Annotated in this window: 57 protein-coding genes and 2 tRNA genes (1 of these 59 cut by a window edge); 34 read left to right on the top strand and 25 right to left on the bottom strand. The window is 72.6% G+C overall.

The window, feature by feature from the left end:
- The 3 genes in view from efeO to G514_RS0114945 are tightly spaced (at most 37 nt apart) and all read left to right on the top strand, a layout consistent with a single transcriptional unit that may run on beyond the window.
- Positions 1 to 1,155 carry the 3' portion of an iron uptake system protein EfeO gene (gene efeO, locus G514_RS0114955; protein WP_028652412.1) on the top strand. 18 nt of this gene lie to the left of the window's left edge, so the window shows 1,155 of its 1,173 coding nt (coding positions 19-1,173); its start codon lies beyond the left edge, outside the window; the stop codon is at positions 1,153 to 1,155.
- Complete coding sequence (efeB, locus tag G514_RS0114950; protein WP_036564973.1) at positions 1,155 to 2,417, top strand: iron uptake transporter deferrochelatase/peroxidase subunit; 1,263 nt, start codon at positions 1,155 to 1,157, stop codon at positions 2,415 to 2,417. The genes efeO and efeB overlap by 1 nt, the downstream gene beginning before the upstream one ends.
- A 37-nt stretch (positions 2,418 to 2,454) precedes the next feature.
- Complete coding sequence (locus G514_RS0114945) at positions 2,455 to 2,919, top strand: MSMEG_6728 family protein (protein ID WP_028652410.1); 465 nt, start codon at positions 2,455 to 2,457, stop codon at positions 2,917 to 2,919.
- Here G514_RS0114945 and G514_RS26955 read toward each other — a convergent pair.
- Positions 2,886 to 4,505, bottom strand: a complete 1,620-nt coding sequence (locus tag G514_RS26955) for an ABC-F family ATP-binding cassette domain-containing protein (protein WP_036564970.1) — start codon at positions 4,503 to 4,505, stop codon at positions 2,886 to 2,888. The genes G514_RS0114945 and G514_RS26955 overlap by 34 nt on opposite strands.
- A gap of 178 nt (positions 4,506 to 4,683) precedes the next feature.
- On the opposite strand from G514_RS26955, the gene serA reads away from it, so the two are divergent.
- The 3 genes from serA to G514_RS26950 are packed head-to-tail and all read left to right on the top strand — an operon-like array spanning position 4,684 to position 7,746.
- Positions 4,684 to 6,273 (top strand): phosphoglycerate dehydrogenase, encoded by a 1,590-nt coding sequence (gene serA, locus G514_RS0114935; protein WP_028652409.1) that lies wholly within the window; start codon positions 4,684 to 4,686, stop codon positions 6,271 to 6,273.
- 3 nt (positions 6,274 to 6,276) lie between these two features.
- Complete coding sequence (locus G514_RS0114930) at positions 6,277 to 7,182, top strand: glycoside hydrolase family 16 protein (protein WP_028652408.1); 906 nt, start codon at positions 6,277 to 6,279, stop codon at positions 7,180 to 7,182.
- Positions 7,183 to 7,203: 21 nt separating this feature from the next.
- A complete protein-coding gene (locus G514_RS26950; RefSeq protein ID WP_084152132.1) occupies positions 7,204 to 7,746 on the top strand; it encodes an FKBP-type peptidyl-prolyl cis-trans isomerase in 543 nt (180 codons plus the stop codon).
- A 9-nt stretch (positions 7,747 to 7,755) separates the two neighbouring features.
- Here the strand turns inward: G514_RS26950 and yczR are convergent, their stop codons facing one another.
- Positions 7,756 to 9,213: a MocR-like transcription factor YczR gene (gene yczR / locus G514_RS0114920; RefSeq protein WP_028652407.1), complete on the bottom strand. Its 1,458-nt coding sequence runs from the start codon at positions 9,211 to 9,213 to the stop codon at positions 7,756 to 7,758.
- A gap of 61 nt (positions 9,214 to 9,274) precedes the next feature.
- Between yczR and yczE the strand changes: the two genes are divergently transcribed.
- Positions 9,275 to 9,955 carry a membrane protein YczE gene (yczE, locus tag G514_RS0114915; RefSeq protein ID WP_028652406.1) on the top strand — a complete coding sequence of 227 codons (681 nt, stop codon included), beginning with the start codon at positions 9,275 to 9,277 and terminating at the stop codon, positions 9,953 to 9,955.
- A gap of 102 nt (positions 9,956 to 10,057) precedes the next feature.
- On the opposite strand, the gene G514_RS0114910 is transcribed toward yczE, so the two are convergent.
- A complete protein-coding gene (locus G514_RS0114910) occupies positions 10,058 to 10,639 on the bottom strand; it encodes an O-methyltransferase (protein ID WP_028652405.1) in 582 nt (193 codons plus the stop codon).
- A 372-nt stretch (positions 10,640 to 11,011) separates the two neighbouring features.
- On the opposite strand from G514_RS0114910, the gene G514_RS30365 reads away from it, so the two are divergent.
- Entirely contained in the window at positions 11,012 to 11,149 is a 138-nt protein-coding gene (locus tag G514_RS30365) for a hypothetical protein (protein WP_157544835.1), read from the top strand.
- Positions 11,150 to 11,159: 10 nt separating this feature from the next.
- Complete coding sequence (locus G514_RS0114900; protein ID WP_028652404.1) at positions 11,160 to 12,209, top strand: 3-isopropylmalate dehydrogenase; 1,050 nt, start codon at positions 11,160 to 11,162, stop codon at positions 12,207 to 12,209.
- A 16-nt stretch (positions 12,210 to 12,225) separates the two neighbouring features.
- Here G514_RS0114900 and G514_RS0114895 read toward each other — a convergent pair whose 3' ends face one another.
- Positions 12,226 to 12,939 carry a TetR/AcrR family transcriptional regulator C-terminal domain-containing protein gene (locus G514_RS0114895; RefSeq protein WP_028652403.1) on the bottom strand — a complete coding sequence of 238 codons (714 nt, stop codon included), beginning with the start codon at positions 12,937 to 12,939 and terminating at the stop codon, positions 12,226 to 12,228.
- A gap of 96 nt (positions 12,940 to 13,035) precedes the next feature.
- Between G514_RS0114895 and G514_RS0114890 the strand changes: the two genes are divergently transcribed.
- Together G514_RS0114890 and G514_RS0114885 are read left to right on the top strand one after the other, a co-directional pair.
- Entirely contained in the window at positions 13,036 to 14,535 is a 1,500-nt protein-coding gene (locus G514_RS0114890; RefSeq protein WP_028652402.1) for an MFS transporter, read from the top strand.
- A gap of 30 nt (positions 14,536 to 14,565) precedes the next feature.
- A complete protein-coding gene (locus G514_RS0114885; RefSeq protein ID WP_028652401.1) occupies positions 14,566 to 15,639 on the top strand; it encodes a branched-chain amino acid aminotransferase in 1,074 nt (357 codons plus the stop codon).
- 25 nt (positions 15,640 to 15,664) lie between these two features.
- Here G514_RS0114885 and G514_RS31155 read toward each other — a convergent pair whose 3' ends face one another.
- From G514_RS31155 to G514_RS0114870, 3 genes are read right to left on the bottom strand one after another with little or no spacing between them, the layout of a single operon-like run.
- On the bottom strand, positions 15,665 to 16,684 hold the full coding sequence (locus tag G514_RS31155) for an MBL fold metallo-hydrolase (protein WP_084152131.1): 1,020 nt from the start codon (positions 16,682 to 16,684) through the stop codon (positions 15,665 to 15,667).
- A gap of 13 nt (positions 16,685 to 16,697) precedes the next feature.
- Entirely contained in the window at positions 16,698 to 17,021 is a 324-nt protein-coding gene (locus G514_RS0114875; RefSeq protein ID WP_028652400.1) for an ArsR/SmtB family transcription factor, read from the bottom strand.
- Positions 17,022 to 17,027: 6 nt separating this feature from the next.
- A complete protein-coding gene (locus G514_RS0114870; RefSeq protein ID WP_211222157.1) occupies positions 17,028 to 17,654 on the bottom strand; it encodes an SRPBCC family protein in 627 nt (208 codons plus the stop codon).
- Positions 17,655 to 17,745: 91 nt separating this feature from the next.
- On the opposite strand from G514_RS0114870, the gene G514_RS29345 reads away from it, so the two are divergent.
- Positions 17,746 to 19,395, top strand: coding sequence for a serine/threonine-protein kinase (locus G514_RS29345; protein WP_169576446.1), 1,650 nt, complete (start codon positions 17,746 to 17,748; stop codon positions 19,393 to 19,395).
- Between the two features lie 151 nt (positions 19,396 to 19,546).
- A complete protein-coding gene (cimA, locus tag G514_RS0114860) occupies positions 19,547 to 21,139 on the top strand; it encodes a citramalate synthase (protein WP_028652398.1) in 1,593 nt (530 codons plus the stop codon).
- 73 nt (positions 21,140 to 21,212) lie between these two features.
- Here cimA and G514_RS0114855 read toward each other — a convergent pair whose 3' ends face one another.
- Positions 21,213 to 21,809, bottom strand: coding sequence for a TetR/AcrR family transcriptional regulator (locus G514_RS0114855; RefSeq protein ID WP_028652397.1), 597 nt, complete (start codon positions 21,807 to 21,809; stop codon positions 21,213 to 21,215).
- 132 nt (positions 21,810 to 21,941) lie between these two features.
- On the opposite strand from G514_RS0114855, the gene G514_RS0114850 reads away from it, so the two are divergent.
- The 4 genes from G514_RS0114850 (at position 21,942) to G514_RS26930 (ending at position 25,200) form a co-directional block, all read left to right on the top strand.
- On the top strand, positions 21,942 to 22,493 hold the full coding sequence (locus tag G514_RS0114850) for an NAD(P)H-dependent oxidoreductase (RefSeq protein ID WP_028652396.1): 552 nt from the start codon (positions 21,942 to 21,944) through the stop codon (positions 22,491 to 22,493).
- Between the two features lie 46 nt (positions 22,494 to 22,539).
- A complete protein-coding gene (locus G514_RS0114845; protein WP_028652395.1) occupies positions 22,540 to 23,958 on the top strand; it encodes an amidase in 1,419 nt (472 codons plus the stop codon).
- Between the two features lie 62 nt (positions 23,959 to 24,020).
- Positions 24,021 to 24,821 (top strand): MerR family transcriptional regulator, encoded by an 801-nt coding sequence (locus G514_RS29340; RefSeq protein WP_051247506.1) that lies wholly within the window; start codon positions 24,021 to 24,023, stop codon positions 24,819 to 24,821.
- Positions 24,814 to 25,200: a VOC family protein gene (locus G514_RS26930; RefSeq protein WP_036564961.1), complete on the top strand. Its 387-nt coding sequence runs from the start codon at positions 24,814 to 24,816 to the stop codon at positions 25,198 to 25,200. Before G514_RS29340 ends, G514_RS26930 begins: the two co-directional genes overlap by 8 nt.
- A 15-nt stretch (positions 25,201 to 25,215) precedes the next feature.
- On the opposite strand, the gene G514_RS0114830 is transcribed toward G514_RS26930, so the two are convergent.
- Positions 25,216 to 25,935: a hypothetical protein gene (locus G514_RS0114830; protein WP_028652394.1), complete on the bottom strand. Its 720-nt coding sequence runs from the start codon at positions 25,933 to 25,935 to the stop codon at positions 25,216 to 25,218.
- Positions 25,936 to 26,053: 118 nt separating this feature from the next.
- Between G514_RS0114830 and G514_RS0114825 the strand changes: the two genes are divergently transcribed.
- Positions 26,054 to 26,728: a hypothetical protein gene (locus G514_RS0114825; protein WP_157544833.1), complete on the top strand. Its 675-nt coding sequence runs from the start codon at positions 26,054 to 26,056 to the stop codon at positions 26,726 to 26,728.
- On the opposite strand, the gene bioD is transcribed toward G514_RS0114825, so the two are convergent.
- The 7 genes from bioD to G514_RS29335 all read right to left on the bottom strand — a co-directional run bounded on the left by bioD (position 26,725) and on the right by G514_RS29335 (position 32,312).
- Positions 26,725 to 27,378 carry a dethiobiotin synthase gene (gene bioD, locus G514_RS0114820; protein WP_028652392.1) on the bottom strand — a complete coding sequence of 218 codons (654 nt, stop codon included), beginning with the start codon at positions 27,376 to 27,378 and terminating at the stop codon, positions 26,725 to 26,727. The genes G514_RS0114825 and bioD overlap by 4 nt on opposite strands.
- Positions 27,375 to 28,493 carry an 8-amino-7-oxononanoate synthase gene (locus tag G514_RS26925; RefSeq protein WP_036564957.1) on the bottom strand — a complete coding sequence of 373 codons (1,119 nt, stop codon included), beginning with the start codon at positions 28,491 to 28,493 and terminating at the stop codon, positions 27,375 to 27,377. Before G514_RS26925 ends, bioD begins: the two co-directional genes overlap by 4 nt.
- Positions 28,490 to 29,704: an adenosylmethionine--8-amino-7-oxononanoate transaminase gene (locus G514_RS0114810; RefSeq protein ID WP_425411449.1), complete on the bottom strand. Its 1,215-nt coding sequence runs from the start codon at positions 29,702 to 29,704 to the stop codon at positions 28,490 to 28,492. Before G514_RS0114810 ends, G514_RS26925 begins: the two co-directional genes overlap by 4 nt.
- A 61-nt stretch (positions 29,705 to 29,765) precedes the next feature.
- Positions 29,766 to 30,842 (bottom strand): biotin synthase BioB, encoded by a 1,077-nt coding sequence (gene bioB / locus G514_RS0114805; RefSeq protein ID WP_028652390.1) that lies wholly within the window; start codon positions 30,840 to 30,842, stop codon positions 29,766 to 29,768.
- Between the two features lie 26 nt (positions 30,843 to 30,868).
- Positions 30,869 to 31,471, bottom strand: a complete 603-nt coding sequence (locus G514_RS0114800; protein ID WP_028652389.1) for a pentapeptide repeat-containing protein — start codon at positions 31,469 to 31,471, stop codon at positions 30,869 to 30,871.
- Positions 31,468 to 31,764 (bottom strand): DUF2087 domain-containing protein, encoded by a 297-nt coding sequence (locus G514_RS0114795; protein WP_028652388.1) that lies wholly within the window; start codon positions 31,762 to 31,764, stop codon positions 31,468 to 31,470. The genes G514_RS0114800 and G514_RS0114795 overlap by 4 nt, the downstream gene beginning before the upstream one ends.
- Positions 31,761 to 32,312, bottom strand: a complete 552-nt coding sequence (locus G514_RS29335) for a M23 family metallopeptidase (protein ID WP_028652387.1) — start codon at positions 32,310 to 32,312, stop codon at positions 31,761 to 31,763. Before G514_RS29335 ends, G514_RS0114795 begins: the two co-directional genes overlap by 4 nt.
- A gap of 36 nt (positions 32,313 to 32,348) precedes the next feature.
- Here G514_RS29335 and G514_RS0114785 point away from each other — a divergent pair, with 36 nt between their 5' ends.
- Entirely contained in the window at positions 32,349 to 33,119 is a 771-nt protein-coding gene (locus G514_RS0114785; protein ID WP_028652386.1) for a hypothetical protein, read from the top strand.
- Here the strand turns inward: G514_RS0114785 and G514_RS0114780 are convergent.
- The gene (locus G514_RS0114780) at positions 33,116 to 33,952 is read right to left on the bottom strand and encodes a hypothetical protein (RefSeq protein ID WP_028652385.1); all 837 of its coding nucleotides are present in this window, start codon (positions 33,950 to 33,952) and stop codon (positions 33,116 to 33,118) included. The two genes, G514_RS0114785 and G514_RS0114780, sit on opposite strands and share 4 nt — an antisense overlap.
- A gap of 227 nt (positions 33,953 to 34,179) precedes the next feature.
- Here G514_RS0114780 and G514_RS26915 point away from each other — a divergent pair, with 227 nt between their 5' ends.
- Positions 34,180 to 34,947 carry a M15 family metallopeptidase gene (locus G514_RS26915; RefSeq protein WP_169576444.1) on the top strand — a complete coding sequence of 256 codons (768 nt, stop codon included), beginning with the start codon at positions 34,180 to 34,182 and terminating at the stop codon, positions 34,945 to 34,947.
- On the opposite strand, the gene G514_RS26910 is transcribed toward G514_RS26915, so the two are convergent.
- Positions 34,935 to 35,699, bottom strand: a complete 765-nt coding sequence (locus tag G514_RS26910; RefSeq protein WP_051247504.1) for an NAD(P)H-binding protein — start codon at positions 35,697 to 35,699, stop codon at positions 34,935 to 34,937. The genes G514_RS26915 and G514_RS26910 overlap by 13 nt on opposite strands.
- 52 nt (positions 35,700 to 35,751) lie before the next feature.
- On the opposite strand from G514_RS26910, the gene G514_RS0114765 reads away from it, so the two are divergent.
- From G514_RS0114765 to G514_RS0114745, 5 genes are all read left to right on the top strand, one after another.
- Positions 35,752 to 36,564 carry a fumarylacetoacetate hydrolase family protein gene (locus tag G514_RS0114765; RefSeq protein WP_028652384.1) on the top strand — a complete coding sequence of 271 codons (813 nt, stop codon included), beginning with the start codon at positions 35,752 to 35,754 and terminating at the stop codon, positions 36,562 to 36,564.
- Positions 36,561 to 38,021, top strand: a complete 1,461-nt coding sequence (gene gltX / locus G514_RS0114760; protein ID WP_028652383.1) for a glutamate--tRNA ligase — start codon at positions 36,561 to 36,563, stop codon at positions 38,019 to 38,021. The genes G514_RS0114765 and gltX overlap by 4 nt, the downstream gene beginning before the upstream one ends.
- Positions 38,022 to 38,028: 7 nt before the next feature.
- Positions 38,029 to 38,973, top strand: a complete 945-nt coding sequence (locus G514_RS26905) for a CPBP family intramembrane glutamic endopeptidase (RefSeq protein ID WP_036564953.1) — start codon at positions 38,029 to 38,031, stop codon at positions 38,971 to 38,973.
- Positions 38,974 to 39,040: 67 nt separating this feature from the next.
- Positions 39,041 to 39,112: transfer RNA gene (locus G514_RS0114750), tRNA-Gln, on the top strand.
- Positions 39,113 to 39,203: 91 nt separating this feature from the next.
- Positions 39,204 to 39,279 (top strand) — tRNA-Glu (locus G514_RS0114745).
- Positions 39,280 to 39,488: 209 nt separating this feature from the next.
- On the opposite strand, the gene G514_RS0114740 is transcribed toward G514_RS0114745, so the two are convergent.
- The 4 genes from G514_RS0114740 to G514_RS0114725 are packed head-to-tail and all read right to left on the bottom strand — an operon-like array spanning position 39,489 to position 43,205.
- The gene (locus tag G514_RS0114740) at positions 39,489 to 40,538 is read right to left on the bottom strand and encodes an aldo/keto reductase (protein WP_028652382.1); all 1,050 of its coding nucleotides are present in this window, start codon (positions 40,536 to 40,538) and stop codon (positions 39,489 to 39,491) included.
- Complete coding sequence (locus G514_RS26900; protein WP_036564950.1) at positions 40,535 to 41,320, bottom strand: ABC transporter ATP-binding protein; 786 nt, start codon at positions 41,318 to 41,320, stop codon at positions 40,535 to 40,537. Before G514_RS26900 ends, G514_RS0114740 begins: the two co-directional genes overlap by 4 nt.
- Entirely contained in the window at positions 41,299 to 42,138 is an 840-nt protein-coding gene (locus tag G514_RS0114730) for an ABC transporter permease (RefSeq protein WP_028652381.1), read from the bottom strand. Before G514_RS0114730 ends, G514_RS26900 begins: the two co-directional genes overlap by 22 nt.
- A complete protein-coding gene (locus tag G514_RS0114725; protein ID WP_028652380.1) occupies positions 42,138 to 43,205 on the bottom strand; it encodes an ABC transporter substrate-binding protein in 1,068 nt (355 codons plus the stop codon). Before G514_RS0114725 ends, G514_RS0114730 begins: the two co-directional genes overlap by 1 nt.
- Positions 43,206 to 43,297: 92 nt before the next feature.
- On the opposite strand from G514_RS0114725, the gene G514_RS0114720 reads away from it, so the two are divergent.
- Positions 43,298 to 44,437 (top strand): LLM class flavin-dependent oxidoreductase, encoded by a 1,140-nt coding sequence (locus G514_RS0114720; protein ID WP_028652379.1) that lies wholly within the window; start codon positions 43,298 to 43,300, stop codon positions 44,435 to 44,437.
- 41 nt (positions 44,438 to 44,478) lie between these two features.
- Here the strand turns inward: G514_RS0114720 and G514_RS26895 are convergent, their stop codons facing one another.
- Entirely contained in the window at positions 44,479 to 45,657 is a 1,179-nt protein-coding gene (locus G514_RS26895; RefSeq protein ID WP_157544831.1) for an LCP family glycopolymer transferase, read from the bottom strand.
- Positions 45,658 to 45,784: 127 nt separating this feature from the next.
- Between G514_RS26895 and G514_RS0114710 the strand changes: the two genes are divergently transcribed.
- Positions 45,785 to 47,323: an Ada metal-binding domain-containing protein gene (locus tag G514_RS0114710; RefSeq protein ID WP_036564948.1), complete on the top strand. Its 1,539-nt coding sequence runs from the start codon at positions 45,785 to 45,787 to the stop codon at positions 47,321 to 47,323.
- Between the two features lies 1 nt (position 47,324).
- A complete protein-coding gene (locus G514_RS0114705) occupies positions 47,325 to 47,807 on the top strand; it encodes a methylated-DNA--[protein]-cysteine S-methyltransferase (protein WP_028652377.1) in 483 nt (160 codons plus the stop codon).
- Between the two features lie 390 nt (positions 47,808 to 48,197).
- Here the strand turns inward: G514_RS0114705 and G514_RS0114700 are convergent, their stop codons facing one another.
- On the bottom strand, positions 48,198 to 48,941 hold the full coding sequence (locus G514_RS0114700) for an IclR family transcriptional regulator (RefSeq protein ID WP_028652376.1): 744 nt from the start codon (positions 48,939 to 48,941) through the stop codon (positions 48,198 to 48,200).
- Positions 48,942 to 49,024: 83 nt separating this feature from the next.
- On the opposite strand from G514_RS0114700, the gene leuC reads away from it, so the two are divergent.
- From leuC to G514_RS29900, 3 genes are all read left to right on the top strand, one after another.
- On the top strand, positions 49,025 to 50,443 hold the full coding sequence (leuC, locus tag G514_RS0114695) for a 3-isopropylmalate dehydratase large subunit (protein ID WP_028652375.1): 1,419 nt from the start codon (positions 49,025 to 49,027) through the stop codon (positions 50,441 to 50,443).
- Position 50,444: 1 nt separating this feature from the next.
- Entirely contained in the window at positions 50,445 to 51,050 is a 606-nt protein-coding gene (gene leuD / locus G514_RS0114690) for a 3-isopropylmalate dehydratase small subunit (protein WP_028652374.1), read from the top strand.
- A gap of 316 nt (positions 51,051 to 51,366) precedes the next feature.
- Positions 51,367 to 52,092, top strand: coding sequence for an HU family DNA-binding protein (locus tag G514_RS29900; protein WP_028652373.1), 726 nt, complete (start codon positions 51,367 to 51,369; stop codon positions 52,090 to 52,092).
- A 27-nt stretch (positions 52,093 to 52,119) separates the two neighbouring features.
- Here G514_RS29900 and cofC read toward each other — a convergent pair whose 3' ends face one another.
- The gene (gene cofC, locus G514_RS0114680; RefSeq protein ID WP_028652372.1) at positions 52,120 to 52,737 is read right to left on the bottom strand and encodes a 2-phospho-L-lactate guanylyltransferase; all 618 of its coding nucleotides are present in this window, start codon (positions 52,735 to 52,737) and stop codon (positions 52,120 to 52,122) included.
- 43 nt (positions 52,738 to 52,780) lie between these two features.
- Here cofC and G514_RS26890 point away from each other — a divergent pair, with 43 nt between their 5' ends.
- From G514_RS26890 to G514_RS30350, 3 genes are all read left to right on the top strand, one after another.
- Positions 52,781 to 53,551 (top strand): lysophospholipid acyltransferase family protein, encoded by a 771-nt coding sequence (locus G514_RS26890; protein ID WP_245582228.1) that lies wholly within the window; start codon positions 52,781 to 52,783, stop codon positions 53,549 to 53,551.
- Positions 53,548 to 54,549, top strand: coding sequence for an NAD(P)H-dependent glycerol-3-phosphate dehydrogenase (locus G514_RS0114670; RefSeq protein WP_028652371.1), 1,002 nt, complete (start codon positions 53,548 to 53,550; stop codon positions 54,547 to 54,549). Before G514_RS26890 ends, G514_RS0114670 begins: the two co-directional genes overlap by 4 nt.
- A gap of 360 nt (positions 54,550 to 54,909) precedes the next feature.
- Positions 54,910 to 55,084, top strand: a 175-nt coding sequence (locus tag G514_RS30350) for a transposase (RefSeq protein ID WP_036564943.1), incomplete at its 3' end; no start/stop codon positions are given.

Raw genomic sequence — 55,084 nt, 5'->3', positions numbered from 1 at the left:
GTGACCGCGCTCGCGGTCGCGGTGCCGTTCCTCGCCGCGTGCACCGAGAACGCCGACAGCAGCGACGGAGCCGCCGACGGCGGCAACCCGCGGGCCCTCAGCGTCGAGTCGAGCGACGACGCGTGCAAGGTCTCGGCCGCCGAGGCGCCGGCCGGCACCTTGACCTTCGACGTGACCAACACCGGGTCGCAGGTCACCGAGTTCTACCTGCTCGGCGACGACGGGCTGCGCATCGTGTCCGAGGTGGAGAACATCGGGCCCGGCCTCAACCGCGAGATGACCGTCAACGCGCCCGCCGGCTCCTACTTCACCGCCTGCAAGCCGGGCATGAAGGGCGAGGGCATCCGCGCCGGGTTCACGGTCACCGACTCCGACGACGAGCCGACGACCAGCGCCGACGAGCAGCAGCTCATCGACCAGGCCGTCTCCAACTACGCGGCCTACGTCCAGGACCAGTCCGACCAGCTGCTCGCCAAGACCGAGCAGTTCGTCGACCTCTACAAGGCCGGCGACGACGACGCGGCACGCACGCTCTACCCCGACGCGCGCACCCACTGGGAGCGCATCGAGACCGTGGCCGAGTCGTTCGGCGACCTCGACCCCAAGCTCGACCTCCGCGAGGCCGACCTCGAGCCCGGCCAGGAGTGGACCGGCTGGCACCGCCTCGAGAAGGACCTCTGGCCCCAGCGCGCCGAGGACTACACGCCGCTCACCACCGAGGAGCGCGCGACGTACGCCGACGACCTGCTCGCCAACACCCAGACCTTGCACGAGCGGGTCGGCGAGCTGACCTACACCGTCGACCAGATCGCCAACGGCTCGCGCGGGCTGCTGGAGGAGGTCGCCCTCGGCAAGGTCACCGGCGAGGAGGAGTACTGGTCGCACACCGACCTCTGGGACTTCCAGGCCAACGTCGACGGCGCCCGGGTGGGCTACGAGGGCGTCAAGCCGATCCTCGAGCAGAAGGACCCGCAGCTCGCCGGTGAGCTCGACGCGCGGTTCGCCGACCTCCAGGCGCTGCTCGACGCCCAGCGCGCCGGCGACGGCTTCAAGACCTACGACCAGTTGACCCCCGACGAGGTCAAGCAGCTCTCCGACGCGGTCAACGCCCTGTCCGAGCCGCTCTCCAAGCTGACGGCGGCCGTGCTGTCCTGATGGCCCGCCAGGTCTCCCGACGCTCGCTCCTCGGCGGTGGCGCTGCCGCCGCCGGGGTCGCGGGCGCGTTCGTCGTCGGCCGCGCGAGCGAGGGCGCGCCTGCGGAGCACGCCGCCCGCCCCGCGACGTACGCCTTCCGCGGAGCCCACCAAGCCGGCATCACCACCCCGGCCCAGGACCGCCTGCACTTCGCCGCCTTCGACGTCACGACCGACGACCGCGACGCCCTCGTCGACCTGCTGAAGAAGTGGACCGACGCGGCCGAGCGGATGACCCAGGGCAAGCCGGCCGGCACCGTCGGCCCGGTCGAGGGCGCCACCAACGTGCCGCCCGACGACACCGGCGAGGCGATCGGCCTGTCGCCGAGCGGGCTGACGATCACCTTCGGCTTCGGCCCCACGCTCTTCCGCACCGACGACGGGCACGACCGGTTCGGGCTGGCCGACCGGCAGCCCCGGGCGCTCCGCACCCTCCCGCACTTCCCGGCCGACAACCTCGACCCGATGCGGTCCTACGGCGACCTCTGCGTGCAGGCCTGTGCCGACGACCCGCAGGTGGCGGTGCACGCGATCCGCAACCTCGCGCGCATCGGCTTCGGCACCGTCTCTGTCCGGTGGTCGCAGCTCGGCTTCGGCCGCACCTCGACCACGTCGGTCGACCAGTCGACGCCGCGGAACCTGTTCGGGTTCAAGGACGGCACGATGAACATCAAGGCCGAGGAGACCTCCGACGTCGACGCGCACGTCTGGGTCGGTGCCGACGACGACACGAAGGCCTCGTGGCTCGCGGGCGGCTCCTACCTCGTGGCCCGCCGGATCAACATGACCATCGAGGTCTGGGACCGGCAGCCGCTCGGCGACCAGGAGGCGTTCATCGGGCGGAGCAAGGACACCGGCGCGCCGCTCTCGGGCGGCTCCGAGCACGCCGAGCCCGACTTCGACATGCCCGGCAGCGGCGGCCTGCCGATCATCGCGCCCGACTCGCACGTGCGCCTGGTCCACCCCGACTTCAACGGCGGGGCCCGCATGCTCCGGCGCGGCTACAACTTCGTCGACGGCAGCAACTCCCTCGGCGGCCTCGACGCCGGGCTGTTCTTCCTCGCGTTCGTGCGCGACCCCGACACCCACTTCATCCCGATCCAGACCAAGATGGCCGCCAACGACGCGCTGATGGAGTACCTCAAGGTCAACGGCTCCGCGCTCTTCGCCGTCCCGCCCGGCACGAAGGCCGGCGAGTTCGTCGGACAATCGCTCTTCTCCTGACCGTTCGCCTCGGGACGCGGTCGGGCACCGGGGTCGGGTGCAGACGTTCCTCCCGTACGCCGACTTCCGCCGTTCGGCCGAGGTCCTCGACGCCCGGCGCCTCGGCAAGCAGCGGGTCGAGGGACTGCAGATCATCCGCGGCCTGACGATCCCGACCTACGGCTGGCGGCACCACCCGGCGGTCAAGATGTGGCGCGGCCACCTCGAGGCCCTCGGGCGCTACACGCTGACGACCTGCGAGGTCTGGGTGGCCGAGGGCCGTGCCGACACGGTCGAGGCGACGGTGCGCTTCGAGCTGGCCGAGCAGGGCATCACGGAGATCCGCGACCAGTCGGCGCTCGCCACCGCGGGCACGCTGCCGCCGTGGCTGGGCGACGAGGCGTTCCACCTCGCGCACCGCTCCGCGCTGCTGCGCAAGGACCCCGATCACTACGGCGAGGTCTTCGCCGGCGTGCCAGACGACCTGCCCTACCTCTGGCCGGCGCCCCTCACACCGGGCTGATCCAGGCTGAGCTCCAGCGTGCGGTCGACGCCGACGTCCTGGAGGAACCCCGCGTCGTGGCTGACCACCAGGAGCGCGCCGCGGTAGGCCGCCAGCGCGGCGACCAGGGCGTCGTACGACGCGAGGTCGAGGTTGTTCGTCGGCTCGTCGAGCAGCAGCAGCTGGGGGGCCGGGTCGGCCAGGAGCAGTGCCGCCAGGGTCGCGCGGAACAGCTCGCCGCCCGACAGCGTGCTCACCAGCTGCTCGGCGGCCGCTCCGCGGAACAGGAAGCGCGCGAGCTGCGCGCGGACCACCGTCGGCTCGACCGCGGGCGCGCGCGCCGCGACGTTGTCGACGACCGAGCGCTCCGGGTCGAGCACGTCGAGCCGCTGGGGGAGCAGGGCGGTCGGCACGTGGGTGCGGACCGACCCGGAGCGCGGCGCGAGCGCGCCCGCCACCGTGTCGAGGAGCGTGGTCTTGCCGGCGCCGTTCGGGCCCACGACCGCGACCCGGTCGGGCCCGCGAAGGTCGAGCTCGACGGGCGCACCCGTGCGGATGACGAGGGAGTCGGTGGTGAGCACGACCCGACCCCGCGGCACCTCGGTCGCCGGGAGGTCGACACGGATCGTGCGGTCCTCGCGCAGCCGCGCCTCCGCGTCGTCGAGCCGGGCCTTCGCGCCCTCCAGACGGTCGTCGTGGGTCCGGCGGTAGGACGCCGCGTGCTTCTCCGACCGGTTCTTGTAGAAGTCCCGGGCGCCCTTGCCCATGTTGCTCCTGACGGCGTTGCGCTCACCCTGCCGCTTGCGCTGGGCGATCAAGCGCTCGGCCTCCTGGCGGTCGGCGCGCTGCCGGCGCACGTCGGCCTTGGCAGCGGTCACCGCCTGCTCGGCGGCCTCCTGCTCCGCGGCCACCTGCTCGACGTACGACGAGAAGCCGCCGCCGTACCACCGCACCGCGCCGCCGCGGAGCTCGCCGACGCGGTCGACGCGCTCCAGGAGCTCGCGGTCGTGGCTGACCACGAGGAGCGTCCCCGGCCAGGAGCCGAGCACGTCGTGCAGGCGCGAGCGCGCGGCCGCGTCGAGGTTGTTGGTCGGCTCGTCGAGGAGGAGGACGTCGGGGCGCTCGAGCAGCAGGCGGGTGAGCCCGAGCCGGACCACCTCGCCGCCGGACAGCTCGCCCAGGCGGCGGTCGAGCACCGACCCCGGCAGCCCCAGGCGCTCGAGCTCGGCGACCGCGCGCTCCTCGACGTCCCACTGGTCGCCGACGGCTTCGAGGTCCGCCGGGTCGCCGGAGCCGGCGTCGAGGGCACGCAGCGCGCGCAGCGCCGGGCCGATCCCGAGCACGTCGTCGACGCGCCGCGAGCGGTCGAGGGTGAGGTCCTGCGGCAGGTAGCCGACCTCACCGGCGACCGAGACCGAGCCCGAGGTCGGGCGCAGGACGCCCGCGGCGAGCTTGAGCAGCGTCGACTTGCCGGACCCGTTGGCGCCGACGAGCCCGGCACGGCCGGGCGAGACGAGCAGGTCGAGCCCGTCGAACGCGACGGTGCCGTCGGGCCAGGCGAGGCCGACGTCCGAGAACGACAGGACGGAGGTGAGCGGAGCGGACACGGTGACTCCTCGGGGCTTCCCACGAGCAGGGCGGACAGGGCGGTCACCGGTTCACTCCACGTCACCACCGTAGGCGGACCACCGGGCAGACGCACCCGCATTCCGGGCCGCCCGAGGGGTAGTGTGAGCGGTCGCACAGCGTGGTGCGCCTCTGCTCCCGACCCGCGAGGACATCGCTGTGACTGACAAGCCGGTCGTGCTGATCGCCGAAGAGCTCAGCCCGGCCACGATCGACGAGCTCGGTCCCGACTTCGAGATCCGCCACTGCAACGGCGCCGACCGCGCCGAGCTGCTGGCGGCGCTGCCGGAGGCGGACGCGCTGCTGGTCCGCAGTGCCACCGCCGTCGACACCGAGGCCCTGGCCGCCGCCGCGCGGCTCAAGGTGGTGGCCCGCGCCGGCGTCGGCCTCGACAACGTCGACGTGCGTGCCGCGACCCAGTCCGGCGTGATGGTCGTCAACGCGCCGACGTCCAACATCGTCTCGGCCGCGGAGCTCGCCGTCGCGCTGATGCTCGCGGCGGCCCGCAACGTCAGCCCGGCGCACGCGGCGCTCCGCCAGGGCGAGTGGAAGCGCTCGAAGTACACCGGCATCGAGCTCTACGAGAAGACCGTGGGCATCGTCGGCCTCGGCCGGATCGGCGTCCTCGTCGCGCACCGCCTCGCGGCGTTCGGCATGGACGTCATCGCCTACGACCCCTACGTCCAGGCCGGCCGCGCCGCGCAGATGGGTGTGCGCCTCGTCGACCTCGACACCCTGCTGTCCGAGTCCGACTTCATGTCCGTGCACCTGCCCAAGACCCCCGAGACGGTCGGCCTGATCGGCGACGCCGAGCTGCACAAGGTGCGCCCCCACCTCGTGCTGGTCAACGCCGCCCGCGGCGGGATCGTCGACGAGGGCGCGCTCTACGCCGCGCTCAAGGAGGGCCGGATCGCCGCCGCCGGGCTCGACGTGTTCGCGAAGGAGCCGTGCACCGACAGCCCGCTCTTCGAGCTCGAGAACGTCGTCGCCACCCCCCACCTCGGGGCGTCCACCGACGAGGCCCAGGAGAAGGCCGGGCTCGCGGTGGCGCGGTCGGTGCGGCTCGCACTGTCGGGCGAGCTCGTGCCAGACGCGGTCAACGTGCAGGGCGGCCTGATCGCCGAGGACGTCCGTCCCGGCATCCCGCTGACCGAGAAGCTCGGCCGCATCTTCACGGCGCTGGCCGGCGAGGTCGCCCAGCAGGTGGACGTCGAGGTCCGCGGCGAGATCACCGACTACGACGTCAAGGTGCTCGAGCTCGCGGCGCTCAAGGGGATCTTCATCGACGTGGTCGAGGACCACGTGTCCTACGTCAACGCCCCGCTGCTCGCGGCCGAGCGCGGCACCGCCGTCCGCCTGGTCACCGACCCGGAGAGCGCCGACCACCGCAACCTCATCACCATCCGCGGCACGCTCGCCGACGGCAGCCAGGTCTCGGTCAGCGGCACCCTGGTCGGCATCCACCAGCGCGAGCGGCTGGTCGAGGTCAACGGCTACGCGGTCGACCTCGAGCCGACCGAGCACCTGGCGTTCTTCGGCTACGAGGACCGGCCGGGCATGGTCGGCACGGTCGGCGGCATCCTCGGCGCCGCGGGCGTCAACATCGCCGGCATGCAGGTCGCCCGCGACACCAAGGGCGGGATGGCCCTGGTCGCGCTGTCGGTCGACTCCGCGATCCCGGCCGACACCCTGCTGGAGATCGAGAACGCGATCGACGCGGTCCAGGTGCGCGCCGCCGACCTGGTCTGAGCGATGAGCCGGCGCCCGACCGCTGCGGCGCGGGGCCTGGCGGTGGCCCTGCTGCTCGGTGGCGTGATCTCCGGGTGCGGCACGAGCACGCCCGAGCGGGCGGACGAGGACGCGCGGCTCGACTGCGGCCGCCCGGTCCTCAAGCCCGACGGGTCCGCCTGGACGTGCGAGTTCGCCGACGACTTCGACGGCGACGCCCTCGACACCACGCACTGGACCGTCCTCTCCAGCCTCGCGAGCGGCTACCGCAACGGGCCGGAGTGCTACCTCGGCGACGAGAGCCCGCTGGGCGCGGACGACGTCACCGTCGCCGGCGGTGCGCTGCACCTGACCGCGAAGGCGCTCGACCACGAGGTCGTCTGCCCGTCGCTGAGCGGCGACTTCCCCTCGCGCTGGACCGGTGCGTTCGTGACGACGTACGGCAAGTACACGACGACGTTCGGCCGGGTCGAGGTGCGCGCGGCGTTCCCCGACGTCGACGTGCCCGGGGTGCACGCCGCTCTGTGGCTGTGGCCGCAGGACCTCGCCTACGGCTCCGAGGCCACCGGCGAGATCGACCTGGCGGAGTACTTCTCGCTGTATCCCGACCGGGCCGTCCCCTTCCTGCACTACCAGCCGGCCGTGCCGGACGGGTCGAACACCAACAACCTCTGCCTGCTCGACGACCCGAGCTCGATGCACAGCTACGTCATCGAGTGGGAGCCCGGGCACGTGCGCATCGCGTACGACGGCGAGGTGTGCGTCGACCACGACATCGTGCCGTCGCCGCCATTGACCGGTTCGCAGCCGTTCGACCAGCCGTTCACGCTCAACCTGACCCAGGCGCTCGGGGTGGGGAGCAACGCGTTCGGCGAGCAGACGCCGCTGCCGGCGACGACCACGGTGGACTACGTGCGGGTCTGGAGCTGACGCGCCGTATCCTCGTGCCCCGTGCGCAGACGACTCCTGACGATCGCAGCGGTGACCTTGCTCGGCCTCTCCCTTGCCGCGTGCGGCGACGACGCCGACAGCGACGAGGGCACCGCGAAGGACCCGGCGCCGACCTCGGCGTCGGCCGAGGCCGGCGCGCTGCCCGACTGGGCGCCGAAGATCATCACCGACGACGACGACAACGTGACCGGGCTCGACTTCTCCGACGTCGGCGAGCCGAGCGACGAGCTCCAGGTCGCGCAGGTCACCACCGGCACGGGTGCGCCGGTGGAGCAGGGCCAGACGATCACCGCCGACTACTTCGGGCAGCTCGCCGACCAGACCGAGCCGTTCGACGAGAGCTTCAGCGGCGAGCCGTTCCAGGCACCGATCGGCGTGGGCTCGCTCATCCCCGGCTGGGACCAGACGATCGTCGGCGTCCCCGTCGGCAGCCGGCTCGTGATGTCGATCCCGCCGGACCTCGGCTACGGCGAGTCCGGCTCCGGCCCGATCCCCGGCGGCGCGACGCTCTACTTCGTCGTCGACATCATCGACGCGCAGTAGGCCGGCTCGTCAGGCCACCATCACCCGCCCGGCGGACCTGCTCGCCGGTGCCTGCCGGGCGGTGACGACCTCCCACGCCGCGGCGATGCGGGCGACCGCCCGATCGAGCTCCTCCACGCGACGGGTGTAGGGGACCCGGACGAACCGGTCGAGCCCGCCGTCCGGCGCGAACACCGGCCCCGGCGCGATGATCACGCCGTGCCGCTCGGCCTCCTCGGCGAGCGCGATCCCGAGACCGCGGCCGGGACCGCCACCGGGCCCGGGCAGCTCGCACCACAAGGAGAGCCCGCCGGCCGGCACCCGGAACCGCCAGCCGGGCAGCGCCGCGCCGAGGCCGGCGACCAGTGCGTCGCGCTGCTCGCGGAGGTGGGCGCGGTGCTCGCGCAGGATCGGCTCGTGGTCGGTGAGGAGCCGCAGGACCGCGAGCTGCTCCATGACCGGCACGCCCAGGTCGAGGGTGACGCGGGCCCTGGTCAGCTGCTCCATCAGGCCGAGGGGTGCGCGGACCCAGCCGACCCGCAGGCCGCCCCAGAAGCCCTTGCTGGTGCTGCCGACGGTCACCGCGTCGGGGGCGTGGGCCGCGAACGGCCGCGGCAGCTCCTGTCCCTCGAGGGCGAGCATCACGTGGGACTCGTCGACGATCGGCGTGACGTGGCCGCGGCGCAGGTCGGCGGCGTACCGCTCGCGCTCCTCGTCGCTCATCAGGAGGCCGGTCGGGTTGTGGAAGTCGGGGATCAGGTAGGCCAGCCGGGGCGTGACCTGGCGCAGCCGGGCGGCGGTGGCGTCGAGGTCCCAGCCGTCGGGGTCGACCTCGGTGGTGACCAGCCGGGCGCCGGCGCTGCGCAGCCGCTCGGCGGCGTTGGGGTAGCCGGGCACGTCGACCAGCACCCGGTCGCCCCTGCCCGTCAGCGCCTGGGCCACGATCGAGACGCCCGACAGCGCACCCGGCGTGACCATCACCTGGGCTGGGTCGGTCGGCAGCCCGCGGGCGTCGTACAGAGCCGCGATCGCGGCCTGGAGCTCGGGCAGGCCGGCCGGGAAGTAGCCGTGGCCGCCGAGGTAGGCCGGCAGCATGGTCGCCGCCTCGGCGTACGCCGTGGCGATCTGGGGCGGCGCGAACGGCGCCGCGCAGTTGAGGTCGATGGCGTCCCGGTCGTCCTGGCCCGGGAGCAGCGCCCGGTCGTGCGCGCGCGACGGGCCGCCCGGGACCCGGGTGTAGGTGCCCGAGCCGCGCCGCGCCTCGGCGTACCCGCTGTCGCGGACGGCGGCGTAGGCGCGGGTGACGGTCGTGCGCGAGACGCGGAGCGCCTCGGTCAGCTCGCGCTCGCTGGGCAGCCGGGCTCCGGCCGCGATGCGGCCGTCGCCGATGAGCAGTACCAAGGCGTCCGCGAGGCCGGCGTACGCGGGGCAGCGGTCGAACCCGTCGACCAGGGTGGCCACCCGGCGTGCGCTGATGGAGCGGTCCATGCAGGCCACTGTCGCACGATTGGCTATTTTGTCCAAGGCCACTTCAGGTCAGGATGGTCGGGTGACCAGCACCGCCCTGCCGCGCCCCGCGCGCGCCCTCGTCGACCTCGGCCCGATCGCGCAGCTGCGTGCGGGGCGGCTGGGGCGCCGGCTTCCGCAGCTGTACGCCGGGCTCGTGCTCTACGGCCTGTCGATCGCGATGATGGTCACCGCCGACCTGGGCGTGGCGCCCTGGGACGTGCTGCACACCGGCCTCGCGAGCCACCTGCCGATCTCGATCGGCGAGGCGCTCGTGATCGTCAGCTTCCTGGTCATGCTGCTGTGGATCCCGCTGCGCGAGGTGCCGGGCATCGGCACGATCTCCAACGCCGTCGTGATCGGCGTCGCGGCCGACGCGTTCCTGGCGGTCCTCGACCAGCCCGGCTCGACGTGGCTGCGCGGGGTGCTCATGGTCGGCGGGGTCGTGGTCTGCGGGCTCGCGACCGCGATGTACATCGGCGCCCAGCTCGGCCGCGGCCCCCGCGACGGCCTGATGACCGGCTTCTCCCGCCGCACCGGCCTCTCCCTGCGCCTGGTCCGCACCCTCCTGGAGGTCACCGTCGTCGCGATCGGCCTCCTCCTCGGCGGCGTCGCCGGCGTCGGCACCGTCCTCTACGCCCTCGCCATCGGCCCCCTCACCCAGGCCATGCTCCCCACCTGGATCGTCGAGGTCCGCCGAGTCGGCGTTGCTGCTGACGAGTAACCGGCCGAGTCGGCGTTGCTGCTGATGAGTAACCGGTCGAGTCGGCGTTACTGATGAGCAGTAGCGACGACTCGGCAACAAGGCAGGGGTCCCGGACGACCCTCAGCGCTTGGTGGCGATGATGGTGGAGGCGTCGGGGGCGACCATCACCTCGACGGCGGTGAAGCGGTCGTCGGTGAGCCAGTGCTCGCGGAGGGTGTCGACGCGGCCGTGGGTGATCGGGGGCCAGAGCTCGCAGGGCGTGAAGTCGTCGAGCACGACGATGCCGCCGTCCTCGACCAGGTCGGCGATCGCGTCGACGGAGACGACGGAGGGCTCCTCGGAGTCGAGGAACAGCAGCGAGTAGGGGCCGCGGTCGAGCAGTGTCGACCAGTCGGCGGCCAGCACCTCGACCTGGTCGTCGTCGCGGAAGATCTCGGCGGCCGCCTCGGCGAGCTTGGGGTCGAGCTCGGCGGTGACGATGCGGGCCTTCTCGCTGCCCTTGTGGCCGCGTACGCCGGACCGCAGCCACGCCGTACCGACGCCGCAGCCGGTGCCGAACTCGGCCATCGTCCCGTCGCGGGTCGCGGCCAGCATCGCGAGCAGCCGCCCGGTCTCGTTGCGGCAGAACGAGACGTAGCCGGCCCGGCGGGACACGTCGAAGGCCCGGTTGACGATGTCCGGCAGGGAAGGCGGGTGGCTCACGTTGCGAGTCTTTCATCTCGGGACGGTCGTCTCGCATGGCGAACAGACTTCGATATCCGGTGCCATGCGATCCGCGGACGTCCTACCATCAGATCACCATGCGGAGCGTGTTCGTACTCATCGAGCGCCGCGGCGAGGCCTGACGAGAGGCCACCTCGCCGCGGTGGTCGGCGTTGCGTGGCCTCTCATCCCAGCTCCATCGAGCTACCAGGTCGAGACGCCCCCGCGACGCGGACACCCGGCACCGCCGGCGTGACCCGCCAGCAGCACGGCTCCTCCCTCGTGTGATCCACGAGTCGGTACGTCCCCGTCGCGGGGCGTCCTCGGCCACCGACCGACAGCACACGTTCGACTTCACGAGGAGAAGCTCCGATGTACGACATGTATCCCGACTGGGGACCGGCCAGCCACCACCCCGACAACCCGCGCAGCGCGGAGAACACCAACGCCGCCGTCCAGGCCTCGCTCGACCTGCGGGACAACGGCGGCCAGCGACCCGACGACAACTAGCGTTCCCGGCATGACGTCACTGCGGCTCGCGGTCATCCCCGGCGACGGAATCGGTCCCGAGGTGACCGCCGAGGCGCTGAAGGTGCTCGAGGCGGCCGCTCCGGCCGGGGTGAAGTTCGAGCAGACGACCTACGACCTCGGCGCCGAGCGCTACCTCGCCACCGGTGAGGTGCTGCCCGACTCCGTGCTCGCCGAGATCCGGGAGCACGACGCGATCCTGCTCGGCGCGGTCGGGGGCAGGCCGAACGACCCCGACCTGCCGCCCGGGATCCTCGAGCGCGGCCTGCTGCTGCGGCTGCGCTTCGAGCTCGACCACTACGTCAACCTGCGGCCCTCGCGCATCTACCCCGGTGCGACCTCGCCGCTCGCGGCGCCCGGCGACGTCGACTTCGTCGTGGTCCGCGAGGGCACCGAAGGCCCCTACACCGGCAACGGCGGCGCGCTCCGGGTCGGCACCCCGGCCGAGATCGCCACCGAGGTCTCGGTCAACACGGCGTACGGCGTGGAGCGGGTCGTGCGCGACGCGTTCGCCCGCGCTCAGCGCCGGCCGCGGAAGAAGCTGACGCTGGTCCACAAGACCAACGTGCTGGTCAACGCCGGCTCGCTGTGGTGGCGGCTGGTGCAGGAGGTCGCTCCGGAGTTCCCCGACGTGACCGTCGACTACATCCACGTCGACGCCGCGATGATCTTCCTGACCACCGACCCGTCCCGCTTCGACGTGATCGTCACCGACAACCTCTTCGGCGACATCATCACCGACCTGGCGGCCGCCATCACCGGCGGCATCGGGCTGGCGGCGTCCGGCAACGTCAACCCCGACCGCACCTCGCCCAGCATGTTCGAGCCGGTGCACGGCTCGGCCCCCGACATCGCCGGCCAGCAGAAGGCCGACCCGACCGCGGCGATCCTGTCCGTCTCGCTGCTGCTCGACCACCTCGGCCACGCCGAGGCGGCGGCCGCCGTCGAGCGCGCGGCCGTCGAGGACCTGGCGGCGCGAGTACCCGGGGCGGTCCGGCGTACCGCCGAGGTCGGCGACGCGATCGCGTCGCGCCTCACCTAGGCCACGGCCTAGCGGATCACCGGGCCGCCAGCAGCTCGATCCCGTCGAGCACCAGGCCCAGCCCGAACTCGAACTCGGCACCCAGGGGCGCTCCGGGCTCCTCGTCGGCGTCGTCGAGCGCGTTCGCAGCGAGGACGCGTGCCAGGCCGGGGAGCGACTCCGGGTCGACCACGAGCCGGAGCTGGTCGGCCCAGTGCCGGCTGGCCTCGGCGTCGGCGAACTGCAGCCCCAGCAGCACCTGGCTGCGGACGAACCCGTCGACGACGAGCAGGGCCGAGGCCGCCGGCTGCTCGCCCAGCCCCGACCGGAGGATCACCTGCATCCCGGCGTCGGTCCACGCGAGGAGGTTCGGGCTGACCGGGGGAGACCCGGTGCGCAGCTCGAGCGTCCACGGGTGGCCGCCCAGCTGCCGGGCCTCGGCGCGGGCCCAGTCCTCGAGCTCGCGTCGCCACGGGCGCCGCGGGTTCGGGGCGGGGGGTGCGCCCATCGCGACGTCGGCCATCACCATCTCGAGCTCCTGGCGCGAGTCGACGTAGCGGTAGAGGGCCATGGCGGTCGTGCCGAGCTCCTTGGCGACCGACGCCATGGAGACGGCACCCAGCCCCTCGGCGTCGGCGATCCGGACGGCGGCCGCACCGATCGCCGGCACCGACAGCGTGCGCTTGGGGCCGCGGCGACCGCTCTCCTCCAGGCCCCACAGGGCGGCGATCGCGCGGGGGAGGTCGGTCATGGGCGTCCTTTCGAAGAAACCATTTACATCCTACACAGTTCCGTTCTAACCTGCGTAGACCAGAAACTGTTTACTGCTTACGCAAAGGAGTGACCCATGGCGACCTCCGTCGCAGCACCCGTCCAGCGAGCCGGACGGCGCGAGTGGATCGCGCTCGCCGTGCTGGCGCTGCCGCTGCTGCTGGTCTCGATGGATGTCTCGATCCTCTACTTCGCGGTGCCGGAGATCGCCCGCGACCTGCACGCGACCTCGACCCAGCAGCTCTGGATCTTCGACCTCTACGGGTTCGTGCTGGCCGGCCTCCTGGTCACCATGGGCGCGGTCGCCGACCGGATCGGCGCACGCCGCCTGCTGCTCATCGGGGCGGTGGCGTTCTCCGCGACCTCCCTCGTCGCGGCGTACGCCCGGTCGGCCGACCAGCTCATCGCCGCCCGGGCCCTGCTCGGCATCGGGGGCGCCACCCTGATGCCGGCGACCATGTCGATGATCCGGACCCTCTTCCACGACGACCGGCAGCGCGGCCGGGCCATCGGCATCTGGACCGGGGTGATGACCGCCGGCATCGGGCTCGGCCCGGTGCTCAGCGGTGTGCTGCTGGCCCACTTCTGGTGGGGCTCGGTGTTCCTGGTCAACCTCCCCGCGATGGCGCTGCTGCTGCTCGTCGGTCCCGCGCTCCTGCCGCGGGGGGAGCGGCGCACGGACGCGCCGTTCGACGTGCTCAGCTCGGTGCTGTCGCTCGCGGCGGTCCTGCCCACCATCTGCGGCGTCAAGGAGTGGGCCGCGCACGGGGCCGAGCCACGGTGGGTCCTCTGCATCGTCGTCGGGCTGGTCCTGGGCGCGGTGTTCCTGCGCCGCCAGCTGCGGCACCCGCACGCCATGATCGACGCGCAGCTGGTGCGCAACCGGGTCTTCACCTCTGCCGTCGGCACCAACGCGATCTGCACCTTCGCCCTCGTCGGCAACGCCGTGTTCATGACCGCCTACCTGCAGCTGGTCCTCGGCCACAGCCCGCTGCGCGCGGCGCTGTGGAGCCTCGTCCCGACCGTGGGGGTCGGGTTCTCCGCGCCGTTCGCGTCGGGCCTCGCCCACCGATACGGCGCCGCCAGGGTCGCTGCCGGGGGCATGGTCCTCGCGGCCGGCGGCTTCGGCCTCCTGACCCGCGCCGGCACCGACTCGCTGGCGCTGGTCCTCGCCGGTGCCGGTGTGCTGGCCTGCGGCCTGGTCGGCGCGATGACCGTCGGCTCCGAGCTCGTGCTGGCCGCCGTGAAGCCCGATCAGGCGGCGACCGGCGCCTCGATCTCCGAGGCCGGCACCGAGCTCGGCGGTGCGCTCGGCATCGCCCTGCTCGGCAGCATCGGCACCGCGGCGTACCGCTCGTTCGCCGGCGACCACCTGCCGGTCGACGCCGTGCACAGCCCCGCCGCGAGCTCGCTGGCCGGCGCGTTCGGACAGGGCGCCCGGATCCTGGCCGTCGGGCGCGACGCCTACGTGCACGGGCTGCACGTGGCCGCGGTGGCCGGCGCCGCCGTCCTCGTCGTGGCGGCGGTCGTCCTCCTGCTGATCGACCGGGTCCGCGGTGGCGACCCGTCCTACTGAACCCACCTGAAAGCGACTACTTTGATGTCCATGGAGATCAGCACCACCCGTACCGAGCACCCGGTCGACGACGCCCGCCTGGCCGAGATCCTGGCCAACCCGGGCTTCGGCACGCACTTCACCGACCACATGTTCACGGTGGAGTGGACGCCCGGCGAGGGGTGGCACGACGCCCGGGTCACGCCGTACGGCCCGCTGACGCTCGACCCGGCCACCGCCGTCCTGCACTACGCGCAGGAGATCTTCGAGGGCATGAAGGCCTACCGCCACGAGGACGGCTCCATCTGGGCCTTCCGCCCCGAGGAGAACGCCGCCCGCATGGTCCGCTCCAGCCACCGGCTCGCGCTGCCCGTCCTCGAGGTCGACGACTTCGTCGAGGCCGTGGCCGCGCTGGTGAGCGTCGACCAGCGCTGGGTGCCCGACCAGGAGGGCGAGAAGAGCCTCTACGTGCGCCCGTTCATGTTCGCCTCCGAGGCGTTCCTCGGCGTGCGGCCGGCGCAGCACGTGACGTTCATGGTGATCGCGAGCCCGGCCGGCTCCTACTTCAAGGGCGGCGTGAAGCCGGTCAGCCTGTGGCTCTCCGAGGACTACACCCGCGCCGGCCGCGGCGGCATGGGTGCGGCCAAGACCGGCGGCAACTACGCCAGCTCGCTGCTGCCGCAGTCGGAGGCGATCGCGCAGGGCTGCGACCAGGTGGTCTTCCTGGACGGCGAGGAGGGGCGCTACGTCGAGGAGCTCGGCGGCATGAACATGTACTTCGTCTTCAAGGACGGCCGGATCGTGACGCCGGCGCTCGGGACCATCCTCGAGGGCATCACCCGGGGCTCGATCATCGAGCTCGCCGGCAAGATGGGTCACCAGGTCGAGGAGCGCCGGATCTCGATCGACGAGTGGCGCGAGGGCGTCGCGAACGGCGACATCGTCGAGATCTTCGCCTGCGGCACGGCCGCGGTGATCACCCCCGTCGGCGAGCTGCGCTGGGAGGGCGGGTCGGCTCCCGCGCCGGCCTCGACCGAGCTGACGATGGCGATCCGCAGTGCGCTGGTCGACGTGCAGTTCGGCCGCGCCGAGGACACCTTCGGCTGGATGCGCCGGATCGTCTGAGCCTGCGCCGCAGTCTGCGCCACTATTACTCCGGCGCCTCCTCGAACACCGTGACCTGCAGGTCGGCCGGCGCCTCGAGCCGGGCGTTGACGGAGTCCCAGGGTGTCCGCGTCGGCGGTGCCACCAGCACGGCGCCGGCCGCCACCAGCACATCGGTGGCGGCCGCTGCGTCGTCGACCTCGAAGGCCACGCGCAGTCGCGGCGCCACCCGGCGGCCCACCTCGACCTCGTCGATCATCGCGACCTGGGCGGGGTTGGAGAGCTCGAGGGTGGCGCGGCCGGCGTCGAGGATCAGCACGTGCTCGCCGGCGTCGCCCTCGAGGTCGAGCTCGACCGGCAGCCCGAGCACGTCGCGGTAGAACGCCGCGGCCGCGTCGAAGTCCGGGGTCTCGACGACCAGCCGGAGCTGGCGCACGCGGGGGAGCGCGGTCGGCTCCTCCCCGAGCGCGGACCCCGGGGCGAGCCACTGGTAGTCCGCGTCGCCCTCGGTGGCCAGCCAGTGGTTGATGCTGGCCCGGGCGCGGTCGTTGACCTGGCCGTCGTGGATCCCGATCGCCCGGTCCGGCCGGATGCGGCGCACGAACGCGATCGCCTCGTCGGTCTTGAGCCACGAGGCCTGCATGGGCACCAGGAGCGTGCCGACCGCCTCGTCGGGGACGGCGAGCGCGTCGCCGGGGTGGTAGACGGTCTCCCCGTCGGCGGAGACGACGTAGCCGAGGTTGGCGCACACCTCTTGGCCCGGCACGACGGCTGCGTGCCGGCCCCCGACGGCCCGGACGGCGAAGCCGGCGACGGTCAGCTCCGCCCCGGACTCGACCGGCGTGAACGCCAGGTCGCCCAGGTCGGCCCCACGCGGCGCCCAGACCGGAACGCCCGCATCGCGCACCCGCCCCACGGCGACGTGGTCGCCGTGCTCGTGGGTGACGAGGACGGCGTCCGCACCCTCGAGCGCGCGCGGCTCGCTCCATCCGCCGGGGTCGATGACGAGGGTCCGGCCGCCCGCCTCCAGGGCGACGCACGAGTGGCTCCAGCGGGTCAGGCGCATGGCGCCAACCTATTCAGCCGCCGCGCCGACCGCGACGCAGCTCGGTCTCCAGCGCGTCGAGCCGCTGCTCCCAGAACCTCCGGAACGGCGCCAGCCACGCGTCGACCTGCGCCAGCGGCGCCGAGTCGATCGCGTAGAGCCGTCGCCGACCCGCGGCGCGCACGGAGGCGAACCCGCTCTCGCGCAGCACCTTGAGCTGCATCGACACCGCGGGCTGCCCGATCCCGAACTCCCGCGAGATCACCTCGACCACCTCGCCGGAGGACTGCTCACCTCCGGCGAGGAGCTCGAGGATCCGCCGGCGGACCGGGTCGCCGAGGACGTCGAAGGCGTGCACGGCTGGCTACTCGGGCAGCGTCGTGTACGCCGTGAAGCACCGCTCGGCCGCAGCGCGCGCCTGCGCCTCGTCCTCGCCCGCGGCGACGGCCGCGGCGGCCCAGGCGTCGCCGGACTCGCGCACGAACGCCGGATAGCCGGGATCGGTCCAGTCGGGCGTGCCGGGCGACCAGGCCGGGTCGGCGAGGTGCTTGGTGAGGCCGCCGAAGGCCATCTCCCAGCCGATCCCGACGGCGCCGGGCCCGAACTCGCCGTACTTGACCTGGTCGACGCGGGCCGCGTGCTCGAGTCGCAGCCGGGTGCCGGAGCCGTCGTCGGCGAGGGTGAGCAGCACCCAGGTGGTGTCGCCGCCGAACTCCCAGGTGATCTCGAGGAGCTCCGGCTCGGCGCACTGCAGGACCGTGCCGCCGGCGTTGCCCTCGACCTGGAACCGGCCGCCGAGCACGAGGTCGCCGGAGAGCGGCCCGAGCCAGCGGGAGACGCGCTCGGCGGACGTCACCGCGTCCCACACGTCGGCTCGCGGGGCGTCGTAGGCCTTCTCCAGCACGAGGACCCGAACCTCGTCGCCGTCACGGGTGTCGCTGCGCAGGCTGCGGACTGAGGGTCCGAAGCCGCTCCACATATCAGTAGTCATTGATATGATGTTGCCGGACGCCGGCGGTGAGGTCAAGCGCACCGGCCTCGTCGTCCGGGAACCCGTGGGGCCGGCATCTAGTCTGATCAGCGTGACCAGCACGCCGCGGACGCCGGCGCGAGGCACGCCCGCCGCGGCCGCTGCGCCGTCGCCTCCGTCGAGGACCGTGGGCGGCTACACCCTGCTCACCAAGATCGGCGAGGGCGGCATGGGTGTGGTCCACCTGGCCCGTCGCGGCGAGGGTGCCCGGGTGGCGCTCAAGGTGCTGCGCCCGCACATCGTCGGTGACGACGAGGCCCGGCGCCGGCTGGAGCGCGAGGTCGGGTCGCTGCGCCGGATCAGGAGCAAGTGGGTCGCCGAGATCGTGGACGCCGACCCCTGGGCCGTCGTCCCCTACGTCGCGACCCGCTACGTGCCGGGGCTCTCGCTGCACGACTACGTCCACGAGGAGGGCCCCATCGAGGGCACGGACCTCACGTGGTTCGCCGCCTGCCTCGCCGAGGGCCTCGCGTCGGTGCACGCCGTGGGCGTCCTGCACCGTGACGTGAAGCCGTCCAACGTGCTGATGGAGGGGCGCACGCCCATCCTCATCGACTTCGGCTTGGCCCGGGTCGCCGACGACCCGAAGCTGACCCATACCGGCTGGCTGCTCGGGACGCCGGGCTACCTCGCGCCCGAGATCCTGTACGGCGACGACGCCACCACCGCCTCCGACGTGCACTCGTGGGCGGCGACGGTCGCCTTCGCCGCGACCGGCAAGCCGCCGTTCGGCCGCGGCCCGTCGATGGCGATCATGGACCGCGTCCGCCGGGGCGAGCACGACCTCTCCGGCATCCCGTCGCCGTTGCGCGACCTCCTCGCCGACTGCCTCGACCCCGAGGCGGCGCGGCGACCCACGCTCGACGCCATCCTCGGCTGGCTGCGACCCCAGGTCGCGCCCAGGCCCCGCCGGGAGCCCGTGCCGGCGCCGCCCTCGCCCGACAGGCTGACGCTGCCCTACGCCGCCGCGCAGGTCGCGCCCGAGGCCCGTGCGACCGACGTGCTGCCCGGCGCGGCACCGGTCGGGGTTGACGGCACCAAGCTGCTCACCGAGCACCAGACCGTGCTCGAGCGCGACCCGCGCACGCCTCCCGCGGCACGACCGCTCCCGGTCGAGCAGGGCCGGGCACCGTTCGCCGAGCGCGCGCGGCGGGCCACCCTCCTCGGGGTCGGCGCGCTGCTCTGCGGAGGAGTCGTGGCGGCCTACCCGTGGTACGGCTCCGTCGCGCTCCTGCTGGCCGTCTGGCTGCTGCGCACCGGCTCGCTCGCGGCCAGTGGCGCCGTCGACCGCCGACGTCAGCGCGGGCCGAAGTGGTACGACGGCGCGCAGGTCCTGGTGCGGACTCCCTGGGAGCTGCTGCGCACCGCCGCGGGCACGACGATGCTCGTCCTGTGGAGCGCGGGGCTGGCCGTCGCCGGGGCGCTGCTGTGCTACGCCTTCGTCGCCGGCGAGACCGTCACGCTGTTCGTCTGCGGCACGATCTTCGCGGTCGCGGTGTGGACCGGGCCCGGCGGCTCCCGGGTGCGCTCGCCGCTGTCGCGCGTGGTGAACCCAGCGTCGCGTCGGTGGAAGCCGTGGCTCGCGGTCACCTTCGTCCTGCTGGTCCTGGCCACCGGTCTCGGCGGGCTGGCCGAGTCGCGCGGCACGTCGTGGGCGCCCGGCACGGACCGTCCACTGAGCGGACCGACCACCGGACAGTGACCGCCGCGGGTGGCACACTGTCCGCCATGAGCTGCTGCGCCACCCCGATCTGGCACCGCATCATTTTCTAGCGCGTCGACGACCGTCGACGCGCAGCCTCTCGTACTCCGAGGGGTTTTTTTGTTGCCCGAACCCTGCCGAAAGTGACCCGATGGACCTGCACGGCGCCTTCCACGTCTACGACACCACCCTGCGCGACGGCGCGCAGCAGGAGGGTCTCAACCTCTCGGTCGCCGACAAGCTCACGATCGCCAAGCAGCTCGACGGCCTCGGGGTGGGCTACATCGAGGGCGGCTGGCCGGGAGCGAACCCCAAGGACACCGAGTTCTTCCGGCGCGCGCGGGCCGAGCTCGACCTCAAGCACGCCAGGCTCGCGGCGTTCGGCTCGACGCGCAAGGCGGGCGTCGCCGCCGCCGATGACCCGCAGGTCGCGGCGCTGCGCGACAGCGGGGCGGCGGTCGTCACCCTCGTCGCGAAGTCCCACGACCGGCACGTCGACCTCGCGCTGCGGACCACGCTGGAGGAGAACCTCGCCATGGTCCGCGACACGGTCGCGCACCTGCGGGCGGAGGGGCAGCAGGTGTTCCTCGACGCCGAGCACTTCTTCGACGGCTATCGCGCCAACCGCGACTACGCGCTCGAGGTGCTCCGCACGGCGTACGACGCCGGCGCCGAGGTCGTCGCCCTGTGCGACACCAACGGCGGCATGCTGCCCGACTGGGTGTCCGACGTGGTGCACGACGTGATCGACACCACCGGCGTCCGGGTCGGCATCCACGCCCACAACGACAGCGGCTGCGCGGTCGCGAACTCGCTGGCGGCCATCGAGGCCGGCGCCAGCCACGTGCAGGGCTGCATCAACGGCTACGGCGAGCGCACCGGCAACGCCGACCTGGTCTCCGTGGTCGCGAACCTCGAGCTCAAGCTCGACCGCGCGGTGCTGCCGCCCGGCTTCCTCAAGGACGCGACGCGGATCGCGCACGCGGTCGCCGACGTCACCAACGTCCCGCCCGCCTCGCGCCAGCCCTACGTTGGGACGTCGGCCTTCGCGCACAAGGCCGGGCTGCACGCGAGCGCGATCAAGGTCGACCCCGACCTCTACCAGCACACCGACCCCGTGCACGTAGGCAACGACATGCGCCTCCTGGTCTCCGACATGGCCGGCCGCGCCTCGATCGAGCTCAAGGGCCGCGAGCTCGGCTACGACCTCGGCTCCGACAAGGAGCTGCTCACCCGGGTCACCGCCCGGGTCAAGGAGCTCGAGGCCACCGGCTACACCTTCGAGGCCGCGGACGCCTCCTTCGAGCTGCTCCTCGAGGAGATGGTGTCGGGCCGGCGCCCGTCGTACTTCGACGTCGAGTCATGGCGGGTGATCACCGAGACCCTCGACCACCGCGAGGTGGGGGAGGAGGCGGTCTCCGAGGCGACGGTCAAGCTCAAGGCGCAGGGCGAGCGGCACGTCGTGACCGGGGAGGGGAACGGGCCGGTCAACGCGCTCGACCAGGCGCTGCGCAAGGCGATCGGCCAGGCGTTCCCCGAGGTCGTGAAGTTCGAGCTCATCGACTACAAGGTGCGCATCCTCGACCAGGGTCACGGCACCGACGCGATCACGCGGGTGCTGATCGAGACCTCCGACGGGGAGTCGTCGTGGGTCACCGTCGGCGTGGGTCACAACGTGATCGAGGCGTCGTGGGGCGCCCTGGTCGACGGGCTCACCTTCGGGCTGCGCCGCCACGGGGCCTGACGCGCTCGATCCGGTCTGGGGCCGGGTGTCGGTAGCCCAGTGCTGAGCTCAGTGCCGGGAGCCTTCCGAAAGCTCAGTGCTGGGTGATCCGGTGGGCCAGGTCGACCCAGGCCACGTGGATGCGGTCGAGGTCCATGCCCTCGATCTGCACCTGCTGCTCCAGGATCGGCACCTCGAGGGGTGCCAGCAGGGCCGTGGCCAAGAGCGCGATGTCGCCGGTCACCCCGATCTCGCCCATCAGGTAGCGCACGTGCATGGCGACGAAGGAGTACGCCGCGTAGCTCCGCGTCCCGGCCGCGCCCGCCGCCCGGATCAGGTCGGCGAACCGGAGCGTGGTCTCGAGCCGCGAGCGCCCGAACGCCAGCAGCCGCTCCATCGGCGGCGCTCCCGGACCGAGAGGGGGCGGGCCGGAGATGACCGAGGCCTGCCACTCGGTCTCGGAGAAGTTCAGCAGGGCCGCCATCAGCCCCTCGCGCGACCCGAACCGGCGGAACACGGTCCCCTTGCCCACCCCGGCGCGCGCGGCGACACCGTCCATCGTGACGCCGTCGATGCCGCAGGTCTCGATGATCTCCTGGGCCGCGACGAGCAGGGCCTCGCGGTTGCGAGCAGCGTCGCGCCGCTCGGGGGCTGCGTCCCCGAGCAACGGAAGCAGGGGCCGCTCGCTCATCAGTGAGGGCAACTGTAGGAGCGGTCCCGCCGTGGTCCAGACCACTCGCCGAGGTTCCTTCTGCCGGAATATAAGCGGACCGTGGTCCGGTTTCACCGGGGACCGATCCAACCGGACTCCACAGGAGCACCCATGTCCCAGACCCGCGTCGCCGTCCTTGTCGGAAGCCTCCGCGCCGACTCCGTGAACCGCAGGCTCGCCGAGCTGCTGCGTGACCAGGCGCCCGAGGGCGTCACCCTCGACCTCGTCGACGGGCTCGAGCGCCTGCCGTTCTACAACGAGGACATCGACAACGAGGCGGACGCCCCGGAGACCGCCACCGCCTTCCGCGCGCGGGTGGCCGGCGCCGACCGCGTCCTCGCCGTCACGCCGGAGTACAACGGCACCATGCCGGCGGTCCTCAACAACGCGATCGACTGGCTGTCGCGCCCCTACGGCCAGGGCGCCCTGACCGGCAAGCCGTTCGGCGTCGTCGGCACCACGCCCACGCCGTACGGCGGCAAGTGGTCGCACGCCGACGCCCTCCGCTCCGCCACCATCGCGGGGGCGGTCGTCGTCGAGGACGTGACGGTCTCGCAGTCGTCGATCGACGTGGACGTCCTCTCCGACCCCGAGGTCCTCGGCAAGCTGCACAGCGCCGTGGCCCGTCTCGTGGACTTCAAGCAGGAGACGGTGGCCGCCTGAGGGTCCCCGGACTCACCTGACCAAGCCTCGCGGCTAGGTTCGACGGGTGGCCGAGCTGCACGACCTGACCGCCCTCGAGCAGGGCGAGCTGGTGCGGCGGCGCGAGGTGTCGCCCCTCGAGCTTGCCGAGCACTACCTCGAACGCGCCCACCGCGTCGACGACGACCCGTCGACGACGGTGGGCGCGTTCGTCACGCTCACCGACGAGCTCGCGCTCGCCCGCGCCGGCCGGCTCGAGACCCTGGAGCCCGACGCGCGCTCGCCGCTCTACGGCGTGCCGACGGCCATCAAGGATCTCAACCTGACCCAGGGCGTCCGCACGACCTTCGGGTCGCCGGTCTACGCCGACTTCGTGCCAGACGTCTCTGACGGCGTCACCCTGGCGCTCGAGGGCGCCGGCATGGTCAGCCTCGGCAAGACGGCGACGCCGGAGTTCGGCTCGCCCTGCTACACCGAGCCCGAGGGCCGGCCCGCGTCGGTCACGCCGTGGGACCGGTCGCGGATGGCGGGCGGCTCGTCCGGCGGCGCGGCCGCGGCGGTGGCGGCCGGGTTGGTGCCCATGGCGCAGGGCTCGGACGGCGGTGGCTCCATCCGGATCCCGGCCTCGTGCTGCGGGCTGGTCGGGCTCAAGCCCTCGAGAGGGCGGATCAGCGGTCACCCCGTGTACGGCGACCCGGTGGGTTTGGCGACGGCCGGGCCGATCGCCCGGACCGTGCGCGACGCGGCGGCGATGCTCGACGAGCTCGCCGGTCGTCGGGTGGGGGATCCGTCCTGGGCACCACCTCCTGGAGGCACGTTCCTCGCGGCCTGCGACCGCGATCCCGGCCATCTTCGGGTGGCGCGATTCACCGAGCCGGTGCTCCTCGACGCGCCTGTGGACAAGGCTTGTCTCGACGCGGTTGTGGACGTCTCACGGCTCCTGGAGTCGCTTGGTCACGAGGTCGTGGACGTTCCCGTCCCGCTGCCGCGCGAGGCCGTGCCGGTCTTCGAGACCTGCTGGTCGGTGCTCACCGCGATGTCGCCCGTGCCGCCGGAGCAGGAGCACCTGCTGCGGCCGCTGACCCGCTGGCTCACCGAGCGGGGACGGGCGGTCAGCGGGCCGGACTTCGGCTTCGCGATCGGCGAGCTGCGCCGGGTGGCGGCGGCCGCGCTCACCGCCCTGGCGGCGTACGACGCCGTGCTCACGCCGACCCTGGCCGCGCCGCCGCTGCCGGTGGGTGCGATCCGGGACGACGACGACCCTGCGGCCGACTTCGAGAACCAGAAGCGGTTCACGCCGTGGACCAGCGCCTGGAACGTCACTGGCATGCCGGCAGCCTCCCTGCCGCTGGGGTGGACCGACGACGGGCTGCCGGTCGGCGTGATGCTCGCGGCCCGGCCGGCCGAGGAGGAGCTGCTGCTCGGCCTGTGCGCCCAGCTCGAGGCGGCCGCGCCGTGGCACGACCGGCGACCGCCGGGCTGGTGACGCCGGCGGCCGCACAATCTCGCTCTTGCACCTCACGCCACGTCAGGACCTAGCGTCGAGGCATGCCCACCGACCGACCGACCGCGCTCACCATCGGCGAGGTCGCCGCCCGCACCGGCCTGACCCAGCGCACCCTGCGCTACTACGAGGATCTGGGGCTGCTCGCACCCGCGCGCACCGACGGAGGCCGGCGGTCCTACGACGCGGGCACGCTCGACCGGCTCTACCGGATCCGGCTCCAGAGGTCGCTCGGCACGCTGGTGGCCGAGGTCGCACCGGACCAGGTCGACCTGCTCGCGATCGCCCGTCGGCACCTCGCCGACCTCGACACCCGCCTCGCGCAGACCGCCCGCGAGCGGGAGCGGGTCCGCGCCGTCGAGGCGCGGCTCCTCGAGGGCGCCGGGCCGACCCCGACCGAGCTCCTCGACCTGCTCGCCGGGCTGGGCGACGAGCCGGTGGCCGTCCGTCGCCTGACGCTGCTCGTCTACCGCGACGTGGAGGCCATGCAGCGGTTCCTCGTCGAGGCGTTCGGCTTCGCACCAGGACCGGTCACCAAGCACGGAACGGGGAAGGCGGTGCACGCCGAGGTCTTCGTGGGTGACGGCCGGATCTGGATGCACCACGAGTCGCCGCGACACCGACTGGCCAGCCCGGCGACGACGGGCTCGTCGACCCACTGCGTCGCCATCGACGTGGACGACGTCGAGGCCCACCACGCGCGGACCGCGGCGTGGGGCGCCGAGATCGCCTACGAGCCCAGGGACATGCCCTACGGCGTCCGCGAGTACGGCGCCCGCGACCCCGAGGGTGGACTGTGGTCGTTCATGCAGCCGATCGAGAGCGCGGAGGAGATCGATGAGTGAGCTGACGCCGTACCTCTGCGTCGACGACAGCCGCGCCGCGATCGAGTGGTACGTCGCGGCGCTGGGCGCCGAGGTGACCTACGAGCCGATCGTGATGGACGACGGCAGGGTCGGTCACTGCGAGCTCACCGTCGCCGGCGCGCGCTGGATGATGTCCGACGAGTTCGAGTCGGCGGGGGTCGCGCCGCCGGACAGGGCCCGCGGCGCCAGCGTCAGCCTCCACCTCACCGTCGACGACTGCGATGCCGTCGCTGCGCGGGTGCAGCAGCACGGCGTCACGCTCGACCGCGGGCCGGAGGACAGCCCGCCCGCCGGCCGCGTGGCGGTCTTCCGCGACCCGTTCGGCCACCGCTGGTTCGTCAACCAGCCGCTGACCTGAGCCGAGCGGTCGGGGTCAGCGGGTGATCGTCGCCGTGGCCGTGAGGTCGCCGAGCGCGCCGGACATCGACATCACCACCGCGAGCTTCTTCCCGCCCTCCGACACCGTCACCGACGACGGCCCGGAGCCGGAGTAGAAGTAGAACGACGCGTCGTCGGCGTTCGCGAAGTCCATCGACCACTCGAGGTAGTCGAGCGCCGCGCCCGCAGCCTCGCGCTCCTGGGCGATCGCCGAGAGGTCGTAGGTGCCGTCGCCGTGGTAGCCCGGGAGCTGGAAGCTCCAGTGGGTGAGGAGCATCCCGCCCAGGTCGGGGCGCGCGGTGTCCTCGGCGAACAGCTCGAACCACGCCAGCGGCTTGTCGGCGTAGGGGTCGGTGGGGTCGGGCTCGTTGGGGGAGACGTCGTTCCACGACCAGTGCAGCTGGCCCGACCAGTTGTCGGTGACGTGCCCGGTCACCGACAGCTGCACGCTCGCGAGCGGCATCGACAGGATCTCCTCGCGGCGCTCCTGCTCCTCGGCCTCCTCGCGGGCCACCCGGTCGGCCTCCTGCTTGTCGGCGAGCTCGCCGAGCTTGGGGAACGCCGTGCGCAGCAGCGTCTCGCCGAGGTCGCTGCGGGCCTGCGACTCGGCGGCGTCGGCGGACGCCGCGGCGCTCTCGCGCTTGTCGCTGTCGGCCGTCAGCATCTCCGTCGCCTTGGACGTCGCCCACTTCTTCAGGCTGTCTCCGAACCCCATGGTCTCCCTCGTCTCTCCGTCAGCGGGAGCACAGTACGACGCCACGGCTCTCGCTACCACGGTCCGCCGCGCCGCTTCGGTAGGCTTCTGCGGTCCGCGGATCTGCAGGGGGGTCGTCGTGACTCGGGTGCTCACTCGTGTCGCCGCGTGGCTGGCGCTCGCGCTGGTCGCGGGTCTCCTGGCGTCCTCGGCCCCCGCTGGTGCGGGTGCGCCGCCGTTCGTCGCCGTCGGTCACAGCCCGACGCAGGGCGTGCCGGTGCCCGGCGCCTACCTCACCGCCGACCTCGGCGCCTGGACCTCACCGCCGGAGTCCTACGACTTCCAGTGGCTGCGCGACGGCGTGCCGGTCGCCGGCGCGACCGCGCGCGACTACCTCGTCGAGACCGCCGACATCGGGCACCAGCTCCAGCCCCACGTCGTCGGCCACTCGGGCCTCGACACCGCCGACTTCATGGGCACGCCGGTCCTGGTCCGCAAGATCGACGCCGCCCTGCGGCTCGACGTGCGCCGGGTCCACCCCGCCCCGACCAAGAGGCGGCTCGTCTGGGCCGCGATCTCGTTCATGTCCACCGAGCGGCCGGCGTCCACCGACGGCGGGACGGTCACGGCGTACAAGAAGAAGGACGGCCGGCTCAAGGTCCTCGGCTCGGCAGTGGTCGCCCGCGGCGCGGCGTTCGTGAAGCTGCCGTGGAAGCGCGCGCCGCACGGTCGCACCAAGGTCATGGTCTGCTTCGAGGGCTCAGACCTGGTGGCGCGCAGCTGCTCGCCGTACGCCGTCGTGCGCCGCGGCTAACGCACCTGCGCGAACCACCCCGGCGCCGCGGCGACGAACTCCTCCCGCGACAGCGCGCCCGCACCCTCCGGGATGACCGCCAGGACGGGCGCGACCCGCGCGAGGTCCTCGAGGTTGCACCGCTCCGCGAGACCCGGCTCGGCGGGCCAGGAGCCGACCACCAGGCCCCGCACGGCCAGGCCTCGCGCGCGCAGCGCGTCGACGGTCAGCTCCGTGTGGTTGAGGGTGCCCAGGCCGGCCGCCACGACGACGACGACGTCGATCTCGGCCACGGTGCCGAGGTCGGACGCCAGGTCGAGGAGCGTGCCGCCGGCGGCGTCCAGCCGGACCAGCAGCCCGCCGGCGCCCTCGACGAGCACGCTGTCCTGCAGGAGGCCGCGGAGGCGGGCGGCGTACGACGCCACGAGCGGTATCTCGACGCCCTGGCGGCGTGCGGCCGTGTCGGGCGCGAGCGGCTCGTCGAGCACGGTCCACTCCACGGTGTCGACGCCGGCCAGCCGGCCGACCTCGCGGGCGTCGGAGTCGCCGTCGCGCGCCCCGGTCTGCACGGGCTTCACCACCAGCACCGAGCCCGGCGAGGTGACCGCCAGCGCCGCGGTCGCGACCGTCTTGCCGACCCCCGTCGAGGTGCCGGTGACGACGGTGATCACCCGTGCTCCTTGACCACCGACACGAGGACGTCGACCGCCCGGGCCCAGTCGGGCTCGGGGACGCCGGCGTTGACCGTGACGCGGAGCCGGGAGATCCCGTCGGGCACCGACGGCGGGCGGAAGCAGCCGACCAGCACGCCGTGCGCCCGAGCCGCGGCCTGGGCGGTGACGGCGGCCTGCGGGCTCGGCATCGGCACCGAGAGGACGGCGGCGTCCGGCCGTGCCACGCCCAGCGCGGCGGCGAGGTCGGCGACCCGCAGCTCGACCAGGTCGGTGATCTGCGGCTCGTCGCGCACGATGCGCAGAGCGGCCAGGGCGGCGGCCGTCGCCGCCGGCGCCAGGCCGGTGTCGTAGATGAACGACCGGGCGGTGTTGACCAGCTGGTCGATGACGGCCTGCGAGCCGAGCACGACGCCGCCCTGGCTGCCGAAGGCCTTCGACAGCGTCGCGGTGCTGACCACGAAGCCCTCGCCCCCGAGGCCGGCGGCGTGGACCAGGCCGGCGCGCAGCACGCCGAGCGCGTGCGCCTCGTCGACGACCAGCAGCGCACCGCGGTCGTCGCACACGTGGGCGAGCCGGGAGAGAGGGGCCTCGTCGCCGAGCACGGAGTAGACCGACTCCACCAGCACCAGCGCCCGCCGCCCGTCGGCCTGGTCGAGGGCGGCGTCGACGGCGCGCCAGTCGTTGTGCGCCGCCACCTGGTAGGGCGTGCGCGAGACCCGCACCGCGTCGATCAGCGACGCGTGCACGTGGGCGTCGGAGACCACGAAGGCATCACGCCCGCCGAGCGCCTGGAGCACCCCGAGGTTGGCGGCGTACCCGGTCGAGAAGAGCAGCGCGGACGGCCGCCAGGCGTACGCCGCGAGCTCGGTCTCGAGCTCGCGGTGCAGCTCGAGCGCGCCGGTGACCAGGCGCGAGGCGCCGGCGCCGGCGCCCCACGTCACGGCGGCCTCGGCGGCCGCGGCCCGGACGACGGGGTGCTGGGAGAGGCCGAGGTAGTCGTTGCCCGCGAGGTCGACGAAGCCGTCGTCGGCCGGCCGGGGCCGCAGCTCGCGGCGCAGCCCGGCGTGCTCGCGCAGCGCGGCCTGCTGCGCCAGCCACTCCGGCCACGTCATGCCACGGCCACCGCTCGCGCGATCGCTGCGCAGATCCGGGCGACGTCGTCGTCGGTCGTGACGTAGGGCGGCATCGTGTAGATCAGGTCGCGGAACGGGCGCAGCCACACGCCCCCCTCGACCGCGGCGTCGGACGCCTTGACCACGTCGACCGGGTGGTCGAGCTGCACGACGCCGACGGCGCCGATCGTGCGCACGTCTGCGACTCGCGGCAGGCCGCGGAGCGGCACCAGGCCGGCGTCGAGCGCGGCGCCCACGCGCGCGACGTTCGCGCGCCAGTCGCTCGACTCCAGCAGGTCGAGGCTCGCGAGGGCGACCGCGCAGGCGAGCGGGTTGCCCATGTAGGTCGGCCCGTGCATCAGCACGCCCGACTCCGACGCGGACAGGCCGCGCGCGACCTCGCCGGTGCAGAGCACCGCGGCGAGCGAGAGGTAGCCGCCGGTGAGCGCCTTGCCGACGCACATGACGTCCGGCACGACGCCCGCGGCCTCGGCCGCGAAGAACGTGCCGGTCCGGCCGAAGCCGGTGGCGATCTCGTCGAGGACCAGCACCAGGCCGTGCTCGTCGGCGACCTCGCGCAGGACCCGCAGGCACGCGGCGTCGTAGACGTGCATGCCGCCAGCGCCCTGGAGCAGCGGCTCGACGACGATGCCGGCGAGCTCCGACGACCGCTCGTGCGCGATCGCGCGGAGCTCGCGCTCCCAGGCGGCGACATCGCCGCCCGGCGCGGGCGGCCTCGGCGCGAACACCTGCTGCGGCAGCACCTCGCTGAACATCGAGTGCATCCCGCCCACGGGGTCGCAGACGCTCATGCAGCCGAACGTGTCGCCGTGGTAGCCGCCGCGCACGGTGAGCATCCGGGTCCGCTCAGGGCGACCGAGCCCGCGCTGGTGCTGCAGCACCATCTTGAGCGCGACCTCGACGCTCACCGACCCGGAGTCGGCGAGGAAGACGTGCTGGAGCCCGTCGGGCGCGAGGTCGACCAGCCGCTCGGCGAGCCGGACCGCCGGGGCGTGGGTGAGGCCGCCGAACATCACGTGCGCCATGTCGCCGAGCTGGCGGCGCAGGGCGTCGTCGAGCTCCGGCACGGCGTACCCGTGGATCGCCGCCCACCAGGACGACATGCCGTCGACGAGCTCGGTGCCGTCGTGGAGGCGCAGGCGTACGCCGGAGGCCGACTCGACCAGCCGCACCGGCGTCGGCTCGGTCATCGACGTGTAGGGGTGCCAGACGTGCTCGCGGTCGTAGGCGAGCAGCGCGTCGGGGGAGCGGTCAGGCATTCGGGGCGACGGCGGTGCCCGCGCCGCGGCGGCGCTTGGCCGGGTCGTGCCTGGTGTCGCCGGCGCCGCCGGGCGCGCCGGGGCCGGGCGCCCCGAGGACCGTGAACCCGTGGTCGCGGATCAGCTCGAGGTCGGCCTCGGCGGCCTGTCCCTCCGAGGTGAGGTAGTCGCCGAGGAAGATCGAGTTCGCGACCTGCAGCGCCAGTCCCTGCAGCGTCCGCAGGTGCATCTCGCGGCCACCGGCGATCCGGATCTCCTTGTCGGGGCAGACGAACCGCGCCATCGCCAGGATCTTGACGCAGCGCATCGGCGTGAGGTCCCAGACGTTCTCGTACGGCGTGCCGTCGAAGGGCATCAGGAAGTTGACGGGGATCGAGTCGGAGTCGAGGGCCCTGAGCGCGAAGAGCGCCTCGACCAGCTGCTCGTCGGTCTCGCCGAGCCCGGCGATCAGGCCGCTGCAGGGCGAGAGGCCGGCGGTCTTGACCTTCTCGACGGTGTCGACGCGGTCGGCGTACGTGTGGGTCTGCACGATCTGGTCGTGGTGGGACTCGGCGGTGTTGATGTTGTGGTTGTAGGCGTCGACCCCGGCCTCGCGGAGCCGCTCGGCCTGACCGTCCTTGAGCAGCCCGAGGCAGGCGCAGATCTCGACCTCGGGGTGCTCGGCCTTGATCGAGCCGACCATGTCGGCGACCCGCTCGACGTCCTTGTGGGTCGGGCCGCGGCCGCTGGAGACCATGCAGACCCGGGTCGCGCCGCCCTTGAGCCCGGCGGCGGCCTGCTCAAGCGCCTCCTCGGTGCTCAGCCACTTGTACTTGAGGATGTCGGCGGTCGAGCCCAGCGCCTGGCTGCAGTAGTTGCAGTTCTCCGGGCACAGCCCCGACTTGAGGTTGACGAGGTAGTTGACCTTGACGGTGTTGCCGAAGTGCTCGCGGCGCAGCCGGCCCGCGGCCGCGACCACGTCGAGCAGCTCGTCGTCGTGCGCCCGCAGCACCGCGAGCGCGTCGTCCTCGGTCGCCGGCTTCCCGTCGAGCACCGAGTCGGCCAGCTGGTCGAAGTACGACGACGTCATGCCCGCAGTTTGCCGTACGCCGCGGGTCAGCCCTCCGGGACGTCCACCACCGCGCCGGTGAGCTCGGCGAGCAGCACCGCGCCGGCCAGGTCCACCCGCGCGCCGGTCAGCGTCGCCGCACCGAGGTCGCTCCCACCGAGGTCGGCCCCGCGAAGGTCCGCGCCGGTCAGGTCGGCCTCGCGCAGCTCGACGCCGCCGAGGTTCGCCCCGCCGAGGTTCGCCCCGCGGAGGGTGGCCCCCACCAGGAGCGCCATCGACAGGTCGGCGTCCCGCAGGTCGACCCCGCTGAGGTCCTGCCCGGTGAGGTCGGCGCCCCGCAGCACCACGCCGCGCCACTGGCCGCCGCGCACGGTGATCGGCTTCAGGGTGCAGCGGGCGAACGTCGAGCCCGTCAGCTTGCAGCCGTCGAGGGTCGCGTCGAAGAAGCTCGTGTTGGTGAACGTGCAGCCGACGAACGCCGTCGCCTCGTGCACCGAGGCGTTGAGGCGGCACCGGTCGAAGACGCAGTCCTCGAAGGTGGCGCCCTTGGTGCTCGCCTCGGTCAGGTCGACCTCCACGAACCGCACGCCCTCGTGACGGACGTCGGCCAGCTCGTCGGCGTACCAGTCCTCGCCGTGGATCTCCGTCATACCTCGAACGTCCCGCCGCTGCGCCAGTACCAGCCGTCCTCGCGGGTGAGGAAGTCGTTCTCGACGAGGTAGCGGCGCAGCGCGGCGTGGTCGGGGTGGAAGCGGTTGAGCACCTCGTTGACCTCCGACTCCGGGTAGGTCTGCCCGGGCACGAACTCCTGCGCCAGGCGGTCGAGCACGGCCAGCAGCTTCGCGTGCTTGCTCGGGATCGTGTGCAGAGTCCCGTCCTCGGCGAAGAAGTTGCGGGCCACCCGCTCTGGGTCGGACACCGGACCGGTCGCCGCGTCGCTCATCGCGCCACGAGCCCCAGCAGCGGGCGCGGCCAGACGGCGGTCGCGAGCCCGCCCGCGACCGCGCGCTGCTCGAAGTGCAGGTGGCAGCCGTCGGGCGCCCCGCTGTCGGACACGCGTGCGAACACGTCGCCGCGGTGCACGGTGTCGCCCGGCCGCACGAAGACCTTGCGGGTGTGCCCGATCACGAGGTCCCAGCCGAGCTTGCGGTTGCGGAGCAGCACCGGGTTCTCGCCGTACGCCGGCCCGAGGCTCGCGTTGTCGATCACCTTGGCCCGGCGGGCGGCGTAGAGCCTGGTGCCGCAGGGCATCGCGACGTCGAGCCCGTGGTGGAACCCCTGGTCGCCCGGGCAGCGCGGGTCGTGGTCGTAGTAGGGCGCGCTGTTGCAGCCGAACGGGACCATGATCCGGTGCGCTCCGGCGTACCACGGCGAGGCGTAGTGGTGGCGGTCGCTGGAGTAGAAGACCCAGTCGGGGTCAATCGCCTGCGCGGGCGGCGCTCCCAGCCCGAGCACCGCCGCCAGAGCCACCAGCACCCCGAACGCGCGCACGACCCCACTCTCACACACCCCCGGCATGATGCTGGGGTGAGGTTCCGTGCCCTGCTCCTGCTCGCCCTCCTCGCCCTCGTCGGGTCGCTGGCCGGCTGCAGCGACGACGAACCCGAGTCGGACGGCGGGTCCGGCCTGCCGTCTCACGCGCAGCTGACGACCTACTTCGAGGCCATCACCGGCGCCGACGTCGACGAGCTCGCGAAGGTGCAGACCGACATCGCGGCCGAGGGCTCGCCTGCCCAGGACTACGCGGCGTACCTCGAGGAGTCGGCGCGCGCGGCCGACGACGCGGGCACGCCCGGTGAGCCGGTCGGCGTGGAGGCGGTCGACGGCGGCTTCAAGGCCTGCGCCGGGCCGTCCGAGGACTCCTGCGCGACCTGGTCGGACCTGCGCGGCCAGGACGGCAGGCTCGCCGACTTCACCGTCAACGGCACCGAGCTCGACGACCTCCTGGTCGACCTGGCCGACCAGCCGGCGATCACGTCACCGGGCCTCTACGAGGTCAAGCCCGACTGGGCCTACCTCCAGCCGCGCACCGGCACCCTGCTGGTCGTGTGCACGATCACCGCCTCCGACGTGCCGCTGTCGCCGAAGCCGGGCATCTACATCGCGGGCGACGCGATCGTCGACGGCGCGCAGGGCCAGGGTCCCGCGACCGTCGACGCCGGCACCAGCAGCCCCGTCGTGCTGGCCTTCCCTGACGCGCGGGACGTCTCCCTCGACGGGCAGGTCACCTTCGACCTGAAGATCGGCGACCGGGCCACCGAGTCGATCGGCTTCGGCCTGACGACGCCGGCAGCTTAGGACGCTGCCGCGAGCAGCCGCTCGCACTCCTCGACCAGGCGCTGCCGCAGGGGAGCGCCGCGCTCGGCGAACCCGCGCTGCGCTGCGGCGTACTGCTGCTTGCCCGCGGGCGTCTCGATGCGCACCGGCTCGTAGCCGAGCCCGGCGAGGTCGTACGGCGCCGCGCGCATGTCGAGCACCCGGATGTCGCGAGCCAGCTCGAAGCAGTCGGCGACCAGCTCGGACGGGACGAGCGGCGAGAGCCGGAACGCGTGCTTGTAGAGGTCCATCCCGGCGTGGAGGCACGCCGGCTGCTCGAACGCCGGCCGGTCGTGCGCGGCCGGGCTGATCGTGTTGAGCGGGCGGGCGGGCTCGGTGAAGAAGCGGTAGGCGTCGAAGTGCGAGCACGCGATGCGGTGCGACTCGACGACCTCGTCGGTGCCGGCCAGGCCGAGACGGAGCGGGTACGCCGCGTGGCGGGTCTCGCTCTCGCCGAGCCGGTAGACCATCGCCCACTCGTGCATGCCGAAGCAGCCGAAGTTGGCGGCGCGGGCGGCGGTGGCGACCAGCAGCGCGTGGATCCCGTCGATCAGGTCGCGCCGCGCGACGACGTCGTCCAGCGCGACCGGCGCGCCTGCTCCGGCCAGCGCGACGCCGTACCCGGGCCACCACCGGCGCAGCTGCGCAGGCCGGAACGAGTAGTAGGTGAACAAGAAGTCGTGGACGGGGTGCTTCAGCCCTTCGCGCCGACGGGCCAGGTGGTCACCGACCAGCCTGTCGACCCGCGCCTCGTGCGCCGCCGCCCGAGCGCGCCACGTCGCCTCGTCGAGGACGACCTGCTCGAGCACGGACACCGGCCAAGGATACGAACCGGCCCGGTCGGGTGCCTTCGCTGCGGAGGCTTCGAGGCTCGTCGCTGGACCCCTCGCACCTCAGCCACCGTGGGGCCGCCCCGCCGGTGGTTGAGGAGGTTGCGCAGCAACCGTCTCGAAACCTCTGAAGCCCGCGCTGGGAGGCGACCGCGGCCGGTGGCTTGGCCGCGCGGGGCAACCTGCCGGAGCGTCGCACCAGTCAGGGTGGTGTGAGGAAGACGTTGGTCGCGGTCAGCGTCGGGGCGTGCGTGGTCGCGATCGGCGGGCCGGTGTGGCTCGGGCGTACGCCGGACGCACCCGTCGGCGCGGCCGCCGACCCCCGACCGATCCACGTCACCGAGGTGCCGCAGACGGCGCCGCCGGCCGCGGCGACGACCCGGCCGCCGTTCGACCGCGGGGCGCGCTCGACGACGGACCCCACCAGCATCTGGGTGGTCGTCAACAAGACCCACCCGATCACGCCGTCGGACTTCAGGCCCGAGCTCGACATCGTGCGCGGCTACCAGGTCGCGCCGCCCGCAGCGCGCCCGCTCGGCCGGTTGCTCGACGCGAGCGACCGGCGCGGGCTGGGGTTGAAGATCGCCAGTGCGTTCCGCTCCTACGGCTACCAGCAGGGCGTCCACGCCGCCACCGCAGCGGCCCGCGGCGAGGCGGAGGCCGACCTGCGCTCGGCGCGGGCGGGCTACAGCGAGCACCAGACCGGCCTCGCCGTCGACCTGATCACGCCGGACGACCCGGGCTGCGACTTCGAGGCGTGCTTCGCGCGGACGCCGGCCGGCCGGTGGCTGGCGAGGAACGCGTGGCGCTGGGGGTTCGTGGTGCGCTACCAGCCCGACACGACGGCGATCACCGGCTACCAGCCCGAGCCCTGGCACCTGCGGTACGTCGGCAGGCCGCTGGCGCGGGAGCTGAGGGTGACCGATGTCCGGACCCTCGAGGAGTTCTTCGGCGTCGCGGGCGGCGACTACCCGAGCTGAACGGCGGGCTGCCCGGTCAGCTCGGCCACCACGTCGGTGACGACGTCCCACCGCTGCTCGCGGACCGAGGCGAACATGCTGGTGTACGCGTACGACCACCAGGGCGTCTCCCGCCCCGCGAGGTGGGCCGCGAAGTCGGCCTCCGGCACCGGCACGTAGGTGAGCCCGTGGGCGGCCGCGACCTCGTGCATCGAGAGCGACGCCGGCCCCGTGACGTCGTACGCCGCGGGCTCGGGCGCCAGCGCGCAGGCAGCCATCACCCGGCCGACGTCCTGGCGCGAGACCAGGCCGATGCGACCGTCGGCGGCGGGCAGCCGCATCTCGCCGTCGACGGCGGCCAGCCCGACGAGCGAGTCGAAGAACTCCGAGAAGATCGAGGCCCGCACGGCGGTGACCCCGACGTCGGTCGCCGCGAGCGCGGCCTCGGTCAGCGCGTTGACGCGGGCGTAGCAGAACGGCGAGTCGCCGTCGGCGTCCACGCTCGACAGCAGCACCACGTGACCCACCCCCTCGGCCGCGGCGGCCCCGACGACGTTGAGGTGGTGCTGGAGCACGCGGTCGGACTCGCCGTCGCTGCTCACCAGCACCAGCGTGTCCACGCCGGCGAACGCGCGAGCGAGCGCGGGCCGGTCGTCGTAGTCGGCCACCGACCGGGTCAGCGGCACCGGCTCGACACCGTCGTGGCCGTCCAGCAGGGAGCAGACCTGGCCGCCGAGCCGACCTCGGGCGCCGGTCACCGCGATGCGCGTCATGCCCCGATCATCCGCCGGTCACGGGCCACCACAGCATCGATAGGGTCGACGGGTGCGCATCGCCCGATTCACCGCCGGAGACGACCCCCAGTACGGCGTGGTCACCGGCGACCTCGACGACCAGGGCCAGCTCGACGACGACGCGGTCATCGTGGCCCTCGCGGGCGACCCGCTCTACGTCGGGATCAAGCTCCTCGAGGACCAGCACCACCGGCTCGCCGACGTCCGCCTGCTCGCGCCGGTGCTCCCGCGCAGCAAGGTGGTCGGCATCGGCCGCAACTACGCCGCGCACGCCGCCGAGCTGGGCAACGACGTGCCGGACGAGCCCCTGATGTTCCTCAAGCCCAACACCAGCGTGGTCGGCCCGGGTGACCCGATCTACTACCCGCCGCAGACCAGCGACCTGCACTACGAGGGCGAGCTCGCCGTGGTGATCGGGCGGATCTGCCGCGACGTGCCGCCAGAGCAGGCCACCGACGTGATCCACGGCTACACGATCGCCAACGACGTCACCGCGCGCGACCTCCAGAAGCAGGACTCGACGTGGACCCGCGGCAAGGGCTTCGACTCGTTCTGCCCGCTCGGGCCGTGGATCGAGACCGACCTCGACCCCGACGACTTCGACAAGGGGCGGCGCGTGCAGACCTTCCTCAACGGCGACGTGGTGCAGGACGGCAGCACCGCCGACCTGATCTTCGACATCCCGACGCTGATCGCAGCGGTCTCCAGCGTCATGACGCTGCTGCCCGGCGACGTGATCCTCACCGGCACGCCGGAGGGCGTCGGCCCCATGCAGGTCGGCGACGAGGTCGAGGTGGCGGTCGAGGGCCTCGGCTCGCTCACCAACACGGTGGCCGCGCGATGACCAGCGAGCGCCTCGAGGGCGTCCGGGTCCGGTTCTGCCCGTCGCCGACCGGCTCCCCGCACGTCGGCTTCGCGCGCACCGCGCTCTACAACTGGGCCTTCGCGCGCCACCACGGCGGCACCTTCGTCTTCCGCATCGAGGACACCGACAAGGAGCGCAGCACCGAAGAGTCCTACGACGCGATGCTGGGCGCGATGGAGTGGCTCGGGCTCGACTGGGACGAGGGTCCCGGCAAGGGCGGCCCGCACGCGCCGTACCGCCAGTCCGAGCGCGGCGACCTCTACCGCGACGTCCTGGCCAAGCTGGCCGGGTCGTCGTACACCTACGACTGCTACTGCACCACCGAGGAGGTCGACGCGCGCCGCAAGGCCTCCGGCTCCAAGGTGCAGGGCTACGACGGGTTCTGTCGTGAGCTCTCCGCGGAGCAGGTCGCGGCGTTCGGGGCCGAGGGCCGCAAGCCGGTCGTGCGGTTCCGCATGCCCGACGGCTCGATCACCTGGGACGACCTGGTGCGCGGCGAGATCACCTTCGAGACGCAGCACGTCCCCGACTTCGCGCTGTGCCGCGCGAACGGCGACCCGCTCTACACGCTGGTCAACCCGGTCGACGACGCGCTCATGGAGATCACCCACGTGCTGCGCGGCGAGGACCTGCTGTCGAGCACGCCGCGGCAGATCCCGCTGCACCGCGCGCTGGTCGACCTGGGCATCTCGACGGTCGTGCCCGAGTTCGGCCACCTGCCGTTCGTCATGGGCGAGGGCAACAAGAAGCTGTCGAAGCGCGACCCCGAGTCGCACCTGTTCCTCTACCGCGACCAGGGCTTCCTGCCCGAGGGGCTGCTCAACTACCTCGCCCTGCTGGGCTGGGCGATCGCCGCCGACCGCGACGTGTTCACGGTCGCCGAGATGGTCGAGGCGTTCGACATCAGGGACGTCAACCCCAACCCCGCCCGCTTCGACCTCAAGAAGGCCGAGGCGATCAACGCCGACCACATGCGGCTGCTGTCGGTCGAGGAGCTGACCCACCGCGTCATCCCGTTCCTCCAGGCCGCCGGGGTGGTGAGCGACCCCGTCTCCGACGCCGACGCGCAGCTGCTCGAGCTCGCGATGCCGCTGGTCGCCGAGCGGATGAACAAGCTCACCGAGGCCCCGCCGATGCTGGGGTTCCTCTTCACCGACGACGTGGAGCAGGTCGACGAGCTCGACGACGCCGGCCGCGAGGTCGTGCGCGCAGCCCACGAGGCGCTCTCCGCGCTGGCGACCTGGTCGACCGCCGACATCGAGGCCGCACTTCGCGAGACCCTGGTGGACAAGCTCGAGCTCAAGCCCCGGGTCGCGTTCGGCCCGGTCCGCATCGCGGTGACCGGCCGCAAGGTCTCGCCGCCGCTGTTCGAGTCGCTCGAGCTGCTCGGTCGCGACCGCTCGCTGGCGCGGCTGTCCGCGGCCACCTCGGCGTGAGCGACCGATGGAGGGCGTGAACTACCACCTCGTCCAGCGGCTCGTGGGGCGCTGGGCCGCCTGGCGGCCGATCCTCGGCCTGGTCGTGGGTGTGCTGCTGATGATTGCCGCGCAGCTCGCCCTGCTGATCGGGTTCGTCGTCGTCTTCGTCGCGCAGGGCGCCGACGTGGGCGACCGCGTCGAGGCCCTGAGCGACACCTCCCACGTCACTCCCAGCCAGCTGGCCTACCTCAACCTCTCCCTGGCGGCGGCGATCCCGGTCGTGCTGCTGGTGACGTGGGCGCTGCACCGGATGCCGCCGGGATGGGTCTCGTCGGTCGTCGGCCGGCTGCGGTGGCGCTGGATGGCGGTGACGTTCGGGCTGGCGTTCGTCGCGCTGCTGGCCACCGTCGTCGTCGGCTCGTTCGTGCCTGCCGCGGGCGACCCGGCCGACTCCTCGGGCGGGGTGAACAGCTGGACCGACACCACCCGCGACTTCGTGATCGTCATCGTCCTGCTCACCCCGCTGCAGGCAGCGGGGGAGGAGTACGCCTTCCGCGGCTACCTCACCCAGGCGTTCGGCGGGCTGTTCCGCAGCCGGGTGGCCGCCGTACTCGTGCCGGCGGTGCTGTTCGCGCTCGCCCACGGCGCCCAGGACCCGCCCGTCTTCGTCGACCGGCTCGCCTTCGGGATCGTGGCCGGTGTCCTGGTCATCGCGACCGGCGGGCTCGAGGCCGGCATCGCGATGCACGTGCTCAACAACTTCCTGGCCTACGGCTTCGCACTGGCGTTCAGCGACATGACGACCGCGCTCAACCCGACGGGCGGCAGCTGGTGGACCCTGCCGACGACGCTCACGCAGTCGCTGGTCTACCTGGCGCTCGCGATCTGGGCGGCCCGGCGGATGGGCGTGCGGACCGCTGTCGACCGGCAGGCCCCGAACGTTTTGGAGGGCTCCGAACCGCGCGTGTAAGGTTTCTCCTCGGTCCGGAGCCGGTGGGAAACCACCTCGGCAACCGGGCCGAACACCAGTAAGACAGTGGGATATGGTGTAATTGGCAGCACGACTGGTTCTGGTCCAGTTAGTCTAGGTTCGAGTCCTAGTATCCCAGCGAGATCGCGGCCGGCGCCGGTCGCGATTGGTGCGTCCGGGGGGCTCCCAGTAGAGTTCCGCAGGTTGCGCCAGCAACACCTGCAGTGCGAGCCCCCGTTGTGTAGCGGCCTAGCACGCCGCCCTCTCAAGGCGGTAGCGCCGGTTCGAATCCGGTCGGGGGTACCAACGAGAAGAGCCGGTCCGGCAGCGCGTCAGCGCTGAGGACCGGCTCTTCTCGTTGGTGGACCAAGTGCGGATGGCACCCGGCGCGAGGCGCCGACGCGGCGCACGTGGCACCCGACTGCGCGACCTCCCGACGGGGACGCAGCCGAGCCCGGCACCCCCACGAAGGTGCCGGGCTCGTGTCGTGAGGCTGCGTGAGCCTCAGGCGGCGATCACGCCGAACGTCGCCGCAACGCCGCGTCGGTCAGGACGGGCGGCGCGTAGCCGCGGTCGGCTTCGTTGATCGTGGTGCCGGGCGGGACGATCTCGTCGATCCGGTCGAGAACGTCCTTCGAGAGCGAGACCTTCACGACGTCGAGCTGCGACTCGAGGTGCTCCATCGTGCGCGGTCCGATGATCGCCGAGGTGACCGCCGGGTGCTCCAGCACGAACGCCAGCGCGAGGTGGACGAGCGAGACCCCGGCCTGGTCGGCGAGGTCCTGGAGCTGGTGCACCGCCTCGAGCTTGAGCGCGTTCTCCGGCAGCGACGGGTCGTGCCGCGCCGGCTGCCGCTCGAGGCGGCTCGACTCGTGGGTCGAGGCCTCGCCGCGGCGGTAGCGCCCCGACAGCCAGCCGCCCGCGAGCGGGCTCCACGGCAGCACGCCGAGGCCGTACTTCTGCGCGGTGGGCAGCAGGTCGCGCTCCACCTCGCGGGCGAGGATGGAGTACGGCGCCTGCTCGGTCACCGGGCGCTCGCGGTGCCGGCGCTCGGCGACCCACTGGGCCTCGACGACCTGCGAGGGCAGGAACGTCGTCGTGCCGATGTAGCGGACCTTGCCGGCGTGCACCAGGTCGGAGAGCGCCGAGAGGGTCTCGTCGATGTCGGTCTCGGGCCGCGGCCGGTGCAGCTGGTAGAGGTCGATGTGGTCGGTGCCGAGCCGGCGCAGCGACTCCTCGACCTCGCGGATGATCCAGCGCCGCGAGTTGCCCTGGGCGTTGGGGTCGTCGTCCGACATCGCCCCGTGCACCTTTGTCGCGACGATCACGTCGTCGCGGCGCCCGGCGAGCGCCTTGCCGACGATCTCCTCGGACTCGCCGCGGGAGTAGACGTCGGCGGTGTCGATGATGTTGATGCCGGCGTCGAGGGCCCGGTGGATGATCCGGATCGAGTCCTCGTGGTCGGGGTTGCCGATCCTGCCGAACATCATCGCGCCGAGGGTCAGCGGACTGACCTTGAGCCCGGTGGTGCCGAGCAGTCGGTACGACGAGACGTCGATGGTCATGAAGCAGCCTTCCTGTCCTGGGTGTCGATGGCCTCGTGGTCGTCCTCCACTCCGAGCTCGGCGAGGAGCCTGGTGCGCAGCGAGGCGAAGCGCGGGTCGCCCGGGGAGCGACGCTCCCCGAGGTCGATGTGGATGTCGGAGGAGACGACGCCGTCGACGAGCACGATCACCCGGTCGGCGAGCACGATCGCCTCGTCGACGTCGTGGGTGACCAGCAGCACCGACGGCCGGTGCACGGCGCACAGCCGCTTGAGCAGGATGTGCATCCGCATCCGGGTCAGCGCGTCGAGCGCTCCGAACGGCTCGTCGGCGAGCAGCAGCTCGGGGTCGCGCACCAGCGAGCGCGCCAGCGCAGCCCGCTGCTGCTCGCCGCCCGAGAGCTCGTGCGGCCAGGAGCGCTCGCGGCCGGCGAGCCCGACCTCGGCCAGCGCCTCCTCGCCCCGCCGCCGCGCGTCGCGCCCGCGGAGCCCGAAGGCGACGTTGTCGAGGATCCGCCGCCACGGCAGCAGTCGCGAGTCCTGGAACACGACCGACACCCGGTCGGGCACGTCGATCGAGCCGTGGCCGGCGACGTCGCGGTCGAGCCCGGCCAGCGCCCGCAGCAGCGTGCTCTTGCCGCTGCCGCTGCGGCCGATCAGAGCCACGAACTCGCCCGGAGCGATGTCGAGGTCGAGCCCGTTGAGGACCCCACCCGCCTCGTTGAAGCTGCGGTGCAGCCGCTCGACCCGTACGGCGGTCCGGTCCTCCAGCTGCCCGGTGGTCAGCCCAGCGTCCGTCGCCATGCCAGCGCCTTCCTCTCGATGGTGCGGACCAGGCCGTCGGCGGCGAGGCCCAGCAGTGCGTAGACGACCAGGCCGACCACGATGATCTCGGTCTGCCCGTAGCTGGACGCCAGGTGGATCATGTAGCCGATGCCGCTGGTCGCGTTGATCTGCTCCACGACCACGAGCGACAGCAGCGCCGTCGTGACCGCGAACCGCATGCCGAGCAGGAAGCCGGGCATCGCACCAGGCAGCACGATGTCGCGGATGAACTGCGGGCGCCCGATGTCGACGGTCTCCGCCAGCTCGGCGTAGCGGCCGTCGATGGTCCGGAGGCCGTTGTGGGTGTGGATGTAGACGGGGAGCATCACCGCGAGCGCGATCGTGACGATCTTCATCTCCTCGGTGATGCCGAGCCAGAGCACGAGCAGCGGAAGCAGCGCGAGGGTCGGGATGGCGCGCTTGACCTGGATCGGGCCGTCGATGACGGCCTCGCCCACCCGGCTCAGCCCGGAGACCAGCGCCAGGAGCGTGCCGATCGCCGTCCCGAGGCCGAGCCCCGCGAAGGCGCGCACCGCGGAGGTCTGCAGCGCGTCCTGGAGCCGGCCGTTCTCGATCAGGTCGCGGGCCGTCTCCACGACCACCCACGGCTCGGAGAGCGTGCGCGGGTCGAGCCGTCCGGTGGCCGACAGCAGGCACCACAGGCCGACCAGGAGGAGCGGCCCGATGGCGAGCGAGAACGGGATCCGCTTGCCCGGCCCGAGGCGGCGGCGTACGACGCGCTTGTCGACGACCGGGCCGGCGGAGGCGGCGGTGGGACGTTCGAGGAGCGTCGTCATCAGGCACCAGCCCCCAGCGCGTCGGCGATGATCTCCTCGTAGCGGCGGTCGTAGAGAGCGCCGACGTCGAGCTTCGGGTGGTCCTGCTCCTCGGCGAGCAGGTCGGCGGTCTCCTGGTGCCGGGCGATCGTCTCGTCCCACGAGGCCGGCAGCTCGAGCTGACCGGTCTGCGCGATCACCTTGAGGCCGTCCTCGAGGGTCAGCCCCTCGTGGTCGACGTAGAACGCCTGGGCGTACTCCTCGGGGTGCTCGTTGATCCACTGCTTGGCCTTGGCCCACACCACGACGTACTTCGCGAGCGCGGCCGCCTTGCCGGCGTCTTCCGTCGTCTCCTTCGGTGCGTAGAGCAGGCTCTGGTCGTCGCGGATGCCGGTCGGGATCGAGGTGCCGCCGTCGCTGCCGTACTTCGCGAGATACGACGTGAGGAGCGTGCCGCCCAGCGGTGCGACGTCGACCTGCTTGCTGCCGAGCACGTTGACGTAGACGTCGTCGACGCTCTGGATCTCGACGAGCTCGACGTCGTCCTGGCTCAGCCCGGCCGCGTCGAGCGCGCGCAGCACGAGCGCGCCCTGCGCCTGCCCGGGGGAGTAGGCGATCTTCTTGCCCCTGAGGTCGTCGAGCGACGACACGTCGACTCCCGGCGCGACGCCGAGCTCGTAGACGGGGTGGTTGGTCGCGTCGACCCGGTTGGTGGTCGCCACGATCGTGATGTCGGTGCCGGTCCACTGCGCGAACAGCGGCGGGATGTCCTGGGCGGAGCCGACGTCGATCGCGTGGGCGCGGAAGGCGTCGAGCGTCTTGGGGCCGCCGCTGATGTTGGCCCACTCGACCTCGACGCCCTCGTCCTCCAGCTCCTCGTCGAGCCCGGCGGCCTCGATCGCTGTCTGCGTGGCCGGGTCGCCGACGCGGAGCACGGTGCCGCTGGGCACCGTGTCGGGGATCGTCGCGTCGGCCCCGAGCTTCGGGCCGTCGGAGCCGGACGCGCTGTCGCACGCCGTCAACGCGGCGAGGCCGAGGGTGAGCACGGCCGCAGCTGCGGCGGCGCGTGGGGCGAGACGTTGCTTCATCACTCTCCTTGGAGGAGCTCGGGGATGCTTCATCGGCTGAACTAGTGTAAAACTACCAACACACTAGACATTAGCGGAAAGGCGTCCACCCGATGAGCAACCCGACCCGTCACGACCACGATCACGACCCCGAGTTCCTCTGGTACCTCCCCAACACCGTCGAGCCCGGCCACCGCGGCGACACCGGCACCGCCGACGACGGCTACGGCACCCTCGACTACCAGGCGGGCCTCGCCGGGCTGGTCGAGGACCACGGCTGGGCGGGTGCGCTGCTCGGCACCAGCTGGGGCCGTCCGGACACGTTCACGGTCGCGACCGCGCTCGTGGCGCGCACGACGACGTTCAACCCGCTGATTGCGATCCGTCCGGGCTACTGGCAGCCCGCGCACTTCGCGTCGGCCGCGGCCACCCTCGACCAGCTCTCGGGCGGCCGGGTGCGGGTCAACATCGTGTCGGGGCAGGACAACCTGCACCAGTACGGCGACGTCGAGGGCGACCAGGCGCACCGCTACGCCCGGACCAAGGAGTTCATGCGCCTGGTCCGCCGCCTGTGGACCGAGGAGGACGTGACGTTCGAGGGCGAGCACTTCTCGGTCAGGGACTCGACCGTCTCGCCACGCCCGGTCGCGCGGGAGGGCCGGCCGCACCCGCGGCTCTACTTCGGCGGTGCCTCCGAGGCGGCCGAACGGGTGTCGGCCACCGAGTCCGACGTGCAGCTATTCTGGGGCGAGCCGCTGGACGGCGTCGGCGAGCGCATCGAGCGGCTGAAGGGTCTGGAGCAGTCACTGGGCCGCGACCTGCCACCGCTGGAGTTCGGGCTGCGCATCACGACGCTGGTGCGTGACACCACCGAGGCTGCCTGGCGCGACGCCGAGGCGAAGGTCGCGCGGATGGCCGAGCAGCAGCACGGCGACGGCGCCTCGCAGCGGCTCTTCCAGCGCAGCGGCTTCAAGGCGACCGGCCAGCAGCGGCTGCTCGACCTCGCCGAGCGCGGCGACGTCCTCGACACCTGCCTCTACACCGCTCCCGGTCGGTACGGCGGTGGCGGCGCCGGCACCACCTGGCTCGTGGGCTCCGCCGAAGACGTGGCGCACGCCCTGCGGAGGTACCAGGAGCTCGGTGTCAGCCACTTCGTGCTCTCCGACACGCCGTACCGCACCGAGATCGGCCGGGTCGGCGACTCGGTGCTCCCGCTGCTGCGCGGGGAGGAGCTGGTCAGCCGGGCGGGCTGAGACCGGCGTACGGACGCCACGGCCTCAGCGTGGAGCCAGGCTCAGGCGCAGAGGCCGTTGGCGTCCGACTCCTGCTCCCCGCCGGAGGGGGTGGCGTCGGGCGTCGTCGGCGGCGATGCCGGAGCGCCGGACGTCGTGCCCGGGTCGGAGCCTGACGCCGCGCCGGAGCCGGCCGGCGTGCCGGGCGGCTTGTCCGCCGAGATCGCTTCTTCGCGGTACTTCTTCGGCAGCGGCTGGTCCTCGAGGATGACCTTCCAGAGGCCCTTGGCCGACGCCGACCACTGGAGGCGGTTGGGGTCGGGCGGGTACTCCTCGAACGGCACCGTGATGAACGAGATGTTGTCGAGGTCGGTGCGTCGGAACTCCCATGCCAGGTGCACCAGCCCGCTCAGCGAGCTCAGGCCGGGGTCGGTGACGATCGAGCCGGTCGCGGCCTTGAGGAAGTTGTAGACCCGGCTCGGCCGGGTGAGGGTGCCGGCGCTCACGACCTTGTTGATCATCGAGGCCATGAACGCCTGCTGCCGCTTCATCCGGCCGATGTCGGCGTTCGGCGTGGAGGAGCGCTCGCGCACGTAGTCGAGCGCCTGCTGCCCGTCGAGCTCCTGGGTGCCGGCCTCGAACGTGATGCCGTGCGCGCTGTCGTCGACGGCCTCGGGGATGCAGACGGTGACGCCGTGCACCGCCTCGACCATGTCCTTGAACCCGTTGAAGTCGAGCGTGACGTAGTGGTCGATGTAGATGCCGGTCAGCTCCTCGACCTGGGCCACGGTGCACGTCGCCCCGGCGAGGGAGTACGCCGCGTTGAACATGTCGAGCTCCGCGCCCGGCACGGTCTCGCCGTCGGGACCCTCGCAGTCGGGTCGCCGGACCATCGCGTCGCGCGGGAGCGAGACGCCGTAGACGGTCTTCCGGTCGGCCGAGACGTGCACGAGGATCGTGGTGTCGGAGCGCTCGCCGATGTCGGTCTGGCCGTCGATGTCGTTGCCGGCGCCGGCGCGGGAGTCGGAGCCCATCACGAGGATGTCGAGCGGGTCGCCGCCGATGTGGTGGTGCTTCTTGGTCTTGTGGTCGATCGGGTCGCCGGTGATGAAGTTCTTGTCGAGCTTGCCGTAGGCGACCGAGATCACCACGCCGGTGACGACGGCGACCACGAGCTGGGTGACGACGATGACGAGCGCGACGGCACGCCGCTGCCCGCGCTCCAGCCGCACCCCTGCCACGCTCGAATCGTGGCAGACCCGGTCAAGCGACCGGCCGCGCAGGGGCTCTGAACTGCGGGAACGACGCCCGAGTGGCCGTGTCCGATTCCCGCGAGAGATTGTCGGCGCCGTGCGTCAGGATGGGTGCATGAGCAGCGAGCCCCGCCACCTGGACCAGGAGTCCTGCTACCGCGCGGTGAAGTCGCGCGACCGGCGCTTCGACGGTGTCTTCTACACCGCGGTGCGGACCACCGGCATCTACTGCCGGCCGTCCTGCCCGGCGCGCACGCCGGCGTTCCACAACGTCACGTTCCACCCGAGCGCCGCCTCCGCGCAGGCCGCCGGCTACCGCGCCTGCAAGCGGTGCCTGCCCGACGCCACGCCCGGCAGCCCTGACTGGGACGTCGCCGCGACCGCGGCCGGCCGCGCGATGCGCCTCATCGCCGACGGCGTCGTCGACCGCGAGGGCGTCGAGGGGCTGGCCCACCGGGTCGGCTACACCCCGCGCCACCTCACCCGGCTGCTCACCGCCGAGTTCGGTGCCGGGCCGCTGGCCCTGGCCCGCGCCCGCCGCGCGCAGACCGCGCGGGTGCTCGTCGAGACGACCGACCTCGGCTTCGCCGACGTCGCGTTCGCGGCCGGCTTCTCGAGCATCCGCCAGTTCAACGACACCGTGCGCGAGGTCTACGCCGCGACGCCCACCGAGCTGCGCGGCGGCCGGCGCGGCTCGCCCACGCAGGGCACGGTCACGATGCGGCTCGCCGTCCGCACGCCGTTCGCCGGCCGGGCGCTGCTCGACTTCCTCGCCTTCCACGTCGTGCCGGGGGTCGAGGCCGCCGGGCCGGGCTGGTACGCCCGCACCCTCGACCTGCCCCACGGCCCCGGCACCGTCCGCATCGAGCTCGGCGACGCACCGGCGACCGGCCAGACGGCTTTCGTGACCGCGGAGTTCCGCCTCCACGACCTGCGCGACACCGCAGCGGCGGTCGAGCGCGCGCGCCGGCTGGTCGACGCCGACTGCGACCCGGTGGCGGTCGACGACCAGTTCCTCGGCGACCCCGTCATCGGGCCGCTGGTCCGCGCCACCCGCGGGCTGCGGGTGCCCGGCCAGGTCGACGGCGACGAGACCGCCATCCGCACGGTCGTGGGCCAGCAGGTCTCGGTCACCGGCGCCCGCACCGTCACCGGTCGGCTGGTGGAGGCCCACGGCACGCCGGTCGAGACCGACCTGCCCGGCCTCACCCATCTCTTCCCGTCCGCCGCGACCCTCGCCGAGGTCGACCCCGAGACGCTGCCGATGCCGCGCTCGCGCGGTCGCGCGCTCACCGGCCTCGCCGCAGTGCTGGCCTCCGGCGAGGTCGCCCTCGACCGGGGCGCCGACCGCGACGACGTCCGGGCCGCGCTCGTCGCGCTGCCCGGCATCGGGCCGTGGACCGCCGACTACGTCGCCATGCGCGCGCTCGGCCACCCCGACGTCTTCCTGCCCACCGACATCGGCGTCCGCAACGCGATCGCCGGCCTCGGCCACGACCCAGCTGCGGTCATCGCCGACGACGGGCGCTGGCGGCCCTGGCGTTCCTACGCGCTCATGCACCTCTGGAACACCCTCATGCCCGCACTTCCCACCGCACGCCCCACCGCACGTCCCACCGCACGTCCCACCGCACGTCCCAGCAAGGAGCACTGACATGTCCTGGACCGTCATCGACAGCCCCGTCGGCGAGCTGCGCCTCGTCGAGCAGGGCGGAGCCCTCACCCAGATCGAGTTCACGCCGTTCCGCGACCACGACGGCCGCCCGCGCGGCCGGCGCGACGACGACCAGCCGGTCCTGGTCGAGGCAGCCCGCCAGCTGCGTGCGTACTTCGAGCGCGACCTCAAGGAGTTCGACCTCCCACTCGCCCCGGTCGGCACCGACTTCCAGCAGCGGGTCTGGAAGGAGCTGTGCGAGATCGGCTACGGCGAGACCTCGTCGTACGGCGAGCTCGCCCACCGCCTCGGCAAGTCCAACGCCGCCTCGCGCGCCGTCGGGCTCGCCAACGGCCGCAACCCGATCCCGATCGTGATCCCGTGCCACCGCGTCATCGGCGCCAACGGCACGCTCACGGGCTACGCCGGCGGCGTCGACCGGAAGCAGACACTCCTCGAGCTCGAGCAGGACGCGCTGTTCTGAGCGTGCTGCTGGCTGACCGCTGAGCGGGCTGGGGTCGGGGTGGCGGTCAGTGGGCAACCCGTCCGACAGTAGAAGGTCGGACCCCGGTTGCTGGCTGACCGCTGGGCGGGCTCGGGTCGGGGTGGCGGTCAGTGGTCAACCTGGCTTGACATGGTGGGCCGGTCCGGGGTTGCAGGCTGACCGCTGGGCGGGCTGGGGTCGGGGTGGCGGTCAGTGGGCAACCCGTCCGGCAGTAGAAAGCTCGGACCCGGGTTGCTGGCTGACCGCTGGGCGGGCTGGCGTCGGGGTGGCGGTCAGTGGGCAACCCGTCCGACAGTAGAAGGTCGGACCCGGGTTGCTGGCTGACCGCTCACCGGCAGGTCACTCCGGCCGCACGAGTGCGAGCGCCGACTACGCAGAGTCCGCGGCCGCGGCCCGGCGCAACGACTCCGAGAGCCGCTCGGCGGCCGCGAGCACGGCCGGCGCGTGCATGCGGCCGGGCTGGCGCGAGAGCCGCTCGAGGGGGCCGGAGACCGAGACCGCGGCGATGATCTTGCCGCTGGGGGAGCGGACCGGCGCTGAGACCGAGGCGACGCCCTGCTCGCGCTCGCCGACCGACTGGGCCCAGCCGCGGCGGCGGATGCCGGAGAGGGCGGCCGCGGAGAAGGCGGCGTTCTGGAGGCCGCGGTGCATGCGCTCGGGGTCCTCCCACGCGAGCAGCACCTGCGCGGCCGAGCCGGCCCGCATGGTCAGCTGGGAGCCGACGGGGATCGTGTCGCGCAGGCCGGAGGGGCGCTCGGCGGCGGCGACGCAGACGCGGATGTCGCCCTGGCGGCGCCAGAGCTGGGCCGACTCGCCGGTGATGTCGCGCAGCCGGGCGAGCACCGGGCCGGCGGTGGCGAGCAGGCGGTCCTCGCCGGCGGCGGCGGACAGCTCCGCGAGGCGCGGCCCGAGGACGAAGCGGCCCTGCATGTCGCGGGCGACCAGGCGGTGGTGCTCGAGGGCGACCGCGAGGCGGTGCGCCGTCGGCCGCGCGAGCCCGGTGCCGGCGACGAGCCCGGCCAGCGTGGCCGGCCCCGCCTCGAGGGCGGTGAGCACGAGCGCGGCCTTGTCGAGCACCCCGACGCCGGAACCTCCACTGCCGGAACTGTCCATATCGCAATACTGCCGTCTCAGATCATGGGATGCAAGGTCTATAGTCGATGGCCGTCAGTGGAATGGGTCACGAGGGAGTGGTCATGGGCAGGACGTTGGCCGAGAAGGTCTGGGACGAGCACGTCGTACGGTCGGCGCCGGGGGAGCCCGACCTCCTCTACATCGACCTGCACCTCATCCACGAGGTGACGAGTCCGCAGGCGTTCGAGGGTCTTAGGCTGAGCGGTCGCACCGTGCGCCGCCCCGACCTCACGCTCGCGACCGAGGACCACAACGTCCCGACCCTCGACTGGGACAAGCCGATCCAGGACCCCGTCTCTCGCACCCAGGTCGAGACGCTGCGCCGCAACGCCGAGGAGTTCGGCGTCCGGCTGCACCCGCTCGGCGACCTCGACCAGGGCATCGTCCACGTCGTCGGGCCCCAGCTCGGGCTCACCCAGCCCGGCATGACGATCGTCTGCGGCGACAGCCACACCAGCACGCATGGCGCATTCGGCGCGATCGCGTTCGGCATCGGCACCTCGGAGGTCGAGCACGTGCTCGCGACCCAGACGCTGATGCAGGCGAAGCCGAAGACGATGGCGGTGACGATCAACGGCAGCCTGCCCGCGGGCGTCACCGCGAAGGACCTCGTGCTCACGCTGATCGCGCACACCGGCACCGGCGGCGGCCAGGGCTACATCGTGGAGTACCGCGGCCAGGCCATCGAGGAGCTCTCGATGGAGGCCCGCATGACGGTGTGCAACATGAGCATCGAGTGGGGCGCGAAGGCCGGGCTGATCGCACCCGACCAGACGACCTTCGACTACCTCGAGGGCCGCCCCGAGGCGCCGACGGGCGCGGAGTGGGACGCCGCGCTGGCCTACTGGCAGACGCTCGTCACCGACCCCGACGCGGAGTACGACGAGGAGATCGTCCTCGACGCTGCGACGATGACGCCGTTCGTCACGTGGGGCACGAACCCCGGCCAGGGGGTGCCGCTGGGCGCGAGCGTCCCGAGCCCTGACGACTTCGAGGAGCCGCAGGACCGCGTCGCCGCCGAGAAGGCGCTCCAGTACATGGCGCTCGAGGCCGGCACCCCGATGCGCGACGTCAAGGTCGACACCGTCTTCGTCGGCTCCTGCACCAACGGCCGGATCGAGGACCTGCGGCTCGCCGCCGAGATCGTGAAGGGCCGGCGCGTCGACAAGGACACCCGCCTGCTCGTCGTGCCCGGCTCGGTGCGAGTCCGGCTCCAGGCCGAGGACGAGGGCCTCGACGTGATCTTCAAGGAGGCTGGCGCGGAGTGGCGCGGCGCGGGCTGCTCCATGTGCCTCGGCATGAACCCCGACACCCTCGAGCCCGGCGAGCGGAGCGCGTCGACGTCCAACCGCAACTTCGAGGGGCGGCAGGGCAAGGGCGGTCGCACCCACCTGGTGTCGGTGCCGGTCGCTGCGGCCACCGCCATCCGCGGCACGCTCTCGTCGCCCGCCGATCTCGAGCCCGTGCGAGAGGAGGCCTGACATGGACGCGTTCACCTCGCACACCGGCGTCGGCGTGCCGCTGCGCCGCAGCAACGTCGACACCGACCAGATCATCCCGGCGGTCTACCTCAAGCGGGTCAGCCGCACCGGCTTCGAGGACGGGCTGTTCGCCGCGTGGCGCAACGACCCCGACTTCGTGCTCAACCGACCGGAGTACGCCGCGGGGTCGGTGCTCGTCGCGGGTCCCGACTTCGGCACCGGGTCGTCGCGCGAGCACGCCGTGTGGGCGCTGATGGACTACGGCTTCCGCGTCGTCATCTCGCCGCGCTTCGGCGACATCTTCCGAGGCAACTCCGGCAAGGCCGGACTGCTCGCGGCGCGCGTCGACGAGAAGGTCGTCCAGCGGCTGTGGGACTTCCTCGACGACAACCCCGGCGGGCTCATCACCGTCGACCTCGACTCGCGCACCGTGCGCGCCGGTGACGGCATCGACGCGATCGAGGACTCCTTCGACATCGACGACTACACGCGCTGGCGACTGCTCGAAGGACTCGACGACATCGGCATCACGCTCGGCCACGAGGACGACATCAGCTCGTTCGAGTCGCGTCGTCCGTCGTACAAGCCGCAGACCATCCGCGGCTGAGCGACGCGCCCCCGGCGAGAGGTCGCAACGCGTCCGTCGCCGGCGGCGAGTGTGCCGCTTTCCCAAGCCCGCTTGGGAAATCGCGACCGTCAACGACCTGACGACGCACTCCGTTGGTCGTCAGACTTCATCCGCGTGCCGACGCGACCACGATGTCGCGACCGCGTCTCGCACGTCGCGAGCGGTCTGGAACGCCCGAAAAATATGGCGATAGGTGCGGCGTGGTGATTGTGACCGACGCTCGTTCTTCCTAAGTTGCCCTACATGAACCGGAGCACCGGTTCCGTTTCAAGTAGCAACATCCGAAAGGAAGCTCGTGAACAAGAATCAGCTCATCGAGGCGCTCGCGGCTCGTTACGACGGCAACAAGAGGGCCGCTCGTCACGCGCTCGAGTCCGTGCTCGACACCATCACTCGTGAGGTGGCCAAGGGTGAGAAGGTGGCCATCACGGGCTTCGGTTCCTTCGAGAAGCGAGTCCGCAACGCCCGCATGGTCCGCAACCCGCGCACCGGCGAGCGCATCAAGGCCAAGGCCACGTCGGTGCCGAAGTTCACCGCCGGCCAGGACCTGAAGAACATCGTCTCGGGCGCGAAGAAGCTCCCGCAGCTCACGCTCGAGACCGCTGCGCCGGCCCGGGTCGCGGCGGCTGCCTCTCCGACGAAGAAGACCACGACCAAGAAGACTGCGAAGAAGGCGGCGAAGAAGGTGGCGAAGGTGGCAAAGAAGGCAGCGAAGAAGGCTCCGGCGAAGAAGGCCGCGGCCAAGAAGGCTCCGGCCAAGAAGGCCGCGGCCAAGAAGGCTCCGGCCAAGAAGGCCGCCGCCAAGAAGGCACCCGCGAAGAAGGCTGCGGCGAAGAAGGCTCCGGCGAAGAAGTCGGCCGCGAAGAAGGCGCCGGCGAAGAAGTCGGCCGCCAAGAAGGCACCCGCGAAGAAGTCGGCCGCGAAGAAGGCTCCGGCGAAGAAGTCGGCCGCGAAGAAGGCACCCGCGAAGAAGTCGGCCGCGAAGAAGTCGACGGCGAAGAAGACCGCGAAGAAGAGCTGACCCAGCACCACCCGGACGGGCCGCCTCCTACAGGGAGGCGGCCCGTTCCGCTGTTCGTGGGCCGACGCCGAGGGCGAGCGCGTCGTCGAGGTCCTCGAGGTCGTCGACGTCGCGGCGCAGGCGCGGCAGCGGCGCGGTGATGGCCCGCGCGCCGGTCGCGTCGTGCGTCAGCGCCGAGCCGGGCCCGAACCGCGGGTCGAACGCGTCGTGGCCGGCGGTGTAGAGCGTGGTGCCGAGCCCCTGTGCGTCGGCGACGTACGCCGCCTCGCCCGGGCGCACCGCACCGAGCGCCTCGTCGAGGTCTGTCGCCCGCACGGCGGGCAGGTCGGCGGTGAGCGCGACCGGCACGAGGTCGGGCCAGCGCCGTCGCGCCTCGGCCGCCGACTGGCGCAGCGTGCCGTTGAGGTCCATCGCGACGCCGTCGGGGATGGTGACCGCGCCCAGGCGGGCCAGCTCGACCGAGAACGACGCGTCGTCGGTCGCGACCAGCACCTCGGCGACCAGCTCCGAGGCGACGCAGGCGGCCACGGTGTCGAGCGCGAACGCCGCGGCGAGCTGCCGGCGTGCGTCGTCGGCCAGCCCCACGAGTCGCGACTTGCCGAGTGCCGGCGGCTTCACCGGGACCAGCGCGACGTACCTCGTCATCGCGGGCGATCCTCTCAGCCGGTCAACCACTAGCCTGTCGCGGGTGAAGGTGCGGCGGTTCCAGGAGGACAGGATGGGCTGGGCGTGGACGCTCGGTCTCGTGGTCATCAAGCCGCTCCTCCTGCTGACCACGAAGCGGCGGTGGATCGACGGCGAGAAGATCCCGGCGACGGGCGGCGCCCTCGTCGTGGCCAACCACATCTCCGAGGTCGACCCGCTGATCGTGGCGCACATCGTGTGGGACCACGGCCGGATCCCGCGCTACCTGGCGAAGGCCGGGCTGTTCAAGAACAAGTTCCTCGGCTTCTTCCTGCGCTCGGCGGGGCAGATCCCGGTCGAGCGAGCCACGAAGAACGCCGCCGGCGCGTTCGACGCCGCGGTCGCGGGCGTCCGCGCCGGCAAGTGCCTCGTCGTCTACCCCGAGGGCACGCTCACCCGCGACCCGGACCTGTGGCCGATGGTGGGCAAGTCGGGCGCGGCGCGCATCGCGCTCGAGACCGGTGCCCCCGTCGTCCCGCTCGGTCAGTGGGGGGCGCAGGCGCTGCTGGCGCCGTACGCCAAGAAGCCGAGCCTGTTCCCGCGCAAGCTGATCACCATGAAGGTGGGCGACCCCGTCGACCTCGCCGACCTGACCGGCGACACGTCGCCGGCGGCGGTTACGGAGGCGACCGCGCGCATCATGGCCGCGGTGACCAGCCTCGTGGAGGAGGTCCGCGGCGAGACCGCGCCTCCGGAGCGCTTCAACCCGCGCACCGCCGGTGTGAAGGAGTTCGGCAACCCCCACAAGGACGGACGGAAGGGCAGGCACCAGTGAGCAAGGTGGCGGTGTTCGGCGCCGGGTCGTGGGGGACGGCGTTCTCGATCGTGCTCGCCGACGGCGGCAACGACGTGACGCTCTGGGCGCGGCGCGAGGAGGTCGCCGCGGCGATCAACGACGAGCGCGAGAACGTCGACTACCTGCCGGGCATCGAGCTGCCGTCCGCCGTCACCGCGACCCACGACGTCGAGAAGGCCGCGCACGACGCGGACATCGTGATCTTCGCGACGCCGTCGCAGACGTTCCGGCAGAACCTCGAGGAGTGGGCGTCGTTCCTCGAGCCCGACGCGGTCCTGGTCTCGCTCATGAAGGGCGTCGAGCTCGGCACCCTCAACCGGATGAGCGAGGTGATCGCCCAGGTCACCGGTGCCGGACCGGACCGGATCGGCGTCATCAGCGGTCCCAACCTCGCGAAGGAGATCGCCCGCCGCGAGCCCGCGGCGTCGGTCGTCGCGTGCGCCGACGAGGACGTCGCGAAGCACCTCCAGGACCGCTGCCACTCGCCGGCGTTCCGGCCCTACACCTCCGTCGACGTGCTCGGCTGCGAGCTCGGAGGTGCCTACAAGAACGTCGTGGGCCTCGCGGTCGGGATGGCCGTCGGCCTCGGCTTCGGCGACAACACCACCGCGTCCGTCATCACCCGCGGCCTCGCCGAGACGGCCCGCCTCGCCACCAAGCTCGGCGCCAACCCCCTCACCCTGATGGGGCTGGCCGGCCTCGGCGACCTCGTGGCCACCTGCTCCTCGCCGCTCTCGCGCAACCGCACCTTCGGCGAGAACCTCGGCAAGGGCATGAGCACCGAGGAGATCATCGCCTCGACCCGACAGGTCGCCGAGGGAGCCAAGTCGTGCGCGTCGCTGCGCGCGCTCGCCGAGCGCACCGGCGTCGACGCCCCGGTCGCCCAGATGGTCGACGACGTGGTCGCCGGCCGGATGACGGCCACCGAGATGATGGACGCCACGCTCTCGCGGGAGACCAAGGCCGAGATGGAGTAGCCACCGACCGCTGGTCGAGCCCACCGCAGCCGTGGCACCCGGCCCGCCCACCGCTGGTCGAGCTTGTCGAGACCTCCGCAGCGGTGGCACGCGCTGGACCGAGGTCGGTTGCTTCCCAGCCTCGGCGTGCGAGGTTTCGAGACGGTCGCTGCGCGACCTCCTCAACCGACGACGAGGGTCGCTGCGCGACCTCCTCAACCACCGACGACGAGGGTCGCTAGCGCCTGTCGCGAAACCTCCGCAGGGAGGGCACTCGGCCCGCCCACCGCTGGTCGAGCTTGTCGAGACCTCCGCAGCGGTGGCACGTGAATCGCCCTGGGTTTGCTGGAGGCTCCATCGTTTGGGAACGAGGATGGAGTTATGCCGAGGGACATCACGCCTGGGAAGCCGAGCACGAGGCGGTACAGCCAGGAGGAGAAGGACGCGGCGGTGCGGATGGTTCGCACTCTGCGGGCGGAGTTGGGCACCGATATCGGGACGATCGCGCGGGTAGCTCGTCAACTCGGCTACGGGCTGGAGTCGGTGCGGGCCTGGG

Origin of the sequence: Nocardioides halotolerans DSM 19273 (assembly GCF_000422805.1) — a bacterium.
Lineage (GTDB): Bacteria > Actinomycetota > Actinomycetes > Propionibacteriales > Nocardioidaceae > Nocardioides > Nocardioides halotolerans.
This window is presented reverse-complemented; position numbering and strand designations above follow the sequence as displayed.

Excerpts from the sequence above, each read along its gene's own strand:
- G514_RS0114885 (WP_028652401.1), top strand. The coding sequence starts at position 14,566 with ATGGAGATCAGCACCACCCGTACCGAGCACCCGGTCGACGACGCCCGC.
- G514_RS0114705 (WP_028652377.1), top strand. The coding sequence starts at position 47,325 with ATGTCCTGGACCGTCATCGACAGCCCCGTCGGCGAGCTGCGCCTCGTC.
- G514_RS0114740 (WP_028652382.1), bottom strand. The coding sequence starts at position 40,538 with ATGACCATCGACGTCTCGTCGTACCGACTGCTCGGCACCACCGGGCTC.
- cimA (WP_028652398.1), top strand. The coding sequence starts at position 19,547 with ATGGACCTGCACGGCGCCTTCCACGTCTACGACACCACCCTGCGCGAC.
- G514_RS26910 (WP_051247504.1), bottom strand. The coding sequence starts at position 35,699 with ATGACGCGCATCGCGGTGACCGGCGCCCGAGGTCGGCTCGGCGGCCAG.
- G514_RS31155 (WP_084152131.1), bottom strand. The coding sequence starts at position 16,684 with ATGCGCCTGACCCGCTGGAGCCACTCGTGCGTCGCCCTGGAGGCGGGC.
- G514_RS26925 (WP_036564957.1), bottom strand. The coding sequence starts at position 28,493 with ATGACGTGGCCGGAGTGGCTGGCGCAGCAGGCCGCGCTGCGCGAGCAC.
- G514_RS26905 (WP_036564953.1), top strand. The coding sequence starts at position 38,029 with ATGGAGGGCGTGAACTACCACCTCGTCCAGCGGCTCGTGGGGCGCTGG.
- G514_RS30365 (WP_157544835.1), top strand. The coding sequence starts at position 11,012 with ATGTACGACATGTATCCCGACTGGGGACCGGCCAGCCACCACCCCGAC.
- bioB (WP_028652390.1), bottom strand. The coding sequence starts at position 30,842 with ATGACGTCGTCGTACTTCGACCAGCTGGCCGACTCGGTGCTCGACGGG.
- G514_RS0114795 (WP_028652388.1), bottom strand. The coding sequence starts at position 31,764 with ATGAGCGACGCGGCGACCGGTCCGGTGTCCGACCCAGAGCGGGTGGCC.
- G514_RS0114895 (WP_028652403.1), bottom strand. The coding sequence starts at position 12,939 with ATGACCGACCTCCCCCGCGCGATCGCCGCCCTGTGGGGCCTGGAGGAG.
- gltX (WP_028652383.1), top strand. The coding sequence starts at position 36,561 with ATGACCAGCGAGCGCCTCGAGGGCGTCCGGGTCCGGTTCTGCCCGTCG.
- leuC (WP_028652375.1), top strand. The coding sequence starts at position 49,025 with ATGGGCAGGACGTTGGCCGAGAAGGTCTGGGACGAGCACGTCGTACGG.
- G514_RS0114800 (WP_028652389.1), bottom strand. The coding sequence starts at position 31,471 with ATGACGGAGATCCACGGCGAGGACTGGTACGCCGACGAGCTGGCCGAC.
- G514_RS0114700 (WP_028652376.1), bottom strand. The coding sequence starts at position 48,941 with ATGGACAGTTCCGGCAGTGGAGGTTCCGGCGTCGGGGTGCTCGACAAG.
- G514_RS0114870 (WP_211222157.1), bottom strand. The coding sequence starts at position 17,654 with ATGACTACTGATATGTGGAGCGGCTTCGGACCCTCAGTCCGCAGCCTG.
- G514_RS26900 (WP_036564950.1), bottom strand. The coding sequence starts at position 41,320 with ATGGCGACGGACGCTGGGCTGACCACCGGGCAGCTGGAGGACCGGACC.
- G514_RS0114730 (WP_028652381.1), bottom strand. The coding sequence starts at position 42,138 with ATGACGACGCTCCTCGAACGTCCCACCGCCGCCTCCGCCGGCCCGGTC.
- G514_RS26930 (WP_036564961.1), top strand. The coding sequence starts at position 24,814 with ATGAGTGAGCTGACGCCGTACCTCTGCGTCGACGACAGCCGCGCCGCG.
- G514_RS0114725 (WP_028652380.1), bottom strand. The coding sequence starts at position 43,205 with ATGAAGCAACGTCTCGCCCCACGCGCCGCCGCAGCTGCGGCCGTGCTC.
- G514_RS0114850 (WP_028652396.1), top strand. The coding sequence starts at position 21,942 with ATGTCCCAGACCCGCGTCGCCGTCCTTGTCGGAAGCCTCCGCGCCGAC.
- leuD (WP_028652374.1), top strand. The coding sequence starts at position 50,445 with ATGGACGCGTTCACCTCGCACACCGGCGTCGGCGTGCCGCTGCGCCGC.
- yczR (WP_028652407.1), bottom strand. The coding sequence starts at position 9,213 with ATGGACCGCTCCATCAGCGCACGCCGGGTGGCCACCCTGGTCGACGGG.
- efeB (WP_036564973.1), top strand. The coding sequence starts at position 1,155 with ATGGCCCGCCAGGTCTCCCGACGCTCGCTCCTCGGCGGTGGCGCTGCC.
- G514_RS0114810 (WP_425411449.1), bottom strand. The coding sequence starts at position 29,704 with ATGACCGAGCCGACGCCGGTGCGGCTGGTCGAGTCGGCCTCCGGCGTA.
- G514_RS0114720 (WP_028652379.1), top strand. The coding sequence starts at position 43,298 with ATGAGCAACCCGACCCGTCACGACCACGATCACGACCCCGAGTTCCTC.
- cofC (WP_028652372.1), bottom strand. The coding sequence starts at position 52,737 with ATGACGAGGTACGTCGCGCTGGTCCCGGTGAAGCCGCCGGCACTCGGC.
- G514_RS0114710 (WP_036564948.1), top strand. The coding sequence starts at position 45,785 with ATGAGCAGCGAGCCCCGCCACCTGGACCAGGAGTCCTGCTACCGCGCG.
- G514_RS0114855 (WP_028652397.1), bottom strand. The coding sequence starts at position 21,809 with ATGAGCGAGCGGCCCCTGCTTCCGTTGCTCGGGGACGCAGCCCCCGAG.
- G514_RS0114890 (WP_028652402.1), top strand. The coding sequence starts at position 13,036 with ATGGCGACCTCCGTCGCAGCACCCGTCCAGCGAGCCGGACGGCGCGAG.
- G514_RS0114900 (WP_028652404.1), top strand. The coding sequence starts at position 11,160 with ATGACGTCACTGCGGCTCGCGGTCATCCCCGGCGACGGAATCGGTCCC.
- G514_RS0114830 (WP_028652394.1), bottom strand. The coding sequence starts at position 25,935 with ATGGGGTTCGGAGACAGCCTGAAGAAGTGGGCGACGTCCAAGGCGACG.
- G514_RS29340 (WP_051247506.1), top strand. The coding sequence starts at position 24,021 with ATGCCCACCGACCGACCGACCGCGCTCACCATCGGCGAGGTCGCCGCC.
- G514_RS0114930 (WP_028652408.1), top strand. The coding sequence starts at position 6,277 with ATGAGCCGGCGCCCGACCGCTGCGGCGCGGGGCCTGGCGGTGGCCCTG.